Consider the following 57671-nt stretch of genomic DNA (forward strand, 5'->3'; position numbering starts at 1 on the left):
GCCAGGACCACGGCATCGAGTTCACCGGAGGTGACCTTGCCCATGCGGGTGTCGATGTTGCCCCGCAGCGGCAGGATCTCCAGGTCGGGGCGCAGGGCCTTGAGCTGGGAGATTCGACGCGGTGCGGAGGTACCCACCTTCGCACCCTTGGGCAGTTCCTCCAGGGTCAGGCCGTCGCGGGCGATGAGCGCGTCGCGGGCATCAGCACGGGTGGGCACCACCAGGTGGAAGCGTGGGTCCGGGGCGGTGGGCAGGTCCTTGAAGGAGTGCACCGCCACATCGATCTCATCGGCGACCAGCGCGTCGCGCAGGGCCTGGGTGAACACGCCCACGCCGATGCGTTCGACCGGGGACATGTTGACATCGCCGGGGGTGGTGACGATGGTCAGTTCGGCATCACGGCCGAAGTGCTTGAGCCGATCACGCATGTGGCCGGCCTGGGTGGTGGCCAGCTTCGATCCGCGGGTGCCGATTCTGAGTGTCATTGCGCTCCTTGACTACAGGACTAAAGGTGGATGTTAGGACCCATCCACAGACACGGGCTGGCCTGTGGTGGACGGTGAATTCACGATCGCGACAATACCCGCATCGGGCAGTTCGGAGGCGTTGACGGAGGTGATCGCCGGGGGCGCGGTGGTCTGCACGGCCTCCAGGCCGAAGAGCTCCTGGAGGGCGGACTCATAGGACACCGAACCGGAACGGGCGGCCAGCTTCTTCACCCGGACGGTCGGCTCGTGCAGGAATTTATCCATGACACGGCGTACGGTGCGGGTGACTTCCTTCCAGTCCTCCTGTGACATCTCGGGGGTGCGCGCCTGGAGGCGGTCCAGCTCGTCGAGAAGCAGCTCGTTGGCGTGTTTACGCAGCGCGGACACGGCCGGAACCACGTCGCGGATGCGCTGCTCGGAGGTGAAGGCCTCCAGTTCCTCGCGGACGATGGCCAGGGCATCGGCGCCCTCGGTGGCGTCCCCGGTAGGGTCCTCGCGCTTGGCGCGGTGCAGGCGCTCGATGTTGACCAGGTCCACACCGGGCACCTCGGCGCAGGCGTCATCGATGTCACGTGGCATGGACAGATCCACGAGCATGAGCTGGGCACCGGCGGGGATGTCGGCGGGTTTGACGGTGAAATCATCGGCACCGGTGGCCGAAACCACCATGTCGACGCGGTCGAGGACCTGGGCGCGGTCGGCGAAGTCGATGACCTCGGCGGGCACCCCGGCCTCATCCGAGTGGGAGGCCAGGCGCTCAGCGCGCTCGCGGGTGCGGTTGGCCATGATGAGCTTGTCGACGCCCTCCCGACCCAGGTGCGTGGCGGCCAGGGAACTCATGGCACCGGCGCCGAGCACCAGCGCGGTCCTGCCTGCCAGGGGTTTCTCCGAGGTGGGATCAATACCCATCTGGGTCAGGGCCCGGTCGATGGCGAAGGACACCATGGAGGCACCGGCCTCATCGATATCGGTCTCCGAGTGGACGCGCTTGCCGGTGTGCAGGGCGGTCTGCGCCAGCGCGTGCAGTCCCGGTCCGACGGTGCCGGCCTCGGTGGCCTGCTGGTAGGCGGTGCGCACCTGACCGATGATCTGCTGCTCACCGACCACCATGGAATCCAGGCCGGAGGCGACCACCAGCATGTGCTCCGCGGCAGCGTCCGCATAACGGACATAGAGGTATCCGCGCAGGGTCTCAATATCGACCCCGCTGATCTCATGCAGGACCTCCACCACGTCATTGACGCCGGTGTGGAAACTGCTGGTGACTGTGTACACCTCGAGGCGGTTACACGTGGAGACGATCAGCGCCTCCGACAGTGACGGCCGCTCCACGAGTGCGGAGGTGGTTTGACCACGGACGGAGTCGTCCATGCTGAGGCGCTCTAACAGCGCAACAGGTGCTGACCTGTGGGACATCCCCACAACGAGCACGCTCACTATCTCACCCGACTTTCAAAGGAGGGACTGATCAATCAAAAGAATGAATCAAAGTTTGTTGATTAACGGTAGCGCCCAATCGACGGAGTCACAACAAAGCGTGGGCTAACTCATCATTATCCACTTCCCAGCTGGCGAATTCCTCATCATCGACGAGGATGACCGGAACCCGGTCACCGAACTCCACCTTGAGAGTGGGATCATCATCGACGTTGCTCACCACCAGCTGCACCCCCGCCGCCGCGAGAACCGGCATGATCTGTTCCCGCACACGGACGCAGGATCCGCAGTTGTCACGAACGATCAGTTCCACCCTGTGGTCTGAACTGTGGTGTAAGGCCACGTTCCCGCCACCCTCCCCTGATTCTTGGGTACCCATGCCCGGCGTTGCAACGCACAAGGCTTTACCATGGATACGATACCCATTCCGGGCCCCAATAACATGTCCGACCAGTTTTTTCTGTCCCGCAACCCGCACAACCCACACTCCCCGGATGCCCCTCGGCGCAAGGAAGGTTCCCGTCACCACATGAGTCCAGCCAACGGAAATGACAACTGGGGTTTCGACATGATGGGCTCCCCGGAGGATTTCCTGTCCAACTGGAGCGCCAGCCGGGGCAATCTCCGCCGGTTCATCGAGGATTACGCCGTCCCACCCATCGATGATGAAACCCAGCGTGAGGCGGGCCAGGCTGCGGCCGCCGAGGCGGTCGCCTCGATCTACGGCCTGGGCCTGGATGATTTCCATTCGGGTGTGGATTCAGTCACAGGTGCCATTGAGGCGGCCGGCGCGGTCCATGTGAACCTGCCCGACCCCGATGTCCCCCAGGATGTGGGGGCCGCGGCCTTCTTCGATGTGGACAACACCCTCATCCAGGGTTCCTCCCTCATCGTCTTCGCCCAGGGGCTGTTCCGGAAAAAGTTCTTCACCGTCCATGAGATCCTCCCGGTGATCTGGAAACAGCTGAAGTTCAAGATCTCCGGCTCCGAGAACGCTCATGATGTGGCCCAGGGGCGCGAACAGGCACTGGAGTTCATCCGGGGTCGTTCCGTGGAGGAACTGGTGGAACTGTGCGAGGAGATCGTGGACCGGACCATGTTCGACAAGACGTGGCCCGGCACCCGGCAGCTGGCGGATATGCACCTCGCCGCGGGGCACCAGGTGTGGTTGGTCAGTGCCACCCCCGTCCAGCTGGCGCAGATCCTGGCGCAGCGCTTCGGGTTCACCGGTGCCATCGGTACCGTCCCGGAGGTCCGGGACGGTGTCTTCACCGGACGGCTGGTCGGTGACATCCTCCACGGCCCGGGCAAGCGCCATGCAGTGGCGGCGTTGGCCTCCATTGAGAAACTCGACCTCTCGCGCTGCACCGCCTACTCCGATTCCATCAATGATCTGCCGATGCTGTCGATGGTAGGCACTGCGGTGGCGGTGAACCCGGACCGGAAGCTGCGCAAGGAGGCGCTCGAGCGCGGGTGGGATGTGCGTGATTTCCGTTCCCTACGCAAGGCGGCACGCACCTTCGGTGTCCCGGCGCTGGCCACTGCGGCCTTCAGCGTGACCGGGTGGCGCCTGCGCAACCGGTGGCGCACCCGGTTCGTGAAATAGGTTCGTGAAATGAAAACACCACCCACGGATGAGATCCGTGGGTGGTGTTTGACCTCGAAGGCCTACTTGCCGAGTTTCCTACGCTGAACGCGGGTACGACGCAGCATCTTGCGGTGCTTCTTCTTGGACATGCGCTTGCGGCGCTTCTTGATGACAGAACCCATTGACGGTTTCCCTCGCTTTTATCGATGTTGTACGTACAAAACCTGCCAGCACCTATTACCGAAGTGCACATTCGGACCCCGCGGACCGCGACGGTGCGTGCTACCGCACCATCCGATCAGTCGCGGTGGTTAAAGTCCATAGGTGTGCGCTGACACGAATGGGAATCATCTTACCCCCAGTGGGGAACGCTTCAAAACGCCACCCCTCTACACGCTCCGCGTCCGGGTGCATACACACCTGATGTCCTGGGGGTGCTGAGCACACCGGGCCGGCCACAGGCGGGGTCCCGGTGGGGTCGAAAAAACCGCCCCGCTACCCAATGGTGGGAGTCACATGGTGACATCCCGTTGGAGCAACGACGCGGTCCCCCCGGTGTCAGGTGATGGCCAGGGCGGTCAGGCCAGATCCACGATGGTGAGCATCATGCTGGCTGTGACCATGGGTGATCGCCGCAGCGGCGATCGCCCGGACCTGGTTAACCAGCCTCGTAGAACGAGGAATCCAGGTAATCGTTGACCGCCTTCTCGTGGACACGGAAAGACCGTCCCACGCGGACCGCCGGGAGTTCACCGGAGTGAACGAGCCGGTAGACAGTCATCTTGGATACGCGCATGATCTCCGCGACCTCGGCAACCGTAAGAAAGATTCCTTTATCTTCTTTAGCCATATTCATCAATACCCTTCAGCCTTACGCGCGCTGCGGGCTTCCCCTCCCACAGTACGATCACGCATACGCCTGGTTCAGCTTAGCGTGGTTTTTGTTATTAGTGCGACAATTGTTGCCTAGTTTTGCGATCTATCGACCTGCTACAAAATAGCAGGCCGACAAAGATGCTGCTCAGCACACCGGAGAAGAGAAAACGTTTTCACGGTTTCCCCCACTAGGCAACAACCTGATTACATCACGGTAACGCTAGCTGCGTCCCATCTCGGCTGAACGGTCGGCGCATGCCTGGGCCGCCCGGAAGAATGCGCCACGGATGCCGCTCTCCTCCAGTTCGCGCAGGGCCGCCACCGTGGTTCCGGCGGGCGAGGACACACCGGCGCGCAGCTCGGAGGGCTCCCGGCCGGTTTCCTTCAACATGGTGCCGGCACCGTCGAACGCGGACACGGCCAGTTGTTTCGCGGCCGCACGGGTCAGGCCGAGGCTGACACCGGCGTCGATAAGCGCCTCGGTGACCAGGAAGAGGTAGGCGGGCGAGGAACCGGACAGGGCGGTCACGGCGTCGAGGTCGGATTCCTCCACAACCATGACATCACCGACGGAGGTGAGCAGCTCCTGGACCAGCTCCAGCTGCTCGGCATCGACAAACCGGCCACCGGTGACGGTGCACATGCCCTTGCGCACCAGCATCGGGGTGTTCGGCATGACACGCACGATCGGCATGCCCGCGGAGACCTTCTCCTCCATGGAGGTGAGGTTGATGCCGGCAGCCATGCTCACCACGACGGTGGACACGGAGTTGTTGTCCACCGTGGTGACGATCTCTGCGAGCACGTCGAGGATCATCTTCGGCTTCACACACAGGAAGACCACGTCGGCCCCGTCCACGGCCTGGGCGTTGTCGGTCATGGTGACCACGCCGTAACGCTCCTCGAGTTCCGCACCGCGTTCCTCTCGACGGTTGGTCACACGGATGTTCTGGGGGTTCACATCGGCTGCAACCAGACCCGAGACGAGCGCCTCGCCGATCTGACCGCCACCGATCACAGCAATAATTGTCATGCCCTCCACCCTGCCATCTCACCGGCCCTCCGTGCAGCACGACAGACAAAAACCGCCCCCTCCGGTGTGAACGTGGAGCAGTTCAAACCCGGAGGGGGCGGTTGTCGCAGGTGTCGCGCGGGTCGGAAGACTGGTTAGAACACGACGAGCAGCGGCCCGAAGGTCATGACCAGACCGACGATACCGGCCAGCACCATGCTGAATCTGTCACGCGAGGTGCGCAGCGCATGGACCAGACCAACCATGCCGAGGGTGACCGCGACAGCGAGGATGGCCACCAGCCAGTTGCTCAGGCGCTCCCACAACATCTCGAAGGCGAGGAACACGGCGGCGCCGAGCACCACACCCACGATGGCCATGAGCAGCACGGAGAACACCGAGATCTTGCCGGGCTCCTCGTCGGCATCCTCGTGGTCCTCGTCCCGGTCGGTGGCGTCGATCTGGTCGAAGTCACCGGTGATCGCATCCATCTGGGTGGTGTCCGCGGGTGAGGCACCGGCCGCGGCGAACTCTGCGTCGGCTGCCTCCTCGCCGGTGGCTCCGGCAGCTGGTGTTGCCGGTGCTGGCTTCACCGCTGAGGGTGGGACCACCGGGAAGGCACCGGTGGTGAGACGGATCGGGTCCTTCTCATCAACGATGCTCAACACGATGGTCTCGTCGGTGCTCGGGGCGGGACGCGCGGGCGCGTCCTTCTCCGCCGTGTCTGTTGCACTGTCCTTGACCACCGAGAGCTTCGGCTCGGCCTTGGGTGCCGGCTTGTCGACGACCTTCTCCGTCGCCAGTTCAGCGGCCTTGGGCGCGGGCGTGCTTGTCGACGCCTTCTGCCCCGGCTTCTTATCCACCGCGGGCTTGGCAGCGGGCTTCGCAGCTGGCGTTGCCGGTGTCTTCGCGGGCTGCTCAGACTTCGGCTCTGCCTTAGGCTCGGGCTTCGGCTCTGCCTTCTGTTCCGGCTTCTGTTCCGGCTCGGCTGGATCGTCGATCTTGACGGCCGAATGCTTGGACTCGACCGGCTTCTCCTTCACCGCTGGAATGGAGCCGGTCAGCTCGGCGACGGAGATGCCACCATCTTCGATGCTGCGACGTCGGCGACGCCGGGGGGCATCCGTGGAATGTCCCTCCTTCGCGGCCCTGGCCATCAGCTCTGCGACTGTAAGCTTCTCTTCACTCATTGTTGGCCAACTCCTTTCCGTAACTCACTCAAGTCCCTTGTCGATTCGCGTGAAGATGACACCCTCACGCAACGCCCAGGGGCAGATCTCAACCTTCTCGATTTCCAACGCACGCATGGCCGCCTCGGCCACGAGCGCTCCCGCCACGATCTGATGCGAACGGTCGGCACTGATGCCCTCCAGCTCGGCGCGGTCAGCTGCGGTCATGCGTGAGATGAAGGCGATGAGCTGACGCAGACCCGGGGCGGTGAGGGTGCGTGTGACGTGGGGGCCCGCCGAGGAGGGCGCCGCACCGGTCAGGCGTGCCAGGGTGCGGAAGGTCTTGGAGGTTCCCACCGCCAGGCGTGCCGGGCCGAGGGTGCGGATCTGGCGTGACGGTTCGATCAGTTCAGCGTCGATGTAGTCGCGCAGCAGGTTGATCTTCTTGCGGCCGGGCGGGTCGGTGTCGAACCACTGGTGGGTCAGACGACCGGCACCGAGATCGAGCGAGAAGGCCATGTCCGGGTCCTCATCGGAACCGGAGGAGATCTCTAGGGAACCACCACCGATATCGAGGTTGGTGATCCGTCCGGCGGACCAGCCGTACCAGCGACGCACCGCCAGGAAGGTCTGGCGGGCCTCATCCTCACCGCTGAGAATGCTCAGGCGGATACCGGTTTCCTGCTCCACATGATCAAGAACCGCTTCACTGTTGGTGGCTGAACGCACGGCGGAGGTAGCGAACGGCATGAGTTCTGCGCAGCCGAGTTTCTCCGCCAGTTCGGCGGCCTCGCCGACCGCGGAGGTAAGCTTGTTCACTCCTTTGTCGCTGATCGCCCCGGTGTCGTCGAGAAGCTCAACGAGACGCAACGGGGTACGCCAATTGCTCATAGGGGTGGGATGCCCACCGGTACGAGCGTCTACCGCAATAAGATGGACAGTGTTACTGCCCACGTCCAATACACCTAATCTCACACCTAAAGGTTAGTCGGTCTAGGGTGACAAAGTGTGAATTGGTCTTCTTCGTCCTCGGTTTTCCTCGGTTTCCCGGAAACCTCCCCCGCTGCCGCCTCCATCCGCAGGGGTGAGGAGCTTCCTCCTGATTTCCCTCGTGAATGGTATGAATTCACCAATCCAACGGATGTTGATCATCAGTTCAGCATCGATCTCACGTGGCTGGAATCCCACTGGAACTGCACGTTCGGCACCCCCGATTGTCTGGGAGTGGACAGCACTAACACTGATGTGGGGTGCTGTACCCACGGTGCCTTCCTCGCCGATGAGACCGACCGCGATCAGTTGTATGACGCCGTCGCGGAGATGCCCGCGAAGTACTGGCAGCTGCGTCCCGCGGGGGTGAAGGAGTTCTACGCGACCGATGACGGCACGGAAATCGAGCCCTGGTTGGAGTGGGATGAGCTCGATGACGAGGACGGCAATCCGGAGCCCGCACTGAAAACCCGCACGGTGGATGGCGCCTGCATCTTCGCCAACCGACGCGGGTGGGCGACCGGCCCGGGATGCGCGCTACATCAGTGGGGCGCTGCGGAAGGACGCGACCTGACCGTCGTCAAGCCCGAGGTCTGCTGGCAGGTCCCGCTGCGCCGACTGGAGGCCTACGAGGAGCGTGCCGACGGCCACGAGATCCTGCGCACCACCATCACCGAGTACAACCGCCGCGGCTGGGGCAACGGCGGGGAGGATTTCGACTGGTTCTGCACCACCTCCCCCAGGTGCCACACCGGCGGCGAACCGGTGTGGATCACCCAGGAAAACGAGCTGCGCGCCCTGATGGGCGATGAATCCTACGAGGTGCTGGCCACCCATCTGCGCCACCGTGCCACCGCCGCCGAGGCCGTGGAGGAGACCCTGTCACCGTCGGCACGGGACAGCCTCTTCAGCACGCACCCCACCACCGCGCTCGTCAGATCAGGACAGTGGGACCGGGCTGAGGCCGACCGGAAGGCCGGCCTCAGTGAGTAGGGATCAGTCCGCCGGGACAGTGCTGTGTAACGATCCTGTCCACCCCGGCGGTTAAGATGGGGGAACTTATATGTTCTGATGTCCCCCACGGCTAACGGGTGCCGGCTGCCGGTACTGGTGCCGGTGGCGGGGAACGATCTGGATGAACCACACGAAACTCACCGACGAGGAGGTCTGATATCTCTCACCGAGGTGTAGCCGGGGAACAGGACGCACACAGCCGCCCGGGCACAGTGTCCACCTTCCTGCACTCCCCCCTCCGCAAAACCACCTGGCGCAGCGTGGTGGCCAACAAGGTGCGCATGGCGTTGACCATCCTCTCCGTGGTCCTGGGCACCGCGTTCCTCTGTGGATCGCTGTTGCTCACCGACTCCCTGGAGCGGTCATTCCTGTCCATCATCGACGCCGGCGTGGAGGGCGTGGATGTCGGTGTCATCGGCACCCAGAACAACCGTGCGGGTGTCCCCTTCGAGGTGGTCGAGGAGATCAAGGCCTACCCGCAGGTCCGGGCCGTCAACATCGTCGGTGACGGTCCCGGCATGCCGTCGGGTACCTCGGCGGTGGGGCAGTCCGCCCTCATCCTCACCGATTCCTCCGGTGAACCGCTGCAGGCCGGGTCGTCCGGCACCCACCCCTTCGCCGTCTACCAACCCGGTAATTGGGTCGGACCGGAACCCGAGGTGACCGAGGGCAGGGCGCCGGTGGACGATGATGAGATCATCGTCAATGTCTCCGCCGCCGACCGTGGGGACCTGCAGGTGGGTGATGAGGTCACCGTGATCACCCCGACCGAACGCATCGAGGCGAACATCTCCGGGGTGTTTGAATCGAAATCGGATGTGGCCGGCTGGGTCGGCATCGGGTTCGCCGAGGATCGTTATCTGGAGTTGTTCACCGACGGATCCAACGCCTCCCAGATCGTCATCGCGGTCCACGACGGGGTGGATCCGATGGAGGTGCGCAACCAGATCGGGCGGACCTACCGGTTCCTCACCCCGCTGCTGCCCGAGCAGATCATCGAGCGCACCACCGGGGATACCGCCAGCCAGCTGGAGTTCATCACCTACATCCTCATCGCCTTCGCGGTGATCGCACTGATCGTGGGTGCCTTCATCATCGCCAACACCTTCGCCATGATCGTCGGCCAGCGCACCAGTGAGTTCGCACTGCTCCGCAGCATCGGGGTGTCCTCCTTCCAGATCGGTTTCTCCGTGGTCATGGAGGCCGTTGTCATCGGCCTGATCGGTGGTGTCCTGGGCCTGGTGGTGGGTGTGGCGGTGATCCACGCGCTGGTGATCATCCTCAACCAGACCGGCAGTGAACTGTCCTCCATCGAGATCTCCTACGCCACCGGTGCCTTCCTCATCCCGTTGTTCTTCGCGCTGGCCGCGACCATCATCTCCGCCATCGCACCGGCACGGCGCGCAGGTAATCTGCCACCCGTCCAGGCCTTCGAATCAGCCGACAACCGGCGGTTCACCCGGTCGATGACGGCCACTCTGCTGGCCACCGCCCTGATCACCCTGGCCATCAGCATCATCGTCGCCGGTGGGTTGGTCTCCGCGGTCAATGATGAGGAACTGGGCACCGAGCCCCGGCTGGGTCTCATCGCCGTCGGTGCGCTGCTGCTGTTCAGCGGTATCGCCCTGATCGGTCCGGGTTTGGTGCGGGCGATCAGCCGGACCCTGGGTGTGGTGGTGTGTGCGCCCTTCGGCGCCATCGGTCGTCTCGCCCAGCGCAACACCCTGCGCAACCCGCGTCGTTCGGCCACCACCGCCCTCGCGGTGACCCTGAGCGTGGGGCTGGTCTCGTGTGTGGGTGTCATCGGCGCCACCACCCGGGCCAGCGTGTTCAATACGGTGGAATCCTCCATCACGGCCTCCTTCGTCCTCGATTCCATCGGTGGTACCGCCGTCCCCGGCCAACCCGCCGGTGGTTCCCGATCACTGTCGCTGTCGGCTGCGGTGGCACCCCATGTGGCCACCACCGAGGGCGTGGAGGATCTCGGCGTGCTGATGACCGCCCCCCTGCAGGCCAACGGCTGGGACAATGAGGCCACCACCGTGTTCCGGGGTGATATCGACACCTTCATGGACATCTCCGTGCGCTCCGGTGAGGCCTTTACCGATGAGGAACCGGGGGCGATGATCTCCACGACATACGCCAGCCAGTCCGATCTCGGGGTGGGTGACACCATCACCCTCAACCCCTATGGCGCCGATGGTGGCATCCGGATCCCCATCACCGGTGTGTACGCGGAAACCGGTCTGCTCGGCCACATGGCCATCAACTTCCCGGCCGCCGAACGTGTCCTGACCTCACCGTCGGCCTATCACCGCTCCCAGGTGTTCATCACCCCGGATGGGTCTGTCACCGACCAGCAGCTGCGGGAGAACCTCACCCAGGCGGTCAGCCAGTTCCTGGTGGTGCAGGTCAAGAACAAGGATGAGTTCCGCGGCGGCCTGGGCACCCAGATCAACCAGCTGCTCGGCATCGTCTACGGTCTGCTCGCCCTGGCGGTGGTCATCGCGGTGCTCGGCATCGTCAACACCCTGTTCCTCTCCCTGAGTGAACGCACCCGGGAACTGGGGATCCTGCGGGCCAACGGCGTGCAGCGCACACAGATCAGAACCATGGTCACCCTGGAATCGGTGATCCTGTCCCTCCACGGTGCGATCTTCGGCATCGCGGTGGGTACCTTCCTGGGCTGGGGTGTGGTCAGTGCCCTGCGCAGCCGTGGCATGGCCCCGGTGGAGTTCCCGTGGACCCAGATCGGCTGGATGCTCCTGGCCGCGGTGGTCATCGGTGCGATCGCAGCGCTCATCCCGGCGCACATGGCCTCCCGCACCGCCCCGCTGGAAGCCATCAGTTCCTGACATGCCGGAAGGCGGGTGCCACCTCCCCAGACCCGGGAGATGGCACCCGCCTTGTGCATGTGATCAGACGGTTCTACAGCTCGTACTTGTAGCCCAGCCCGCGCACGGTCACGAGGTGACGGGGGCGTGAGGGCTCCTCCTCGATCTTGGAGCGCAGCCGCTTGACGTGGACATCCAGGGTCTTGGTGTCGCCGACATAATCGGCACCCCAGATGCGGTCGATGAGCTGACCGCGGGTGAGCACACGGCCGGCGTTGCGCAGGAGGTATTCCAGCAGGTCGAATTCCTTCAGCGGCATGTTGACCGCCTTTCCGTCGACGGTGACGGTGTGGCTGTCCACATCCATGCGCACGCGTCCACCCTCGAGGACCTGGTCGTCGAGGTCATCCTCGGCGGCCTCGGCCTCGGTGTCCCCGCGGCGGCGCAGCACCGCGCGGATGCGGGCGATGAGCTCGCGGGAGGAGTACGGCTTGGTCACATAGTCATCGGCGCCGAGTTCCAGACCGACAACCTTGTCGATCTCGGAGTCACGCGCCGTCACCATGATCACCGGCACGTTGGACACCAGGCGCAGTTCCTTGCACACATCGGTTCCGGACATGCCCGGCAGCATGAGATCGAGCAGGACAATGTCAATGTCGTTTCTGCTGAATTCCACGAGTGCGGTGGGACCATCGCCTGCGATGATGGTGTCAAAGCCTTCTTTTCTGAGGAGGAAGGCCAAAGGATCCGCCAACGATTCCTCATCTTCAACGATCAGGATGGTCGTCATGTTTTTTCCTTTCGGCGTCCGGTTACCTTGGACGCGGTCGAGCGAAGCGTGGAATCCCGACCCACACGCTGGGGGGTTTCAGCGGGGGCTTCTGATTCTGGGTGGTACACGGGTAGTTCAAGGGTGAAGGTGGAGCCTGTTCCCGGCCGTGACCAGAGACTGATATTACCGCCGTGATTAGCCATCACATGTTTGACAATAGCCAATCCGAGACCGGTTCCGCCGGTTTGCCGGGATCTGGCCTTGTCCACCCGGAAGAAACGCTCGAAGACACGGCCCTGATCCTCCGGTGCGATTCCGATGCCTCGGTCGGTCACCCGGATCATCACCACATCATTGCGGACGTTCTGGGACACCGAGACCGGCATGGACTGCGGGGAGTAGTTGATGGCGTTGCTGATCAGGTTGGCCAGGGCTGTGACCAGCAGGGATCGCTCGGCGCTGACCCACACGCCGGTGCGGTCACCGCGGACCAGTTCGATCTGGGCGTTGTCGGCAGCGAGCTGGGTCCGCTCGATCGCCTCGTCGATGATGTCATCGACCTTGACCGGCTCCATGTCGGGCAGACGTTCCGCACCCTGCAGTTTGGACAGGGAGATCAGCTCGTTGATCATATCGGCCATGCGGTGGGCCTCCCGGTGCAGGCGGGTACCGAAGTATTCCACCTGTTCCGGGTCATCGACGGCTTCCATGAGGGCCTCCGCCAGCAGCGCCATGCCACCGACGGGGGTCTTGAGCTCGTGGGAGACGTTGGCCACGAAATCACGGCGGGCGGATTCCATGCGCACATTCTCGGATTCGTCGGTGGCGTAGATGATGACGAAGCGGTCGTCGATAAGCGTCAGGGGTTTGACGACCGCCTGCACCGCCGTGACCCGGTTACCCGGGCGACGGGGGTTGACCGAGGGGTTGACGTCCAGGGTGTGGGTGTCCTTGTCATCGAAGGCTTCCTGCGCCACCCGCCAGACATCACTGTTGACGGTGCGTTGGTGCACGATACCCAGCGCGTGGGCCCGGCTGTTGGAGAGGATGACCTCCCCGGTGCGGTCCACCACGGTGATACCGGTGGGCGAGCCCTGAATGGCCAGGTGGAGAACCTGGCCGACCGTGGTCACCTGGTTCTCCACGAGGGTGGTGGCGGACTTATGTCGGCGGAGCCGTTCCTTCACCCAGCCGTAGGCAGGTAAGGCGAGGCCAGCAATGGCCGCGCCCAGGAGGAATGCGAAAAAAGTGTTCACCTAAAACCGACAGTACTGTCCTTAAATTGCAACCAGGTCCTACTTGCCGCCCTGGTTGGCCACGGCGGCTGCACCTGCGGCGGCAGCCTCGGGGTCGAGGTAGGTACCACCGGGGTTGACCACGGTGCCCTCTGGGGTGATCTCGTAGACCAGTGGGATGCCGGTGGGGATGTTCAGCTCGGCGATGTCATCGTCGGAGATGTTGTCCAGGTACTTGACCAGGGCGCGCAGGGAGTTGCCGTGCGCGGCGACCAGGACGTTCTCACCCTTCTTGGCGCGGGGGAGGATCTCCTCCTCGAAGTACGGGATGAAACGCTCCACGACGTCCTTGAGGCACTCGGTGCGCGGGACGGACTCGAGGTCCTTGTACCGCACGTCGCCAGCCTGGGAGTACTCGGCGTCATCGGCGAGCTCCGGTGGCGGGGTGCCGTAGGAACGACGCCATGCCATGTACTGCTCGTCGCCGTACTTGTCCTTGGTTTCGGCCTTGTTCAGGCCCTGCAGCGCACCGTAGTGGCGCTCGTTGAGACGCCAATCGCGCACCACGGGGATCCAGTGGCGGTCGGCGGCATCCAGTGCCAGGTTGGCGGTGCGGATCGCACGACGCAGCAGGGAGGTGTAGACCACGTCGGGCAGAACATTGTTCTCCACGAGTAGTTCGCCGCCGCGCTTGGCCTCGGCCTCGCCGATGGTGGTCAGGTTGACATCCACCCATCCGGTGAACTGGTTGGAGGCGTTCCACGCACTCTGTCCGTGACGAAGAAGAATCAGTTTTCCGTTAGTCATAACCAACAGTTTGCCACTTCGCCCGGGGTATTGCTTGCTGAATCACCCAACAATGGGGACATCACCCCCACCTTAATCCCAGCGCGCACCATCCGCCCGGCGCGGGATCCCCCCGTCGCATTCGGCGGTGGTGGCCTCGCTGTAGAGGGAGGACAGCTGTGTCGCGGTGGCCGCCCAGGAGAAGTTGCGGGCGTGTTCCACGGCGTCCTGGCCCATGCGGATGCGGGTCTCGTCGTCGTCAAGCAGCGTGGCCAGGGTGTCGGCCCACAGGGCCGGGTCGTGCCCGTCCACGAGCAGCCCGGTCTCCCCCTCCGCAACCGCGACTGGCAGGCCACCCACGCGCGCGGCCACCACGGGGGTTCCGGTCGCCTGGGCCTCCATGGCCACCAGGCCGAAGGATTCGTTGTAACTGGGCACCGCGATGATGTCGGCGGCGCGGTAGACGGCGACGAGCTCCTCGGGCGGGCGTGGGTCGAGGAAACGGATGCGCTTGTCGACGCCCAACTCGATTGCCAGGTTGCGGTAGGTCTCGGGGGTTGCGCTCGGTCCGGAGGGACCACCACAGATCAGCACCCGCAGGTTGCGCTGCGGATCACGCTCCAGCAGTTCCGCGACCGCATGGATGAGCACCTGGGGGCCCTTGAAGGGCTGGAGGCGACCGACGAAGGCCACCACCTTCGCATGCAGCGGAACACCCAGCTCACGGCGGGACCGCTCGGTGGCGCGGTCATTGCCGGGGGTGTACAGCGCGATATCGGCACCGGGTGAGACCACACTGATCCGGCTGGGATCGGCATCATAGTGGTGCACCAGATCCGACAGTTCCTCCTGGGTGTTCACCGCCAGCACATCGGCGTTGTCCACCAGCTGCTGCTCACAGATGCGGCGGGCCTCGGATTCGGGGGTGTCCTCATCGGCGCGGTAGGAGTTCTTCACCGCGGCGAGCGTATGAGCGGTGTGCACCAGCGGGATGCGCCACAGATCCCGCATGAGCCACCCCACCTGGCCGGACAGCCAGTAGTGGGAGTGGATGAGGTCATATTCGATGCCACCCCGGCGGGTGAATTCCAGGACACCACCGGCAAACGCCGCCAGCTGGGTGGACAACTCCTCCTTGGCCAGGCCTTCATAGGGGCCGGCAACGATGTTGATCACCCGCAGGTTGGGGGCCACCTGGACCACCTCCCCCTGGGAGGGGCGGGTGGCGCGGGTGAAGATGTCCACCTCCACACCCTGTCTGGCCAGTTCCGTGCCCGTGGACAGGATATAGACATTCATTCCGCCGGAGTCACCGGTGCCCGGCTGCTGCAGGGGCGAGGTGTGCATCGAGATCATGGCTACGCGCATGGATTCATTCTAGGGATGCTGTGCGGGACCCGGCTTTAGGTGCCCTCTATATACTCGGAAAAAGATAGTGACGGTGAAGAACATTCTTGGAGGAACACCCATGTCGGCATTTGAAACCAGAGCCTGGTTGGAGCACTACCCGGAGTGGACCCCCCACTCACTGGATTACGGCGACAACACGCTGCTGGACGTCTATGACAATAACCTGGCCATCAATGCGGAGAGATCCGCCACCTACTTCTTCGGCCGCACCCAGACCTACGGGGAGCTGGACAAGGAGGTCCGTCGTGTCGCCGCCGGCCTGCGCGCCCTCGGCGTGCGCCCCGGTGACCGCGTGGCCATCGTCCTGCCCAACTGTCCACAGCACATCGCCGCGTTCTACGCCGTGCTCAAACTCGGTGCCGTGGTCATCGAGCACAACCCGCTCTACACCGCCAATGAGCTGCGGGAACCCTTCAAGGACCACGGTGCGCGTGTGGCCATCGCCTGGGACAAGGCGGCCTCCACCCTGGAGCGCCTGCGTGCCGACACCGCCCTGGAGACGATCGTGTCCGTGAACATGATCAACGCCATGCCACCCCTCCAGCGCTTCGCCCTCAAACTGCCCATCCCCGCGCTGCGCAAGAGCCGCGAGGCCCTGTCCGGTGCCGCCCCCAACACCGTCCCCTATGAGGTGCTGACCAGCTCCGCGATGGGTGGCCTCGGTGAGGACATCGTCTCCGAGGAGTCCGTAACCAAGGACACCACCGCACTGATCCTCTACACCTCCGGCACCACCGGCCGCCCCAAGGGTGCGCAGCTGAGCCACGGCAACCTGTTCGCCAACATCCTGCAGGGTAAGTCCTGGGTGCCGGGGCTGGGCGACAAGCAGGAGCGCATGCTCGGTGCCCTGCCGATGTTCCACGCCTACGGCCTGACCATGGTGGGCACCCTGTCCGTCTTCATCGGCGGCGAGATGGTGCTGCTGCCCACCCCACGCATCGACCTGATCATGGACATCATGAAAAAACACACCCCCACCTGGCTGCCGGGCGTGCCCACCCTGTACGAAAAAATTGTCGAGGCCTCCGAGGAACAGGGCATCCCGATCAAGGGTGTGCGCAACTCCTTCTGTGGTGCCTCCACCCTGCCGGTACGCACCGTGGATCGCTGGGAATCCCACACCGGTGGCCGCCTCGTGGAGGGCTACGGACTGACCGAGACCTCACCGGTGATCGTGGGCAACCCCATGGACGGCAACCGCCGCCCCGGCTATGTGGGTATCCCCTTCCCCGACACCCTGGTGCGCATTGCCAACCCCGATAACCCAGAGGAAACCATGCCCGACGGCACCGAGGGCGAGGTCCTGGTCAAGGGCCCCCAGGTGTTCAAGGGTTACCTCAACCAGGAAGAAGCCACCGAGAAGAGCTTCCACGACGGCTGGTACCGCACCGGTGATGTCGGTGTCATGGAGGAGGACGGCTTCATCCGCCTGGTCGCTCGCATCAAGGAGGTCATCATCACCGGTGGCTTCAACGTCTACCCCGCCGAGGTCGAAGAAGTCCTGGCCGAGCACCCCGACATCGAGGACATCGCCGTCGTCGGCATGCCCCGTGAAGACGGCGCCGAGAACGTCGTTGCCGCCATCACCCTCGTCGAAGGCGCCGCCCTGGACCCAGAGGGCCTGAAGACCTACGCCCGCGAGAACCTCACCCGCTACAAGGTCCCCCGCACCTTCTACCACTTCGAGGAGATGCCCCGCGACCAGATGGGCAAGATCCGCCGCCGTGAAGTGCAGGAGGAACTGCTGAAGAAGCACCAGCACTAGGCAGAGATTTACACGGAGGGGCGCCACCGCGGGGAGCAATTCGCCGGGTGGCGCCCCTTTGCGATTGGTTTGGGTGGCATCCGGCCCCTCAATGTACGCAAAGCTCGCGCTGCGGAGTCTTCTAGTGCAAGAAGGAGTTGAAGAACAGCGACTGTGGAGTAGTTAACGAAGGTCTCGGCCCCAGATTGGAATATAGCTTGGATTGTATCCCTTAGATGATACAATTAAAGCCATAACAGCTGAAAATGTTTCGTCTATTTGATACTTTTCCAGGAGGAACTGTGCGGGCGGCCAGCGTTTTAGAGGAATTAGAGATTTTCGGTTCCTCCCAATGGGGTTTGGTGACCACTGCCCAAGCCCGAGCTCTAGGGATCGACCGCTTATGGTTATCTCGCATGAGCGCCCGGGGGACGCTTCAGCGAATTCGTCATGGCGTCTACGCCCTTCCTTCCGCCCGGCACGGGCCTTTCCAGGACTTGCAGGCCACGTGGCTGTCTACGGAACCAGACCTGGCAGCCGAAAGCCGACTCCACGCGGATGATCCTGTGACCGTTTCCCATATCTCGGCAGCAGGGGTACACCATCTGGGGGATCTCGTACCGGCGCGTCATGAATTCTCTTCTCCAGCCCGACGTCAGACTACCCAGCCGGATATCCAATTTCACCGCCAGGAGGTTCCACCCCACGACCGAGTCTGGATTGACGGTCTCCCTGTGACCTCCGTGCCCCGTACGGTCGCAGATCTGGCGGAGGCAGCGGTGGATTTCGATCATCTGGCCCGTGTGGTGCGCGATGCTGTGGCAGAACACAATGTGGTGGTCACCGATCTCGCCGAGCGGCTATTCCCCCATGTATATTCCTACGGCGCTGACAGCGGCAGCGAGTTGGTCGAGTCACTCTTGAATCATACTGGTTTTTTCCCACCTGATTCTCGCCTGGCCCCTAATTCCTGGCAGGCCACGATGTCAGAATTGATTACTCCGGAGCTGGAACAGCTCCTTCGAAAAGAGATCCGTGCTTCCTTATCCACGTTCTTAGACGATGGCGCCTTCGCGCATGGACAGAAACAGGTGATGGCTCAATTCACCGAGACATTGCAGCAGGTCTTGCGACAGGCCCCCGGGTTATCGGATGCTGGGGCCGGGATGAGTCGACTTCCCGGAACTATTCCCTCCCCTCCCCCACCTGCCGAGGAGCACGATCCTCGTGGTGGTCAACCCCTTAATACGGTAGAGGAAGAGAACGATGATTGACTCTGTGGGGAATCCACGGGATCAACAGAATCTCCAACGATTGCGGCGCGTGTTGGAAAATCAGCTCAACAAGGAGGCCCGAGCACGAGGAGTAGATTCTCAACTCATCCGCAAGCAGTACGTTTTCGCCCTCTTTTTCAAGCGCCTCTTCCGTGCAGATGAGCCTGGGTGGATGTTGCTGGGTGGAAATGCACTGTTGATCCTTACCGGTGGAGGGCGTTTTACGAGGGATATAGACCTCGCCCGCGACACCCCGTGGGAAGACCCTGCCAGCGTCCTGGATGAACTGCAGGTCTTAACCAATAATGGCAACGATCTGGATCCTTTCCGTTTCAGGCTCGACAGAATCGATCCGCATGCAGAGCCAGACGCTTTTGGTTACGGTACTGCTACTACGAAAATCCCGGTAACTGTATGGTTGGGCAACCGGATGTTCGACACTTTCGTCATCGACATCACCCATCGACGACATGTGCATGGCCCAGTAGACCTGCTCCCCTTATCCCCGGTGATTGAGCACGAAACCCTGCAGAGCCTGCCCCGGGTGCCGGTGGTGGCAGTGGAAAACCATCTGGCGGACAAAATCTGCGCCATGTACGAGCCTCATGGCAGAAACAGAGACAGACCTTCTACCAGATATCGCGATTTGGCGGACATTGTCCGTATTATCCAGGCTGTAGATATTGATGCTGGACGCCTTACCGGGAATCTTCACCATGAACAGCAACGACGCCAGATCGTTTTACCCCGGCAGCTGCTTGCTCCGTCACCGCAGTGGGAGAAGGGCTTCGCAACAGCCGCGAAAAACTTCGCCGAGTACCCCACCGAGTACCATCAGCTGCCGGCCTCGCTGCGTTACGCCGGAGACTGTCTCAATCCCCTGCTCAGCGGGGAAATTACCGCGGGCCGGTGGAACGCAAGGGCCCAGGTCTGGGAAACCTAGTTTCAGACCCTCACTTTTGCCCCGCCCAGGCCACCCGGATCATGTCCTCGAGTGCATCAAGGCGCACATCCTCAGGCTTATTGATGTACACACATCCGACACCGCGGGTGTATTTACCCAGTTGAGCCAGCAGTTCCTCATCTCCCTCCAAACCGTAAAGGGAGATTTTGGCTTTCCGGGGACTGAAACCCACTGCAAACCAGTCAACCTCACGGCCGGTGTGGGAGACATAGTGAACCTGGCCGTACCCGATCATTGACGGTCCCCACATCCGTGGCTCCACCCCCGTGACACGGTTGAAAATTTCCAGGAGCAGGTGCGCGGGGTCTCCAGGCCATTGATGAAATCCACCGGGTCCACTGAGGTGATGCGGGTTTTGATGTCCGGTGCACTGACCCCGGTATGTCCCGGTGTGATGGTGGCGCCCCGAGCCGGAAGAACCGGGATAGTCCCACCCAGCGACATGCCCCTTTCCGCCAGTTGTTCCTGGATCCGTTCCAGTGTGCGCGGCCCCACCCCAGGCAGAGAGATCAGCTCGGCGTAGTCGATGCCGTTGAGTGATTCCAGATCCGGGTAACCCGCATCGACCAGCTTCTTAATCAATTTTCACGCCCACCCACACCGGCTCCGGCACCAAAGTCACCCCGAAAACGGCGTACACCCCATCCCGGATCTCCCTGGCCAGTGCCACGAGGTCCTCGCTGGTGGCGTCGCCGCGGTTGGTGAGGGCGAGGGTGTGTTTCGTCGATAAGCCGGCGCGGGCACCAACCCCCGGGTGGCCCTTGGCGAACCCGGCGCGCTCGATCAGCCAGGCGGCGGAGAGCTTCTCCTTGCCCTCCCCTGCCGGGTAGCGGGGCATGCGGGCGGCCTCCTCCTCGCCGCGTTCCGCGGCTACGCGCGCCTGCACCTGATCCGCGAGCGCGGGGTCCACGATGGGGTTGGTGAAGAAGGAGCCGGCGGACCAGGTGTCGTGGTCGGTGGTTTCCACGACCATGCCCTTGGCGCGGCGCAGTTCCAGCACGGCCTCGCGGACCAGGGCGACGGGGCGGCGCACCGTACCGGCGGCGTTTTCCTCTGCGGAGACGGCCAGGCGGCGGGCCAGTTCGCCGAAGCGCAGGGGGGCGGAGAGCCCGTCGTCGCGAAGCTGTAATTCGATGGCGAGCACCACGGCGCGGTTGGTGAATTTCAGGTTGGAGTACCTGTAGGCCAGCTCCAGGGATGCAGCGTCCACCCACGCGACCTCGCCCGTGCCGCGGTCAAGCAGCTGGACGCGGGTGAGCACATCGGAGATCTCCACGCCGTAGGCGCCGACGTTCTGCACCGGGGTGGCGCCGGCGGATCCGGGGATGCCGGACAGACACTCAATGCCACCCAGGCCTGCATCCACGGACAGGGAGACCACGTCGTCCCATTCCGCGCCGGCCTCGGCCACAACCACGCTGTTAGCCAGGTTGAGGGTGATGTCCGCGGCCTCGATGATCACGGCCACCACATCCAGCTCACCGTCGGCGACCACGAGGTTGGAGCCCCCGCCGACGACGAGTAGTGGGACGGAGGAGCGGTCCAGCAACCGGACCACCTCGGCCACGGCCCCCGTGGTGGCGCAGCGGACGGAAAGCCTGGGCTTTCCGCCGATACGCAGGGTGGTCAGATCCGCGAACGTCACGTCCGGATCGAGTTCCGCGCCGTCGACTGCGGCGATTTCCTGGGTCAGCGATGAATCCAACACCCCATTAACGGTAGTCTTATCCTCATGGCAACGCGTACCGAAAACACCGTAACGATCAATCAGCCCCTCGAGAAGGTCCATCAGGCCTTCACCAACCAGGAATACTGGGCCTACATCGCCCAGAACCTCTCCCCCGAGCCGGGCGAGGTCAACTCCTTCACTGCAACCGACGGCGGCGCAGATGTCGTCCTCTTCGAGGTTCTCCCCCTCGATGTCCTCCCCGAGGCCGTCCGCGCGATGATCAGCCAGGCGCTGAAGGTCAAGCGCACCATCACCGTCGGCGCACTGTCCGACGGCACCGCGCACCTCGACTACAACGCCGACGTCAAGGGCACCCCGGTCGACTTCAAGGGCACCATCGGTGTCGCTGGCGATGACGCCACCACCACCCTGGCCTACAACAACGAGGTCTCCGTCAACATCCCGTTCATGGGCCCCGCCATCGAGCCGAAGGTTGCTGACGCACTCGGTGAGCTCTTCGCCAACGAAGGCGCCCTCACCGAGAAGTGGATCTCCGAGAACCTCTAACAGCACTATTTCATGGCCGATCACGCACACAACCTGCGCGCCGACTTTGCCAAGGTCAAAGCGGCTAAACCGATCGGCGTGATCACCCGGGGCACCACCGGTGTGAACCGTCTCAGGCGGTTCGACCGGTGGTGCTTTCATCATTCCCGCATCCGCGGCCTGCTGGCCCAGGCCGAGAACCCGCTGGTCCTGGACGTCGGTTACGGCGCCAGCCACACGACCACTGTGGAGTGGGGGCGCTGGATCCACCGCATGCGTGATAGCGCCACCGTCATCGGCCTCGAGATCAACCCCGAGCGCGTCCTACCCCCGCAGGGTGGCGTCAGCTTCGAGCTCGGCGGTTTCGAACTCGCCGGCTATCAACCGCAGGTGGTCCGCGCCTTCAATGTCCTGCGTCAATATGATGTGGAGCAGGTCGAGGCGGCCTGGACCACGGTGACCTCGCGCCTGGCTCCCGGCGGGGTGTTCATCGAGGGCACCTGCGACGAGATCGGTCGGCGGTGCAGCTGGATCCTGCTGGACGCGAGCGGCCCACAGACCCTCACTCTGGCCTGGCACCCGTGGGGTGTGTCGCGCCCCTCGGATGTGGCCGAGCGCCTGCCCAAGGTGCTCATCCACCGCAATGTGCCCGGCGAGAAGATCCACTCTTTGCTCACCGCGGCTGACACCGCCTGGGATTACGCCGCTGGCTGGGAACCCTATGGCCCCCGGGTGCGTTGGGAGAAGGCCCGCGCCATGCTCATCGATCAGGGTTGGCCCATCGAGGTCTCCCGCCGTCGCGTCGGCGACGCCCTGCTCACCGTGCCGTGGGACGTGGTCGCGCCGAACTGAGCTTGTCGACGCCTGATTGCCGAGGCCTCCGGTGCGGCATTGCCAGCAACCTTTCAGCCACTTTTGCGGGGTGCATCCGGCACGCGTCGGAGGGATAGGGAACACTGGGTGCGTGGCTAAAACAAAGAGTTCGGTTGTTCCCAAGGTCCTGATCACCATCGTGGTGGTTGTTGTCATTCTGCTTCTCGTCGCCGAGTTCGGGCTGCGCTGGTTCATCGGTAACCAGTTGAAGTCGGAATTCAACCAGCAGGCGGCGGAGCAGGGACTGACCGTGGAGGAGGACCCCTCCGTCTCCTTCGGCACCTATCCCCTGCTGCTGGGTCTGGCGCAGGGCAGCATCAAGCATGTAGCCGTGGATGTCCCCGAGACCCTGGAGATCACCTACCCCGGTGGGGCCGGCAGCGTCCCGGAGATCTCCGGCACCCCGGAGGCAACCATCGTGCTCGGTGAGTTGAGCACCGCCGACATGGACAATCCCGTGGCCGGCACCTTCGATCTGACCACCTTCGCCCCGGATGAGTTCATCCTGGCCACCGTCCAGGCTGAGATGGCCAAGGCCACCAGTGGTGAGGATGCCGGTCTGGCTGAGCGTCTGGTGCAGGAACTGGTGAAGATCACCAACGTGCGCTCCAATGTGGATGCCCAGGCCGTGGAGGTCGAATTCACCGATGGCGCCGCACGCCTGAACATGCGCCCCATCGTGCTCAACGGCCAGCTGGCCTTCGAGGTTCTGGATTCCCAGCTGTTCGGCATCGCCCTGCCGGAGGATATCTCCCGCGCACTGACCGAGGGCCTGCAGGCCAGCGTGGATCAGGTCGCCGGTGGCCTGGAGATCAACAGCATCGACGTGGTCGAAGGTGGCCTCAACATCAACCTGGTCGGCGAGAACATCAACGTGCGCACCCTGGAGAGCGTCGGTTAACGCGTCGTTTCTCGGAGACTGATCAAACCCACCGCGTGGCACAGGCCACGGCCGGTGGGTTTTGTCATTCCCACCCTTGCCCTATACCCCCAGGGGGTATACCCTGAAGGGTAGTGAAACATACTGCGAAAGGGAGGATTGATCAGCGATGGACACCATGCCACGGGCGGTGAATCTGATTGAGCTTGATCTCGGCGTGACGGGTATGACCTGTACGTCCTGTTCCGCGCGCGTGGAACGCAAACTCAACAAGGTCGATGGTGTGGAGGCGTCCGTCAACTACGCCACCGAATCGGCGTCGGTGAAATACGATCCGGCGAAGGTCAACGAGGATCTGCTCATCGACACCATCAAGGGTGCCGGTTACGGTGCCTTCGCGCTGTCGACCACCACCCCGGAGACCGCCTCCCCCGAGGCGCCTGCCGATGCCACCGGCCAGGAGCGTATCGACGCCGCCCGCGACGCCGAGGCCGACGACCTCAAACACCGCCTGATCATCTCCGCGATCCTGGCGGTGCCGATCATGCTGCTCAGCATGATCCCCGCACTGCAGTTCACCAACTGGCAGTGGGCGGTGCTGACCATGACCACTCCGGTGTTCTTCTGGGGTGGCGCACCGTTCCATAAGGCCACCTGGGCGAATCTTCGCCACGGGTCTTTCACCATGGACACGCTCGTCTCGCTCGGCACCACGGCCGCCTATCTGTGGTCGCTGTGGGCATTGTTCATCGGTAATGCCGGCATGCCCGGGATGACCATGGAGATGCACCTGTTCCCCACCGATTCCTCCATGGATGAGATCTACCTGGAGACCGTCGCGGTGGTCATCACCTTCCTGCTGCTGGGCCGCTGGTTCGAGACGAAGGCCAAGGGCCGGTCCTCGGAGGCACTCCGGAAGCTGTTGGACATGGGCGCCAAGGACGCCGCGGTCATCCGCGATGGCCATGAGGTGCGCATCCCGATCAGCCAGCTCGCAATCGGCGATGTGTTCATCGTGCGCCCGGGTGAGAAGATCGCCACCGACGGCCGCGTCACCGACGGTTCCTCCGCGGTGGATGAGTCCATGCTCACCGGTGAATCCATTCCCGTCGAGGTGACCACGGGCTCCAAGGTCACCGGCGCCACGCTCAACACCTCCGGCCGCCTGCTCGTGGAGGCCACCCGCATCGGGTCGGATACCACCCTGGCGCAGATGGCCAAGCTGGTCACCGAGGCGCAGTCCAAGAAGGCGCCCGTCCAGCGTCTGGTGGACCGGATCTCCCAGGTGTTCGTACCGGTGGTCATCGTCATCTCGATCCTCACGCTGGCCGGTCATCTGCTCTTCACCGACAACGGTCTGGCCGCCGCCTTCACCGCGGCCGTCGCGGTGCTCATCATCGCCTGCCCGTGTGCGCTCGGCCTGGCCACCCCCACCGCCCTGCTGGTGGGCACCGGTCGCGGCGCACAGCTGGGTCTGCTGATCAAGGGCCCGGAGATCCTGGAATCCACCAAGAAGGTCGACACCATCGTCATGGACAAGACCGGCACCGTCACCTCCGGCGTGATGTCGGTCCACGATGTCGCCGTCGCCCCCAGCTTCGACCGCGACGAGGTTCTCACGCTGGCCGCCGCCGTGGAATCCGCCTCCGAACACCCCATCGCCCAGGCGATCGCCGCCGCCCCCAAGACCGCGTTACCCGAGGTCACCGGCTTCCAGAACACCGCCGGGCGCGGCGTGACGGGCGTGGTCGGCGGCCGCACGGTCACCGTGGGTCGCCCCTCAAGCACGCTTGACGACGCCCTCTCCGCCTCATTCACCCAGGCCCAGGAGCAGGGAGCCACCCCCGTGGTGGTGATGATCGACGGTGTCAACGCCGGTGTGATCACCGTGCGCGACACCGTGAAGGAGACCTCCGCCGAGGCTGTTGCCGGTTTGAAGAAACTCGGCCTGACCCCCATGCTGCTCACCGGTGACAATCTGGGTGCCGCCCGGGTGGTGGCAGCGGAGGTGGGTATCGCGCCGGAGCATGTCATCGCTGAGGTGATGCCGGATGAGAAGGTATCGATCGTCGACAAGCTCCAGGCGCAGGGCCGCAACGTCGCGATGGTCGGCGACGGTGTCAACGATGCGGCGGCGCTCGCGCAGGCCGACCTCGGCCTGGCGATGGGCGCGGGTACCGACGTGGCCATCGAGGCCGCCGACATCACCCTGATGAACAACGATCTGCGCTCCGCGGTCGATGCGATCCGCCTGTCCAGGCGCACCCTGGGCACCATCAAGGGCAACCTGTTCTGGGCGTTCGCCTATAACGTCGTCCTCATCCCCGTGGCCGCCGCCGGGTTCCTCAACCCGATGCTCGCCGGTGTGGCCATGGCGTTCAGTTCCGTGTTCGTCGTGACCAACTCCCTGCGCCTGCGCGGATTCTCCACCACCCATGAAGGAAGGCCTGTCTCATGACCACCAGTGACCAGGTGTGCTGTGGAAGCAGCGATGAGCACCAGCACGGCTACATCGACGAGAAGAAGCGCTACCTCGCCCGGCTCAAGCGCATCGAGGGCCAGACGCGTGGTATCCACCGGATGATCGATGAGGAACAGTACTGCATTGACATCCTCACGCAGATCTCCGCGGTCAACTCCGCCCTGAAGAATGTGGCCTTCGGCCTGCTGGAGGACCACATGAGGCACTGCGTCCGCGACGCCGCCGAACTGGGTGGCGAGGAACTGGACGCGAAACTGAAGGAGGTCTCCGACGCCATCGCGAGGTTCTCGAAGGCGTGATGAGTTGATATCTTGACCCCGGCGCGCTGTAGGTGGCGTCGGGGTTTTGTTATGCAAATTTGTCCTGGGCCGGGGGCCGGCGGGCCTGTTTCCATGTCACGATTGACAGAAGAGTTGGACACGGGAGAAGGAGCAGGACATGACCGATATGAACAATCAGTATCCGGGTTACACACCGCCCCCGGAGGATGGATACGGGGACGGGCGGGATGAGGCCCGGGAGGAGGTCCGCGATCAGAACCGGACACTCACGACCATCGCCACCGTGTTGGGTGTGCTGCTGCTCATCGCGGCGATCGTCATCGGGTGGATGTGGGCCACCCGGGATTCCGATGATTCCACCTCTGCTGCGGATACCACCACAACCTCCACCACCCCGATGACCACCCCGATGACCACACCGGCGACCACACCGGTGGAGACCGTGACCGAGACTTCTGCGGCGCCTGAGCCGGAAGACCGCACAGTCACCAACACCGTTTCGGTGGAGGAAACCACCCAGACCATCACCCAGCAGACCACCGCGGCACCACCTCCTACTCCGGCTCCGGCGCCGGGCCCCTCCTGTGATCCGGCAGCCTTCCAGGCAGATGGCCATGACTTTGTCGACGGCCTACTGTTCTGCGAATCGGGCTGGGCCCGCGGTGGCCAGGACCAGAGCGACTATGTACGCATCTTCCAGTGGGTAAATGATTCCTGGCAGATGTACGCCCCCGACGGGGAGTCCACCACCACCGGTTATCCCTGCTATGACACTGCAGCGATGGCCACGCGGGGCGCTCCGCTTGAACTGATCAATCAGACCCTGGCCTGCTCGGAGGGGTGATCACGGTCCTCTGTGCACAGGGGACCAACGTCCTCAAAAATCAGGTCTCCCTCGAAGCTAAGCGGACATCTTCGTATACAGAGTACTGAGGACTTATTAGGAAAATTCTTAGGTTCTAATTCCTCATAGAACCCTATGATAGTAGATTAGCTATTCCACCTGAGGAACCATCTCCAAATAGAGATTAAAATTAGCTTGTGCACTAATAATTCGAAATGAACTCTGCTTAAACTTTGAACACTATAATTAATCCTAACCAATGTAGAATTATGGGCAGGCATTTCCCAGCACCCGCCCCTAATTTAATTAAAACTCAAGCCTTGAATTAGCTCACCCGTTCCCGAAACCTGAAGGGGGTTCAGATGCCTTTAAGACACCGTGCCATTTATCAATCGAGCAACTCACAAGCTTTACGTGAGGTAGCAGAGGAAGGGTGGAGAAGGTGGATTTCTTCTAGAAAACGGGAGAATCCGAACCTAGGAGCACTCGGACGCCAAGGCAACTTTGGTCAGATTAGCGACAATCGTCGTGCCCGTCACGAAGAATTCGCGGATCAAAACATATCGACTGTGCGCATTACCGACATTGTTAATTTCGGCCAAGGGGACTATTTAGTCGTTATTACCTGGGCAACAGACGGTATTGATTCTTGGGTTCAGATTGATGGCATCGCACCGGATGAAGAATCACCCTACCAACCTCCAAAAATCAGCGATGCTCTATTTGAGTCGGCATGGGATCACCAAATTGACCTATTTGATACATCTCCCTTCATCCGATATTCACCAGCCCCGCAAGTGGTCAATGAAGATTCCGTCGATGACCTTATCAATTATGTCCTGAAGAATCCGGAACGTTCGACGATTGCTTTTATTGCGGGAACAGCCCCCAATTCAAACCAAGAAATATGGCGCCAAACGCTAGAAGAAAAGATCTTCACCAAAATCCCTGGCATGGCGACTATCTGGCTACTGGACGCAGACGCTACCGAATCATTCAATAATCGCGTTCCAGAAGACTACAAAGTTTTCCCCTCTTCCGTTCGAGCATTTCAGCCTATGGTAAACACCAATAAGGTTGACGACCCACGGCGCCATAGGTGGTTTTCCAAAGCCGAAATTGCTACTGCCATTAGCGACCCCCAAGCCCAGCGACGGCTCCAAAACCGGTTATATTATATGGCACGCTCCGTGTCATTACGAGTAAAACTTCCGCAAACTCTTATTGAGGCAGATTCTCGTTTAGGCGATCTGGAAGTAACACGAGAAGTAGACCAGATCTTCAATATTCGGCCTGAGCAAAAATCCCTGCGGTCAGATGAACTTCGCCAGGCCATGAGTCGCGACCTTGGACCGCAGAGCAAGCCCATACCTAAACCTGCACCACCTGTTCCCGAAAGACAGAGCAAACCTACACCTAAACCTGCACCACCTGTTCCCGAACATGCCCCTTTCGAATTTACCTCCATAGAGGAAAAAGCCCTTCCACAGCATTCTTTGATTACTACGCTGCAGCAGATTTTGGAGATTAGCAATTTGGGAACAACCGGGATTGATCTCACAGAAGAAGGGTTGATCTCATTAGTCTCGCTCGCCGAAAAAGGAAGCGATGCAGATTCCCAGATCCAAGAACTCCGAAATAAATTTCTCCTTCAGGCAAACAAGGCGCAGAAATACGAAAAAGACCTGAAAATCCTCAACCGAGAATACGCGGAGATGGAAGATTCTCTATTTTCAGTCCAAGAACTCAACCGTAAATTCTACAAGGAGTTATCGAAGGCCAATCTGCCTGAAGAAGCATACTCCCCACCACCGGTGAGCCCAGACTCCCTCATAGAGCTCCTCGGCAGAATTGAACATGAATTACCGCATATAGTATTTACGGGCGACCATAAAACAACTGAGTCCCTTGATGATCGCCCAACAAGCGCAACAATCGCGAGGCGCTGCTGGAATGCGCTCCAGACTCTGGAGGATTATGCGGTAGATTATGAGAAATATGGCAGCGTGGAAAGGTATTTGAGAGATGATCAAATCGCACAAACTTTTGCGGTTGATCACGCCCCACGAGAGTCAAAAACAGTTGGCAACAATTCACGTTTTAGGGGAGCCCGTGAACTCCACGTCCCCCAAGAAGTCCATCCATCTGAGCAAATTTACATGGAGGCTCATTTCCGCCTCGCCCAAGATGGCGGACAGGCACCACGGATGCATTATTACGATGCAATGGCCATTAACGGCCATATATACATCGGCTACATTGGGCCCCACCTACCCAACACCATGACCTAGATATTCTGAGTGGGATCTCTTCCATGCATATCTAAAACCCGTTTAGCGATAGCGCCCAAAATATCTGCCTGACCGTCTACAAACTGAACTGACTGCAGTGGTGATTACTATTTCCCAGCATTCAGATCAACCCCCTCGTTGCCACGTGGAGGATTACAATATCCACGAACCAGAAGAGCACAAAGATAAAACCAAACAGAAGGATCTCGCCCCAAACGACGTACCGGTATCACCGGTTATCCCTGCTATGACACTGCAGCAATGGCCACGCAGGGTGCTCCGGTTGAACTGATCAATCAGACCCTGGCCTGCTCGGAGGGTTAGTGGCTAGACCCGGGGACGCCCAATCCACGCGGCGATGAGCCCGAGGAGCGCGGCACCGACGAAGACCACGGCCATGGGGCGGGCGTCCACACCGAGGATGCCCACCAGTGGTGGGGCCATGGCACCGAGCACCGATTGGGAGAATCCGATCACCGCGGAGGAGGCACCGCCGCGAAGGGGGCTGGAATCCATCGCCAGGGCGGTCGCACTACCGGAGATCAATGCCACCGGGGCAACGGCCACAGCCAGGGCTGCGATGTACCAGGCCACATGCAGCTCAAACAGCACCGTGGCAAGCACCAGCACCGCGCCGAAGAACAGCACCACCAGGCCGGCGCCCACGGCACGCGCCGCGGTGAAGGTGCCCAAGGGGGTCTCACGGCCGATGAACCGGGAACCCGCGATACCCACACCGGCCATGATCAGCGAGAGCACAGCACCGGTGGTGGCATACCCTGCCGGCGTGAACCCGTGAAGCTGCTGGAACACAAACGGCGCGGAGGAGACATAGGAATACATCGCCATGAAGGAGAAACTGACCACGGCGGTGTACATGACAAAGCGCAGCATGTTCGGGGTGGCCGCCGGGCGTTTGCCGGGACCGCCCGGTCCACTCTGCGCGCGCACGCCGTGGGTTTCGGGGATGCGGATGAAACTCCACACACCGACCACCGCGCCCAGGCCTGCGAGCACGAGGAAGATGGTGCGCCAGGTGCCGAAGGCGAGGATCAGCGAACCCAGCAGCGGTGCCAGGGCCGGGACGATGAGGCCGGCGGCGGTGATCACGTTGAGGGCACGTGCGGCGCGATCACCCTGGACCATGTCATGGACGATCGCACGTCCCAGCACCATGCCGGAGCTGGCCGCAATACCCTGGAACAGGCGCAGGACCAGCATGATCTCCAGGGTGGGGGCAAAGGAGATGGAGATGCTGAACAGCACGAAGGCAAGGATGCCGACCAGTAGCGGACGTCGCCTGCCGAACCTATCGGACAGCGGCCCGATGACGATCTGGCCGAGCGCCAGACCGATGATGTAGACGGTGAGGGTGAGCTGGGCGGCACCGGTGGTGATGCCGAGATCCTCAGCGGCCATGGGCAGGCCGGCGAGATACGCGGCGGTGCCCAGCGGGGGCATGGCGGAGACGAGGACCAGCAGTGCGACAAGCCCCGCGGTCAGGGTGACGGCGGCGGTATCTGATCTGCGGGTGGTGTCGGTAGGGGTGGACAAGGAGGGCCTCTTCTCTCAACAGTTATGCACACTGAAGCGGAGGTCCCCATCGAGACCCCACGGTAGAAACCATACCCCAGGGGGTATAGTTCCGCCACAGGGGACCGTCGACAAGCTTGTCGACGACCAAAACCCCCGCTCCGGGTTTGCCGGGCAGGGGCCAGGGGGTGTTAGCGCTCCGGCAGCGGCGGGCGCTGGACGTGGGCGTCGGAGGCGGGCTTGCGCTCCAGGTCCGGGGCTTCGAAGTCACCGAGAAGCCAGTTGCGGACCTCGGGCATGTCCTCGAGATGCTCGACGATGTACTCCTCGTGGCGCTCGAGCTGCTTCTGGGCCCAGTTGTAGAGCTCCAGGCCACCGGCCGGCACGTTGCGGGCGTTGTTGAGGATGTCCATGACCAGGTGGTAGCGGGAGACACCGTTGCGCACGACCATGTCGAACGGGGTGGTCGTGGTGCCCTCCTCCCGGAAACCGCGGGCGCGGAAACGGTCGGCGTCGGGGCGGCCGTGGACCAGCTGGTGGACTGCTCCCGGGTAGCCGTGGAAGGCAAAGACGACATCGACATCATCGGTGAACATCTCGGTGAAGTCGGATTCGCTCATGCCGTGCGGGTGATCCTTCGGGCGGTACAGCGTCATCAGATTGATGACGTTGACGAAGCGGATCTTCAGCTCCGGCAGGGCCTTCTTGACGATCTCCGCGGCGGCGACCGCCTCCATGGTGACGACATCACCTGCGGTAGCGACGACGATGTCCGGCTTCTCATCGCCCAGGCCGTCGGTGCCGGCCCAGTCCCAGCGGCCATAACCGCGGCCGACGTGGTCCTTGGCCTCATCCAGGGACATGTACTGCAGCTGTGGCTGCTTGTCCTGGATGACCAGGTTGACCTTGTTCTTGTCAGCGAAGATCTTCTCGGAGACAACGGCCAGGGAGTTGGCGTCGACAGGCAGGTAAATGCGGCCGACCGCCTTGTTCATGTTGAGCACGACGTTGAGCAGTTCCGGGGCCTGGTGGGAGAAACCGTTGTGGTCATTGCGCCAGCAGGTGGAGGACAACAGGATGTTCAGCGAGGGGGTCTTGGCGCGCCAGTCGAGGTGGTTGGCCTCCTGGAACCACTTGCCCGCCTGCATCGTCATGGATGCGGACACCATGCCGAAGGCCTCATAGGAGGCGTACAGGCCGTGGCGGCCGGTGAGGTTGTACCCGTCGAGCCAGCCGTGGCAGTTATGCTCGGACAGCACCTCCATGACGCGGCCCTTGCGGGAGAGTTTCTCGTCGATGAGGTCGGTGCGCTCCATGAACGTACGGTCCGAGACCTCGAAGACGGCGCCCAGGCGGTTGGAGTTCGTCTCATCCGGGCAGAACAGGCGGAAGTTGTCCGGGTTGTCCTCGTAGGCATCCCGCATGATCTCACCCAGGGTGCGGGTGGATTCGGCCTTGACGCGGCCGCGGGTCTCGCCGGTGACCTCGCGCTCGTAGTTCTTCAGGTCACGGAGTTTGAGATCCTGGGTCAACAGGCCACCGTTGGCGTGTGGATTGGCTGACATCCGCAGCTCACCCTCCGGGTTGTTGGCCTTGACCAGGTCGGTCAGGGTGCCGTCGGAGTTGAACAACTCCTCCGGGCGGTAGGAGCGCAGCCACTCCTCCAGCAGGCGCAGCTGCTTGTCGTCTTCCCTCATGCCGTCCAGCGGGACCTGGTGGGAGCGCCAGGTGCCCTCGTAGATCTTGTGGTCGACGGTGTGGGGGCCGGTCCAGCCCTTCGGGGTGCGCAGGATGATCATCGGCCACACCGGGCGTTCGCCGTCCCAGTTCTCGGAGCGGGCCTCGGTCTGGATGGCCTTGATACGGTCGTAGGCGTAGGTCAGGGCGTTGGCGAAGCGCTCGTGCATCCACGGCAGATCCTCACCCTCGACCCAGATGACCTCGTAGCCATGGCCTTCCAGCAGGGCCTGGACCTCATCGGGATCCTTGCGGGACAGGACGGTGGGCGAGGCGATCTTGCCGCCGTTGAGGTGCAGGATCGGCAGGACAGTGCCGTCATGCTCCGGGTTGAGGAAGGAGACGGACTTCCAGGACCCCTCGAGGGCACCGGTCTCCGCCTCGCCGTCACCGACGACGGCGGCGACGATCAGATCCGGGTTATCGAAGGCTGCACCGAAGGCGTGGGACAGGGCGTAACCCAGCTCGCCGCCCTCGTGGATGGAGCCTGGCGTGGTCACCGAGGCATGGGAGGGGATGCCGCCCGGCGAGGAGAACTGGCGGAAGAGCTTGGCCAGGCCGTCGGCGTCACCGGTGATGCGCGGGAAGCACTCGGTGTAGGAACCCTCCAGGTAGGAGGCGGACACCACCGCGGGGCCACCGTGGCCGGGGCCGGTGATGTAAATGAAGTCCTGGTCGGTGTGCTTGATTAGGCGGTTGAGGTGGGCGTAGATGAAGGACAGGCCCGGGGAGGTGCCCCAGTGGCCGAGGAGACGGGGCTTGATATCGTCGGCGACGAGCGGACGCTCCAGCAGGGGGTTGGACTTGAGGTAGATCTGGCCGACGGTGAGGTAGTTGTTGGCGCGCCACCAGGCGTCAATCTGGCGGGCCTCTTCACGGGTAAGGGCGGGAACTGTGGTCATGCCACTAATTTTAAAGGTATTACCAAAGGCAGTCAATGCGAAGTGTTGCTTATCACTCCCATAGGGGCACAATGTGTGGCATGTCATAGGCGCACCCGCAAACTCCTGCAGTTATGCCGGCGCACCCTCCAGGATCGCGCGTGCATTGGAGGTGCCGATGCGCGTGGCGCCGGCCTCCACCATGGCCACGGCCTGATCCCAGGTGCGGATACCACCGGAGGCTTTCACACCGATCTGCCCCTGGGCGGCACCGGCCAGCACGCGCACGGCCTCCACGGTGGCACCGCCGGCGGGGTGGAAACCGGTGGAGGTCTTGATGAAATCAGCTCCCGCGGCACGCGCAGCGTGGGTGGCCACCTCCAGGGCGACATCATCCACCACCGCGGATTCCACGATGAATTTCAGGGTCACCGGGGAGGCCAGCGCCTCGCGGATGGCGACCATCTCCGCCAGCAGGGCGTTATCATCAGCGGCCTTCACCGCGGCGATATCCAGCACCACATCCACCTCGGAGGCACCGTACTGCACCGCCAGGCGCGCCTCGGCGGCCTTGACCAGCGGGTTGGATTTACCGTGCGGGAAACCGGCGACGGTGGCGATCCGCAGGCCCGAATCCTGGGCGCGTTTGGTGGCGTTCATCATGGACGGCGGGATGCAGATGGTGGGGACGCCGAGGGAGAGGGCATCGTCGATAAGCGCCTGGAGGTCCGCGGTGGTGACCTCGGGGCCGAGCAACGTGTAGTCAAGAATCGAGGCCATCGCGGCCCGGGTAATAGTCATACCCATCAGCCTAGTGACGGATGCCCACCCCGGATTAGTAAAGCCCTGGCCATGCAGTAGAATCCCTGCAATGACCCCGAGTTTCACTGAGATCCGTAACCGTCCCGGCACGGCGCCCGAAGAGCGCCAATATGTGCTCACCTTCGGCTGCCCCGACTCCACCGGAATCGTGGCGAAGCTGTCGTCGTTCCTCGCGGAACGCGGAGGATGGATTACCGAAGCCGGATACTTCACCGACCCGGACAGCAACTGGTTCTTCACTCGCCAGGCCGTGCGCGCCGAATCCATCGACATGGAGATCGAGGAACTGCGCGAGGAGTTCGCCACCTTCGCCGAGGAGGAATTCGGCCCCCGCGCCCGCTGGCAGTTCACCGACACCGCCCAGGTGAAGAAGGCCGTCATCCTCGTGTCCAAGGAGGGCCACTGCCTCCACGACCTGCTGGGACGCGTCGCGGAGAACGACTACCCCATGGAGGTCGCCGCGGTCATCGGAAACCATGACAATCTGGAGTACATCGCCAAGAACCACGGCGTGCCCTTCCACCACATCCCCTTCCCCAAGGACGCCGTGGGCAAGCGCCGTGCCTTCGATGCGGTGGCGGAGATCGTCAATGAGCTCAACCCCGATGCCATCGTTATGGCACGCTTCATGCAGATCCTGCCACCCGACCTGTGCGAAATGTGGGCCGGGCGCGTACTCAACATCCACCACAGCTTCCTGCCGTCCTTCATGGGCGCACGCCCCTACCACCAGGCGCACAGCCGTGGTGTGAAACTGATCGGCGCGACCTGCCACTACGCCACCCCGGATCTGGATGACGGCCCCATCATCGAACAGGACGTCATCCGCGTCACCCACAAGGACTCCCCCACCGAGCTGCAGCGCGTGGGCCGTGACGCCGAGAAGCAGGTGCTGGCCCGCGGCCTGCGCTTCCACCTCGAGGACCGCATCCTGGTCTACGGCAACCGCACGGTGATCTTCGACTAACTGCTTTTTCTACGCAGACAGCGCCGACAGCCCCGCCCCGTTCACCGTTCATGGTGCACAGGCGGGGCTGTCTGCTGTTCCCGGTGGAGGAATTTTTCGACACGGGCAGGGTCTCCGGCGGCTGGTGTGTCGAAATTTTCACGATTTTCCGGCGCTTCAGTTCGACTTTTCCGACACACCGCCGCTGTTCGAAGCGAGGTGTGTCGCAATTACGGCAGGCACCGTGCCTCCCCTTCGGAGTCCACGACCCCGGTAGGTTGGCAGGGCCCCTGAGCGGGCACTACTTGGTTTCGTTGGGATGGCTGGTGTGAACCTGTTCGAGGAATACCGTGCGCCCATCCACATAGAACTAGATACGTGCAGTTCCCTTGGCCGTAGGTTTATGCTGCCATCGGTCATAGCTGATCCCGTTGCGCTGGATGGTGCCGAGATCATCTTTTAATCTGTAATTGGTGGAGGTCGTGGTGAGCGGCGTCTGAGTTAAGAAATCCCACGTTTGGGTCAGAGGATTGGGTATCGTCGCCTTGAGATCATTCCACCCTTTGCGCGCCTGGGTGGAAGCGAAGCGAATTTCATACTCAGTCTTCTTTGGTGGCCGGGGAACTAACTCCCCCTTCTTGGCAGCAACCACGGTTACGGACGTTCCACGATGCCATCGTCACTGAGCCATTCCGGCTCGATTCTGCCCAACCCTGCGGCGCGGGCCGTGGCAGTCTCTTTCCACGAGGTCAACTCAGAGAACAAGAGATGCCCCTGTTCGGTGGAAAATGACGCACGTGCAGCGTCCACCAGCTCACGGGCGCAGGCATCGCGACCTTCCGCGGACAGTGCGAGCATCCAGGGAAAGGCTTTAGCCATGCGCTCTGTGAGGGTTCCGGTGTCATCAAGTGCGACGGTAAGCAACCGCGCGGCAAGCGCGAGGAGGCGGGCGCGACTTTCGGCTTCACGCTGGGACATCAGCACCAATGCTTCGCCGTCACGACGGGTGACTGTGACCGGGTGGTTCTCAGCCTCCGCGAACACCTCAGCCGGTCGCTTACTCAAATCTGAGGAGCGCCGTGTCCACTGGGGATTACTAGCCGCAAGAGTCATACCCCCACACTATTCGGAACGTATTCGGAAGTCCAGGGTCCTGCGATTGCGCAACAATCTCCGCCCCAGGTTCACATGAACAAACCAACTCAGCCTGCCACCCCATCCAGAAGCCTGCTCACAGGTGGGCCAACAAAAATTCGACACACACCGCACCCAACGGGCGGTCTGTGTCGAATTTTTCACGTTTTCGCAGCAGTTCAGTTCGACTTTCCCGACACACCCCCGCCATTCCAGCGGGGCTGTGTCGAAATCGTTAAGCAGACCTAGTCGATGGTCTCCTTGAGGTGCTCCTCCTTGATGAAGAACAGCAGCACGGCAGCCAGAACGGCGACGGGGACCAGCATGAAGAACACTGGGGTCAGTGCGTCGTTGTAGGCCAGCTGGATGGCATCGCGGATAACGGCCGGCAGGGTCTCCAGCATCTGCGGGGTGAGGTTCTGCATCGCGGAACCATCGGCCATGCGGGCGGCGAAGTCAGCGCCCTCCTCCCCCATCGAGGCGACAGCGGCGGGCACGTTCTCGTTGAAGCGGCTGATCAGGTTGCTGGTGAACAGGCCACCGATGAAGGCGGAGCCCACGGCGCCACCGATCTGGCGGAAGAAGTTGTTCGCGCCGGTGGCGGTGCCCACGATGGCGATCGGGAAGGAGTTCTGCACGATGAGCACGAGGATCTGCATCGCCATGCCCAGGCCGAAGCCGAAGATGAAGAAGTAGATGCCGATGGTCACCAGGGTGTCGGCCGGTGAGAGCGTGGACAGTAGGAACAGGGCGACGACCATGATGAGCATGCCGGTGAACGGGTACCACTTGTATTTACCGGTTTTGGATACCAGCGAGCCGACGATGGTGGAGGTGCCGATCAGACCGATCATCATGGGGATGAGCATGAGGCCGGCTTCGGTGGGGTTGAGTCCATGGACCATCTGGAGGTAGGTCGGCATGTAGGCCAGGGTGCCCATCATGAACAGGCCCACGCCCACACCGGCGACGGCGGTGAGCACGAAGTTGCGGTTGCGGAACAGGAACATCGGAACCAGCGGGTCGATGGCGCGTCGTTCGACAAACACGAAAATCACGGTCGCCACCACGGCGGTGATGATCATGCCGATGATCATCGGGGAGCCCCAGTCGTATTCATTGCCACCCCAGGTGACGGTGAGCACGGTGGCGGTGGTCGCGATCGCGAGGAAGACACCACCCAGCCAGTCGATGGTGATCTTGCCCCGGGCACGCACCGGCAGTTTGAGGAATGCCGCGATGGAGATCAGCGCGACGATGCCCAATGGCACGTTGAACCACAGTCCCCAGCGCCAGCCGGGTCCGTCGGTGAACCAGCCACCGAGCAGCGGGCCGAGTACGGAGCTGAGTCCGAAGACGGAGCCCATGATGCCCATGTACTTGGCGCGTTCACGGGCGGTGGTGACGTCGGCGAGGATGGCCTGGGAGAGGATCATCAGGCCACCGCCGGCGACACCCTGCATGGCGCGGGCGACGATGAGCACGGCCATGCTCTGGGCCATGGCGCCCACGGCGGAGCCCACCACGAACAGCGCGATGGAGAACATGAACAGGTATTTGCGGCCGAACTGATCGCCGAGCTTGCCGAAGATCGGCAGTGAGATGGTCTGGCCGAGCAGGAAGGCGGTGACCACCCAGGACATGTGGTTCACACCGCCGAGTTCACCGACGATGGTCGGGAGGGCCGCGCCGAAGATGGTCTGGCCCAGGGCGCTGAGCAGCATCGTCAGCATGAGAGCGGCGATGATCAGCGGGAGGTTCTTCTTCGCCGCGGTCTGTGCGGCTTCCGGCACAACGCTGCTTTGCGACGTCGCATTCACCGCATCCAGCGCACTAGCTGTAGCGATGTCCCGTTCCTTATCTATCTGCGTCATTTATTCGATCCATCTTTGAGAAGAAAAATATTATTAAGGGCTTTGTGGCAGCAGTCCACGAACTCCGCGGCTGCTGCATTATCCGACTCGTGCCAGGCGCGGCTTCCCTGGTGAACGGCGGTGAGGAGCACACCGACGATGGTGATGGCCTCCACCTCCGGGGCATCCGCCAACCGGCGGGCATCCGGCCAGCGGCGCAGATACTTAGCAACCAGCTCCTCGAGGGCTGCCCGGGTTTCATGGATCCGGGCGAAGTGTTGCATGGCCAGGGTGGGATGGTCGGCGCGGATGCACCTGCGTCGGCGCCTGATCTCATCGGTCAGTCCGGGGCCGGTGGCGTCATGGTCGCCGAAGAGGCAGACCATCTGGTCCAGGGCCGCGCGGAGCAGGTCCGGGTGTTCGGTAGCCAGGAAGTCCTGGCGTTCGTCCTCGGTGGGCACCCGCGGGCCGGGGCCGACGACGGCGACCTCCTTGGATTCCACATAGTTGAAGAAGGTTCGCTTGGAGATCCCCGCCCCGGCACAGATGTCATCGACAGTGACGTCATCGAACCCACGCTCCAGCACGAGGCTGGTGGCGTGGTCTTCGATCGCCTCCAGGGTCTGTTGGCGCTTCATTTCGCGTAGCGAGGGTTGTTCTGTACTGATCACATCAGTAAACCTAGTGAAAGTTTGCACCGAGTGCAATATTGCACTGGGTGAATTTAACCGTTCTGAAATGTCCAAGTGAAGTGCACCACTTCCAGCAAGATTCATCACGCGCTTAAACGGAGAATTAGCTTAAGGTGTGAAGTTGCTGGAGAGTTAACGTAAATCAAGTCCCAAAAAGCTGATAATATCCATTACGTAATTTTCAGTTCCAAGAGATGAAAGGGCACCTTATGTGGCGGCTCTTCGGGCTATTGACCTTGTTCGCATTCGCAGTGTCTCTGCTTGTTACCTATTGGCAACAAATTCTGGCCGTAGCCTTAGTAGGGTTTATCCTTTATAAAACTCCGACCATAATCAGATATTTTCTCAAGCGCCGCTATTTTGCCAGCCAGGAATTTCAGCAGTATAAAGTAGCTTTAGAAGGTATTACCGAGGAGCATAACCAGATCGTCGCCTATGCTGACGAACTCCTCCACGACGATTCATTCATTCTGGGAATATCCGACTCTGGTCGTTATGCCCACCTTGCCACGTCTACCAATACGAGCGAATACAACTATCGCCGCGATAGAAATGTGGCCACGCTCGGCGCACCGAATGTCCACAATTGCTCCCTTCAAACGGTACGCAATGCGGAAATAGAGCCGATCAAGTACGTGGTTAAATATTTTGATATTGAAGTAAGTGAAGACAGCCTTGCTCGTATTGAAAAGTTCGGCGAAAACTTGTCACGGCTCGAAAACGCTGTAGACAATGTTAATCAACGGGAACTTGCTGTCATTCAGTCCATAGATCCGCCGTCATATATCAAATCTCATTTCTTGGTGGAGTTTTACCAGAGACTTGGTTTTTATCTTGTGCCGATTGAAATACCCTTTCCCTCATATTCCTTCCAATATGTCAGTGCTGGAGGTAACAGTTCACAGCAAACCGACATTGAGTTCAAGTCTGAAACAATTGATGCCTTAACAGAATGGATGTCGGAAAGAATTAAATTCCGTCAGTCCGTTGCCGGTCAACGCGCTCTGATGACCAAAAAGCTGCGCGAATACATTAAGGAACGCGACGGGCACTCCTGCCAGAATTGCGGACTTTCCACGAGGCAGGAACCTAACCTGCTGCTTGAAATTGACCACATCCGCCCACTGTCCAAAGGCGGAATGACCACCGTCAATAACCTTCAAACCCTCTGCTGGCGCTGCAATCGCACCAAATCAGCAAAGTGGAATGGAGAAAACTAGAAAGACCGGGACGTATATACGTCCCGGTCTTTTAATAGCTACCAACCACCATTACCACTGAGGATGTTCTGGATCTGGGGGCGCACATCCCACCAGTACAGACCGACAATCACCATACCCACCCAGGTCAAGAACGGCAGGCCCAGCAACAGCGCGAAACCGGAAACACCGAGCAGTGCGACCCAGATCAATTTGCTCTGGCGTCCGGCCACCTCGAAGGCGTCCTCGCGGGTGGTGGCCACCATGAAGGCACCGATGAAGCCGAAGAGGGCGATGACCAGGTAGATGCCCTGGACGATCCAGTCGGTGGCGGTGATGAGCAGTGACAGGTCCATGGTGGAGTGGTGCTTTCCTCGTGCTAGGCGCTGGGGGTGTGCGGGTCGTCGGGGTTGGTGACGACTTCACCGTCGATGATATCGTCTCCCGCGTCATTTGTAGATTCGGCCGTTTCCTCAGCGTCACCCGCAGCGGCCTTCTTGGACCGCACCTTGTCCACGGTGTCATCGAGTTTGTCGCGGGAGCTCTCCACCACAGATGCCAGGCGGCTCTTCACAGCAGACGCCTCGTCGGTGTCCTTGGCTTCACCCACCGCGGCCTTCACGGAACCGGCGACCTCCTTGATGAACTCGCCTGCGTCCTTGGCAAAGTCCTTGCCAGCCCCAAGGTAGTCTCCGCCTTTGGCGGTTTCCACGGCCTCGCTGGCTTCCTTCTTCAGCTTGTCCAGCCTCCCGTCAGAGGCGACATCCTCGCGGACCTTCTTCACCACCTGGCCGGTGAGGTCGCCTAGGTTACCCAGCACGCTGTCCTTGTCGCTCATCATTTCTTCCTTCGCTCACGGAATATAAAAGAATCAAGCACCAAACATCAGATGGGACACAGTGTAAATGGCCAGACCGGCGAGTGCACCCACAACGGTGCCGTTGACGCGGATCCACTGCAGATCCTTGCCCACCATCAGCTCGATCTTGTCGGAGGCCTCGTCGGCGTCCCAGCGTTCGATGGTTTCGGAGATGATGCCGGTGACCTCGGGGGCGTAGTTGTCGGCGAGGAAGGTGGCGGCTCCCATGAGGCGCTTGTCAAGGTCGGTGCGGAGGGTTTCGTCGTTAAGCACCCGCTCACCCCAGCGCACGGAGAGCTCGGTGATCTTGCGGCGCAGCATGGAGTCGGGGTCGGAGGCGGCGTCGATGAGCGAGGTGGACGCGGACGCCCAGATGGTCGGCGCGGCCTGGGTGACGGCCGCGGAGCCCATGACGTCGTGTTTGATCTCCTCGACCTTAGTGATCATGCCGGCGTCGTACTGCAGGTCGGAGGCCAGTTTGGTGAGGAAGCGGCGGATGGATTGGCGCGCCTCGTGGTTGGGGTCGGTGGAGACGGCCTCGGTGAACTGGATGAGTTCACGGTAGACGCGCCCGCCGACCAGCTCGTTGACAAATTTCGGTGCCCAGATGGGGCGGCGTTCATTGAGCAGGCGGTCGATCAGCTCCTCCGAGCCGAGCGCCTTCTTGTGCAGCCACACCGTCAGCTGCTGCACCACGGGTTCGGCCTTGCCCTCGGCGATGAGCTGGTCGAGCAGCCTGCCGAGTGGCGGCCCCCACGCGGGTTCGGCGAGTTTGTCGATCAGCGCGGAGTTGATCACCGCCTCCGCGTCCTCCGGGTCGATCGCCTTGACCACATTCGCCGTCAGTTTGCCCACCTCCCGCGACACCACCTCACTGTTCTCCGGTTGCGCGAGCCACTGCCCCGCCCGCTCCGGGATCTGCGCCTGGCGGACCTTCTCCGTGATCAGCTGGGCGTTGAGGAAGTTCTCCCCCACGAAGCTGCTCAGCGCCACACCCAGTTCATCCTTCTTCTTCCGGATCAGCGCGGTGTGCGGGATCGGCAGGCCCATGGGGTGCCGAAACAGCGCGGTGACCGCGAACCAGTCCGCCAGCCCGCCGATCATTCCAGCTTCCGACGCCGCGCGCACGAACCCCACCCAGGCGGCCGTCTCCCCCGGGCGGGTTTCGATATACCGGCAGACAAGATAGACCGCGGCCGCGAAGATCAGCAGCCCGAGCGCGAATGCCTTGTGCTTGCGCAGTGCTTTTCGACGCTGCGCCTCCACCTCAGCCGACGGCCCCGGTACCGCGAGTGGATCTTTTTCCGGCTCGCGGACGGTGGCCACCGTGCCAGCGGGCCCGGCCGTTTCGGGCAGTTCGTGTTTTCCCATGTCACCATTATGGACGCTTAGCCCCACTCCCGGTATCCGGGGCTTCCCCCAGCTTCCCCGAACCTTTCCGTGATGCCTGCCACTATCCTGGGCGCCATGACCGCTCACCTCACCCTGGACCACCTGCGCGGCGTGCGCCTGATCGCGCAGCTGCTCGCCCCCTCCACAGCACGCCCCCACACCCCGACCACCGCGGTGGGCGTGACCAAACACATGCTGGCCACCCAGGCCCAGAACCGCCCCGCATCCCGCATGGCCATTGATCTGCGTTCCGGCACCCAGGGCGGTACCGCCGAGGCCATCGGGTCGTCGCTGCTCATCCGCACGTGGAGCCAGCGCGGCACCCACCACCTCCTCGCCGCGGAGGACGTGCGCTGGATGACGTTACTGTGTTCCCCACGCATCCTCGCCGCCTCCGCCAAGCGTCGGAGCAGCCTCGGGCTTGATAGCGCCGCCGTTGACCGTGCCCGCGACATCCTCGCGGAGCGCGCCAAGCAGCCCGTGCCCCGCACCGAGGCCTACGCACTGTTCGCCTCGGTGGGCGTGGATCCCAGTGAGAACCGCGGCCAGCACCTGCTGCGCCATTTCGGGGGTGAGGGCACCATCGTGCAGGGCCCACCGCAGGGCGCGGAGGACACCTTCGTGTTGCTGGACAGCGTGTGTGTGTTGTCGCTGGGATTGGAAGGCGATGCCGCCCTGGAGGAGATGACCGTGCGCTATGTCCGGGCCCGCGGTGCGGCCACCGCGAAGGATCTGCAGTGGTGGTCCGGGCTGACGGTAGCACAGGTGCGTCGGGGCCTTGAGCTGGCAGCTAGGTCCGGGGAGATCCACCCCGTGACCGGCCCCCACGGGGAGTCCATGTGGATGCCGTCCTGGGCCCGGGATGTGACCGACGCGGAGATCTGCCAGGCCTTGGAACCGGAGCTCCTGCTGCCGGCCTTTGATGAATACCTGTTGTCCTACTCCGACCGCAGCCATGTGATGGACATGGAACACTCCACCACCATTGGGCCGGGGAAGAACGGGGTGTTCCGGGCCTTCCGTGTGGTGGCGGGCGAGGCGCTGCCAGCTTAAGCAGGAACTGTGCTGGTGGGTGTGGGATCAGAAACCGATCCCGAGCCCGGCCCGATCACCGGGTCACGCACCTCCACCTCCCCGGAGAAGATACCCATGGTGAACCGGATCAGGCTGATGGCCACCAGGAGTGTGATCAGGCCGATCACCACCATCTGGATCATGCGGAAGTTATGGGACATGGCACCCAATTTAGGTGAGCACCCACAGAAATGCCCACACCCGCTGCCCCCCTCGCAGTGAGGGGGCAGCGGGTGTGGGTGGAGGTGCCTTAACGGCAGGTCTGGCCTAGAAAAGCTCTAGTGCTCGCGACCGGTTTCCTTGACGTACTTGCGGTACGGTGCGCGACCCTTCCAGATCAGCACGGAACCGATGACACCGGTGATCACGAAGAACACTGCACCGATGACGGTGTAGAGCAGCCAGTTCTCGGTCTGGGTTCCAACGGAGTTGGCGCCGAGGCCGAAGAGTACGGCTCCAAGGCCAGCGAGGGAGACCAGCAACAGGCCCATGCCGGTCCACGTGGTGCCACGCTCCAGGGAGGAGTGTGGGGCGGTGTAACTCACCGGGGTGTACCCGTCGATGTAGTTCAGACGCTCAGGAGCTGCCTTGATATAACTCGCGTGAGATTCGGACATGGCGTTCACTCGTCTTTCTTGTTGTTATGAAGCCGTTGAAGCGGACTGCGGTGTGGTCTTTAGCTGGACTCTAGCTTAGTTGTCTTTGCCTCGGAAAGCCGCACGTGCACGTTCCTTGTTGATGGCAGACACTGCAGTCAGCGGGATGCCGGCAGGGCAGACATCCGCGCACTCGCCGTAGAGGGAGCAGTGACCGAAGTTGGTCTCCATCTCATCGATCATCTTGCGTGCTCGCAGGCCGCGCTCTTCCTTACCCAGGGGCAGCAGGGAAAGGTGGACCAGCTTGGAACCGGTGTAGAGGTGTGCTGCACCGTTCGGGCAGGCGGCGACGCAGGCGCCACAGCCGATGCAGGCTGCGTGATCGAGAGCGAGCTCAGCGACCTCATGGTTGAGGTGCAGGGTGTCAGCATCCGGTGCGGTACCGGCGTTGACGGAGATGTAACCACCCTGCTGGACGACGCGGTCCAGTGCGGAACGGTCGACAACCATGTCCTTGATCACCGGGTATGCGGCAGACCGCATCGGCTCGATCTTCAGCACGTCGCCATCGTTGTAGCTGACCAGGCGCTGGGCACAGGCGGGCTTGTTCTGGTCGGCGCCGTGGGGGCGGCCGTTGACCAGCAGACCACAGGTGCCACAGATGCCTTCGCGGCAGTCGGAGGCGAATGCGAAAGGCTCGCGGCCTTCCTCGATGAAGCGGTTGTTCACGTGGTCGAGCAGCTCCAGGATGGACATCTGCTCAACTGCGTCGGGGACCTCGACGGTTTCGAACTTTCCTTCTGCCGTCGGACCTGCCTGACGCCAGATCTCAAGTGTCAGTTTCATTACTTGTAGTTCCTTGTCTGCAGCGGGATGGACTCGAAGAACAGAGGCTCTGCGTGGCGGATGAAGGTTCCATTCTCGCCTGGCTCCCATGCGGAGACGAAGCACCAGTTCTCATCGTCACGTTCTGCTTCGCCGTCCTCGGAGAGGTGGTCGTCGCGGAAGTGTGCACCACAGGACTCATCGCGGTCGAGGGCGTCGACGCACATGAGCTCACCGAGGTCGATGTAGTCGGCAACGCGTGCTGCGTTTTCGAGGACCTGGTTCATCTCCTCCGGGGTACCGGTGATCTGAACGTTGTTCCAAAAATCCTCGCGGAGGGCGCGGATCTTGGCGATGCCGTCCTGGAGGTCCTTGATGTTTCGGGACACACCACAGGAGTAGTACAGGATCTCGCCGAGCTGGCGGTGGTAGTACTCAGGTCCGTGTGGGTTGTCGCCCTTGATGTTCATCAGGCGGTCGATGCGTGCCTGGGCGCGCTCGAGTGCTGCCAGTGCCTCAGGTGCATCCTCTGCCAGGCGCTCCTGGCCCAGCAGTGGGCCGAGGTAGTTCGGGATGGTGAACGGCAGGGTGAACCAGCCGTCAACCGATGCCGAGAGCAGGGAGTTTGCACCCAGGCGGTTGGCACCGTGGTAGGTCCAGGATGCCTCACCGGCTGCGAACAGACCCGGGATGGACGTCATCTCATTGAAGTCGGTCCACAGGCCACCCATGGTGAAGTGGCAGGTCGGGGCAATACGCATCGGGGTGGTGTAGGGATCCTCACCGATGGCCTCTTCGTACATGACGAACAGGTTGGAGTAACGCTCGCGGATGGTGTCCACGCCGAGGCGCTCGATGGCGTCGGAGAAGTCCAGGTAGGCGGCGTTGTGCATCGGGCCGACACCGAGACCGGCGTTGATCTGCTGGGAGATCGCACGGGACGCCACGTCGCGGGGGACGAGGTTACCGAATGCCGGGTAGCGGCGCTCCAGGAAGTAATCGCGCTCCTCCTCCGGGATGGAGTTGGGGTCGCGCTCGTCCTTCGGGTTCTTCGGGGACCAGATGCGGCCGTCGTTACGCAGCGACTCCGACATCAGGGTGGTCTTGGACTGCCAGGTGGAGTTCACCGGCAGGCCAGTCGGGTGGAACTGGATGAAAGACGGGGACGCCAGGTAGGCGCCGGCCTCATAGGCACGCATCATGGCCGAGGCGTTGGAGTTCTTCGCCAGGGTGGACATGTGGTACACGTTGCCGTAGCCACCGGTGGCCAGGATCACGGCGTGTCCGGTGTGGACGGAGAGCTCGCCGGTGATCAGGTTGCGGATGATCAGGCCTTCGCAGCGCTTCTCACCGTGACGTTCGGTGATGATGACGTCAACCACATCGCTGTGAGTGAACATCTCGACGCCACCGAGGTGGATCTGGCGGGTCAGTGCGGATGCGGTGGCCAGCTGCAGCTGCTGACCGGTCTGTCCACGGGTGTAGTAGGTACGGGAGACCTGCACACCACCGAAGGAACGGGTTGCCAGGGTGCCGCCGTATTCGCGGGCGAATGGTGCACCGATGGCGTTCATGTGGTCGATGACGCGGGCGGACTCGATGGCCAGACGCCAGCAGTCGGACTCGCGGCAGCGGTAGTCGCCACCCTTGACGGTGTCTTTGACGTGGCGGTAGGCGGAGTCATTGTCCACCTTCTTGCCACGGGCGGAGTTCACGCCACCCTGGGCGGCAATGGAGTGGGCGCGTCGTGCGACGTCGTGGTAGGTGAACGCCTTCACGTCGTAGCCGAGTTCACCGAGTGCCGCGGCGGCGGCGCCACCGGACAGGCCGGTGCCGACAACCAGGACGCGGAACTTGCGACGGTTCAGTGGGGAGACCAGGTTCATGTGGTCCTTGTTGTAGTCCCACATGTCCTTCATCGGCACGCCGACCGGCTCATGTGCATCCAGGACGGTGCCTGGGGTGACCTCCGGAAGGATGGACGCCGGGTGGTTGAACTCCGGGCGTTCAGTCGTGTCAGTTTGAATGCTCATATATATTCCTAACCTTCTACCTAGCTAATCCAGCCGAGTGCGATCACGAGCGGAATAGAGACATTGCCGATCAGAACCAGTGCCGGGACGATGTATGCAACTGCCAGCAGGATCGCCCTCCAGCGACGGCCCGTGATACCGAGGTCGCTGACAGCAACCCAGATACCGTGGGACAGGTGCAGGAACAGCACCAGGTTGGCAATGATGTACCAGATAGCCACAGGCCAGCGACTGAAGCTGGCGACCAGGTTGGCGTAAACTGCGCCGTGCTCGAACACATCGGATGCTGCCGGCTGGACGCCGACGGTCAGGTCCAGGATGTGGAAGATGATGAACGCAAGCAGCACGATGCCGGTGACCAGCATGGTGCGGGTTGCGAAGGTGTTGTATCCACCCATCATTCCGGTGCGGCTGAACTTGCCACGGGAATGGCGGGAGCGGGAGTTCAGCGCGAATGCACAGTAGATGTGCAGCACGAGAGCAACCAGCAGGATAATGCGCAGAATCCAGAGGACGGACTCGTACGGAAGGAGCGGTTCGCCGACCTCCCGCAGGAACGAGCCGTACACATCGATCTGGCGTTCACCCGGATGCGTGGAGTTGGCTCCATAATCCGGCATGAAGAATTTCAGGTTTCCGATCATGTGGACGAGAACGAAGCCACCGAAGATCAGGCCGGTGATGGCCATGGTCAGCTTCATTGCCCATGTCGGGTATGCGGGGCGCTGACGCAGCGCCTCCGTCGTAATGTATCCGTGACGGATTGCCTCACGGTCGGGATTTCTAACAGTCATGGCACCTCCAGTGTCGAGATCACTCTACTTCGAGCGTTCTGCGTTTAACTAGTTATGATCAGGCAGCTGTGAGAATGCTGGGGCCGGTTCAAACCCCCCGATATGGCATTTTTAGGCAAGCCTCACCTCGTGGCACCCTAGACTCAATGCCGACCACCCCCGCCTACCTGCGGAAACGTGGGTCTCAGCTGACATTTGCCCAGGCGAGTGATACTCCTCACAGGCATGTGTTCGCGGAAGATATTAACCCCGTTTGGTATCAACCAAAAAGATTAGTCGCACCCCCTTCGCTCCAATCCGGGAACTTTTCCCACACCCACCCATCCCCGGACCGGCCACTCCCCCGCCGACACCCCGGAATCCCACCATGCAGGGAAAAGTTGCCGACCGCTCCCCCGGTGCGCGCGGGCATGCGCCACAGTGAAGCCGGCACCAACAGGCGCGCTACCCCGTCCATGTTCGGACAGCGAATACACAAGTTTGCAAAACCTCAGTGCCAAGAATGGTTAAGGTGACCCTAATCACGCTATAGTCATGCCATGGGTAAGACATATGTAGGGTCCAGGCTGCGCCAACTGCGCCGGGAACGCGACCTCAGCCAGGCGTCCCTCGCCGCCACGCTGGGGCTTTCTGCAAGTTATGTGAATCAGATCGAACACGATGTCAGACCACTGACCGTGCCTGTACTGCTGCGCATCACCGAAGCCTTCGGCGTGGATGCGACCTTCTTCTCCCGCGATGACGATTCCCGCCTGCTGGCCGAGGTGCAGGATGTCATGCTGGACCGGGAGATCAACCCCTCGAGCATCGAGCTGCAGGAACTGTCAGAGATGGTCTACAACCATCCGCAATTGGCGCGCGCCATGGTGGAGATGCACCGCCGGTACCGCAATGTGCGTGACAAGCTCTCCATCGCGGTGGACAACCGGCACAACTCCCCGGAGGAACGCCGCCCCATCGCCGAGGCCGTGAGCATGCCGCATGAGGAGGTCCGTGACTTCATCTACGCGCGCCAGAACTACTTTGACACCCTGGACCGGCGCGCGGAGGCGATCGCGGCCCAGCTCGGGTGGCAGCCCTATGATGCCCGCGCCATGGAGGATGCCATCACCCGGCGCCTCCAACTGGATCACAATGTGACCATCGAGACCTCCACGGAGGAATCCGGGGTGCTCCACCACTTCAACACCGAGACCCGGGTGCTCAGCGTCCACGCCCGCCTCAACCCCGGGCAGAAGGCCTTCCGTTTGGCCACGGAACTCGGTTACCTGGAGGCCAATGACCTCATCGAGGGCATCATTGATGATGGCCACTGGACCACCCCGGAGGCCCGCACCCTGGCCATCCGCGGTGTGGCCTCCTATTTCGCCGCCGCGGTGATGCTGCCCTACAAGCTCTTCCATTCCGAGGCCGAGCGTTCCGGCTATGACATTGAATACTTGGGCCAGGTCTTCGGCGTGGGGTATGAAACCACCGCGCACCGCCTGTCCACCCTGCAGCGACCCAACCTGCGCGGCATCCCGTTCACCTTCGTGCGTGTGGATAGGGCCGGCAACATGTCCAAACGCCAATCCGCCACCGGCTTCCACTTCACCCACTACGGCGGTACCTGCCCATTGTGGAATGTGTTTGAGACCTTCACCAACCCGGGTCAGGTGCTGCGCCAATTCGCGCAGATGCCCGATGGCAGAAACTACCTGTGGATCTCCCGCACCGTGCGCCACCATGAGGCCCGCTTCGGCGACACCGGCAAACTCTTTGCCATTGGTCTTGGTTGCGAGGCCCGCCACGCCGACCGCACCATCTACTCCCGCGGCTTCAACCTGCTAGACCTGTCCACCGCCACCCCCATTGGTTCCGGTTGCCGCGTATGCACCCGGGAGAACTGCGCCCAGCGCGCCTTCCCATCTGTGCACAAGCGCATCGACATCGACGCCCACGAGTCCACGGTGGCGCCATACTAGACGATGCTTGTCGACGCTCCCCTACCGCACGCCACCCGTTTGAGGCCGGGGTTAAAACCCCGGTGGGAGACGGACTATTCAACCAGAGGGAGGTGGATTGTATAGGCGATGTCGTTTTTCTCCAGCATGTCCAGCACCTCTTTACTGGCCCCGAGCTGATTAGTATGTCCGCTGGTGTAGAAATGCCAGTGGACACCATCCACCTCAGCCTCGTTCATCAGATATGCATCGGCATGGATCTGAGCCTGCACGGCAGAGGTCATCACCGTATAACCAGTCTTTGCTTCATGGGCAACCCCATCTGCAACCACATCAAGCATCCGGACTGACACCCCACAGTCAGAACATTCCCTGACCGGCAACACCTGTCGAATGTGAATCTCTTCCGTCGCATCCCGGAGGTGTTTTTCCATATGTTTCTCACCTGATCCCACGTCGTCCATCAATGGTGCTGTGGCGTCGAGGACATGCCCGGCACGTTCCAGCGTGGCAGCGATTTCATCCAGATTCATTCGCCCACTGACCTGCAAAAATTTCAGAGCATTCTGTGTCGCGCCATCTCGTATCAGCGAATCCCACTCCTTCCAGATGCTTTTGGATAACGTGAGCTTCATGTGTTCAGGAAGGTATTTATAATCCATGATGGTTCCGCCTACCTTCGCAACCAGCGTCGGGTTCTTGTCCACAAATTTAGTGACCTTTCTAATAAGACCAGCGGTATCTCCTCCATAGGGAACTATGCCCATCAAACTGAAAGTGGCACTCACCCAGTCCTTCTGTATAAAGGCGACAATTGCGTCCCTGAGATCACCAACTGCACCCAGGGACCACCCCAAACCAGGAATTAAACTAACACCCGTGGCAGAAATATTTCCCGCGAGCCACGCCACTGAATCAGCAGAGCTCATATCGCCAGCAAAGACACCTTTCGCGAAGTCAGCAGCGTAATCCCATCTGGAGACCTGCTCATCATGAAACAGTGGGTCCAGGGACCTTGCAGATCTATTCCTTTCCTCAAAACTGTCATTGAGGCCATCACCGTCTGTATCCTTCGCATTCGGATCAGTCCCGGTCAATCGCACCTCGTCGAAATCAGATAACCCATCCCCATCAGAGTCCTTGGAATAGGGGTTTGTCAGAGCATCCGCCTCCTCAAGGTCTGATATTTCATCCCCATCGGAATCTTTCATAAGTGGATTGGAGAAACCGGAGTACAGAATTTCTCTGACATCATTTTCCGAAGGCTCACCGGCCTCGATACCATCTGCCAATCCATCCCCGTCACTATCCGGGTTCATGGGATCCGTGGTGAAGGATTCATTACGTTTCGTCATCCATCCCAGGGCTTCTACCCCGTCATCGAGACCATCCCCATCAGAATCAGCCTCAGTCGGATTAGTGAAACCCGCGTAAACAGCATCCAGGCCCTTACCGGATATCAATTCCCCTGCTTCTTCGCTATCGCTTAGACCATCGGAATCAGTATCAGCCTCATTAGGGTCTGTGCGGTAGATCTCACCACCTGCTGTCTTCCACCCGGCGAGCTCCACAACATCAGGTATGCCATCGCCATCTGAATCCAAAGTCTCATCAGGCTCTTCTGAAGGCTTCAGAACAGGCGACTCACTTCTGCTGACATCGTCTGTGGGTTCTTCATCATTGGAAAAATTGAACGCGAAAGTCAGTCCAATGATGAGGGCGACTACAAGGAGGACCGCCAGAGCTGGGATCCACATCAGGCGCCTGTTCTGTAACCAGGTGATAAGGCGATGCGTGCCGGATTCCCCCGCACTGCCACCGGCATCAAGTGTTCTATTTTCCATTTGTTTTTAATATATCCACACTGCGGAGGAAACTCCCCATTTCTCCGCATGACATCACACAGTGATCCGTCATCCACGCTCACCGCCAAGGCGCTTATCGACGCATCACCTCATATCGACAGATCTTTCCCTTTAAGAATGATCTGCAATATCCGCGTACTGCCCACCGGTGGCACCCAGGACATCATCGGGTGTCATGATCAATGACCATCCCCGCCGCCCGGCGCTAACGTAGATCTTCTCCTGCAGGATGGCGGATTCATCCAGGAACACCCGGTGGGGATGCTTCTGACCAATAGGTGAAATACCACCCGGTACATAACCGGTGACCACCTGGGCACGGGAGCGGTCCATCATCTCTGCACGCTTCCCACCACCCGCCTTGGCTAGGGCCTTGAGATTGAGCGTGGTGGTGGCCGGCACGATAGTCACCACATGTTCCCCATCGATCTCTGCCATGAGGGTCTTGAACACACTGGCTGGATCCACACCCATTGCTCCTGCGGAATCCAGGGCGAAGCCTTTGTCAGATTTCGGATCAACATCATGGATATCCAACGCGTAGGGGATCTGCTCCGCGGTGAGCTTCACCAATGCGGGGGTAGCAGAGCTGTTGTCGATCTTCTTCGCCATAAGGGGAAATTTTAACCACAAGAATAAAGCTCCTTTCCGGCCATGGCTGGAAAGGAGCTTTATCGCTGTTGAAGAAAGGTTTAGAAGTTGATCATGTGGCCGCTGATACCGTGGGCAGCTTCCTTGACAGCTTCCGACAGGGTCGGGTGGATGTGGACGCTGCGTCCGATTTCATCGGTGGTGAGATCCCAGTTCTGCGCCAGGACAAGCTCGTTGAGCAGTTCGGAGGCGTTGGCACCAACGAGGTGGCCGCCCAGCAGCTCACCGAACTCGGCATCGGCGACGATCTTGGCGAAACCATCGGTTTCAGCTAGGCCGACAGCCTTGCCGTTTGCGGAGAACGGGAAGGACGCGACCTTGATCTCGCGATCCGGCCACTTCTCCTTGGCCTGCTCCTCGGTGTACCCGAAGGAGGCCACCTGTGGGTTACAGAAGGTGGCGCGTGGCATCATCATGTAGTCACCCAGCGGCTGGGTTTCGGCACCGGCGATGGTCTCGGCGGCAACAATGCCCTGAGCCTCAGCGACGTGAGCCAGCTGCAGCTTGGCGGTAACATCACCGATGGCGTAGATGCCGTCGACGTTGGTGCGCATGTAATCATCGATGTCGATGGCACCGCGCTCGGTGAGCTTGACACCGGTGTTCTCCAGGCCGAAGCCCTCCACACGGGGACGGAAGCCAACAGAGACCAGGACACGGTCGACGGTGAGGGTCTCGGTCTTGTCGGAACCCTTCTTCTGATAATCAACCTCGACGGAATCGCCGTTGTCACGCACCGCGGTGGTGGCGTGGCCTGGAAGGAGCTTCACACCCATCTTCTTGTAGGCCTTGGCGATGACCTTGGACACCTCTGGGTCTTCGTTCGGCAGAACGCGGTCCATGAACTCGATGACGGTCACGTCAACTCCGTAGTTGCCCAGCACGTAGGCAAACTCCATGCCGATGGCACCCGCACCGACGATGACCATCTTCTTAGGGGCAACGGGGTTGAGGATCTGCTCCTCGTAGGAGACCACGTTCTCAGAGAACTCGACACCACGGAGGGAGTTGACCACGGAACCTGTGGCGATGATGCAGTCATCGAAGGTGACGGTCTTGCCGGCGTCCTTACCATCGGTTACCTCGATGGTCTTAGCGTCCTTGAAGGTGCCAAAGCCGTCGATCTCCGTGATCTTGTTCTTCTTCATCAGGTAATGGACGCCACCGACGATCTTGTCGGATACACCGCGAGAACGCTTGTGCGCGTCCTCGTAGTTGAAGGTGACCTCGCCCTTGATACCGAAGGTCTTCTTCTCGTGTGTGAAGATGTGGGCGATCTCAGCGTTCTTGATCAGCGCCTTGGAGGGGATACAGCCCACATTCAGGCAGACACCTCCCCAATACTGCTTCTCAATAACCGCAACCTTCTTGCCAAGCTGGGCCGCACGGATGGCGGAGACATAGCCACCGGGGCCAGCTCCGAGTACTACTACGTCATAATGTTCAGTCACGGTTTCAACAATACGTGTTCAGAGTTGCATTGTCGTCCATCTGGGGGCAGTTCATCCTCTAAACCGTGACCTTAAAATCGAGAACACCCGCATGAGCATCCTAGAGAGAGCAAACACACGGGTGATGAAGCACGATCTGAGAACGGGCCCGACCCCCGGATAGTAGACACAGAGATTTTAATCAGGAAACAGAGTTCAAAATAGCAGGACGACGCTCCTCAAACACCACAGGAGCCAGATATTTACACCAGGAATGCCGGCGCACCGTGTTGTGAACTGCGTGCACCAGCTTCAAGACGTCCCGGCGACAGAGCAACTGGTTCGCAAACGTCTTGGACTCCTGGAGAACTTCCCGCTTCAGCGCGGCATTGAAAGACTCCGCCAAAGCGTTGTCCGCACTGGTGCCGATTGATCCCATTGACTGCCCTCGACCCCTAATTCCTTGCAGGTGTCCTGGAACGCATGAGAAGTGTAAACACTTCCGTGATCTTCGTTAAAAAATCGCGCCCTTGAGGTCTCCACGCTGGCCCTTGGCCATCAGCAGCGCGTCCTGAACCAAGTACGTCACCCATGTGATCCGCGATAGAAAAACCCACCAACCTTGCTAAGAATAACAGTCAATGACTCCTGAGCCAGGTACATATTCGACCCATCAGCAATCGGCAGGTAGGTGATGTCGCCGACGTAGAGCCAGTTTGGCTTGTCGGCGGTGAATTTCCGGCCGACAAGGTCAGGGAACACTGGTTTCTTCTGATCGGACACAGTGGTGGTGACCTTGCGTTTCTTCGGTCGTAGCCAAACAGCTTCAACGAGCGCATTACCCGGGCGACCCGCTTGTGATTTACGGGGTCATGATCTATCTGGTCTTTGAGTTCGGCGGTAATCCGCTTGGCACCGTAACAACCGCGTTCTTTCGTGAACACGGTTGCGACCCGGGCACCGAGGATGGCGTCAGAGATGAGTCGTTTCCTGTGTGCTGAGCTGCTGTTTTTCCATTTGTAAAAGGAGGACCTGTTGAGTTTGAGGACCTCACATAACCGCTTAACCGAATAGGTCTTGGAGGTGTCATCAACGAACCTTCAAACACGGTCAGAAGTCTCGTCTCTTGCCGGGAAATATTTAGCGGCCTTTCGCCACGATGTCACGTTCTTCTCGTAACCGGGCGTTTTCTCGTTCCAGCTGCCGGATCCGCTCAGCCTCGGTTATAGAGGCTGACGAGGGAGTTTCGGTGGGAGTGGCAGTGCCGTATTTTTTCACCCAGTTCGCCAACGTGGTGCGGTTGACCCCAAGGTCGGTGGCGATGATCTGGATCGAGGTGCCCGGGGAGTTCTCATACCAGGCGACTTCCGTCGCGCTTGAACTCCTCTGTGTAGGTCTTGCTTGGCATGGTGGCAGATTACCTTTCTGTCCCAGAATGCTGGGATATCAGGTGTCTACCAAACGGGGGGTCAGGTCCTGTTTATGAAAAAGATAATCTGTTCATGAATTGGCATTCTTTGTCCTTCGTTCTAGCTGACTCGAAAGGCAGCTCTTTTGCAGAGTCAAGTTGAGTTTCATCGCAACATGGAATTAAATCAACTTCTAAAAGATGTAACGCAGAATCTGGGATAAATGTTAACAGTTTCGAAATACTGAGAAAGATTGTCAGCTTACTGTTAAAATTTCGCCCGGCACCGGCTGTAAACAATTTTCTTTCTATTTTCATGCATCCTAGATGTACTGGCCGTTGAGAGTTGCTTAGATTCCATCTACACGAATGGTCTGATTGCAGGAGTAAAGGTCGTTACACAGAATTCTTCGCGACCTGACCTTCTCGGCAATGCCGGATGTCTTTACAGGTAACATAAAACTATTTTCTATCTTCTACTGCGTCGAAACATACGATTTCGCCTAGTAGTTTATTAAATGGAGGCAGAGGGTCCCTTGAAAATTGCAGTAGCTGGTCTGGGTTATGTAGGCATGTCTAATGCCGCCCTATTTTCCAAGAACCACCAGGTAATCGCACTTGACATCGATGAATCTCGAGTCACGGCGGTAAATAAATTTGAGTCCCCCATCAAAGACAAAGAACTTGAAGAATACCTGGCTTCTAAACCGTCAAATTTATCTGCAACAATTGACCCAGAAGTCGCCTATAGCGGAGCTGAGTTTGTAGTGGTTGCTACACCTACTAATTACGATCCCGCTACCAATTTCTTCGATACCAGCAGCGTGGAAAACGCAGTTTCTACGGTTCTTTCAGTCAATCCATCGGCACAGATTGTCATCAAGTCGACCATCCCGGTCGGTTATACTGAAGAACTCCGACAGGCCAACCCCCGTGCGAAAATAATGTTCTCACCTGAGTTCCTTCGCGAGGGGCGTGCCTTTTATGACAATCTGTATCCCTCTAGAATCGTCGTAGGCGATCGATCTAACTCGGGGCAAGTTTTTGCCAACCTCCTCAAAGAAGGTGCAGAGCTGGCCGAGGTTCCAGTACTTCTGACCGACCCTACGGAGGCAGAAGCAATAAAATTATTCGCCAACACATATCTCGCGCTTCGCGTAGCTTTTTTTAACGAACTGGATACTTATTCAGCCGTCCGCAACCTTGACACAAAGCAAATTATCGAGGGCGTGGGACTCGATCCTCGAATAGGTAATCACTACAATAATCCCTCATTTGGCTATGGTGGTTATTGTTTGCCAAAAGATTCAAAACAACTCTTAGCAAATTATAAAGATGTCCCTCAAAACCTCATTTCCGCAGTTGTCGCCGCAAATAGAACCAGGAAAGACTTCATTGCTGAAGACATCCTGCGCAAAAAACCTGACACTGTAGGCATTTACCGCCTCGTAATGAAATCGGGTTCAGACAACTTCCGGTCTTCCTCAGTTCAAGGGATCATGAAAAGACTTAAAGCTAAAGGTATTCCTATCATCGTGTATGAACCGAACTTTGATGGAGATTCTTTCTATAACTCTCCAGTCATTCAAGATCTCGATCAATTCAAAGCTCAGTGCGATTTAATAATCGCAAACCGTCTAACTGCCGAACTGCAAGACGTATCTGACCACGTGTACTCTCGCGACCTATTTGACAGAGATTAACATCCAGCGCACACAGCTCATACAGATAAAGTTCAAGATCGTTGGTAGCCTGGGATTGTAGCTGCGGGCAACCTATATGTGTCGAATGAGCTAGCAATAATGATGATCATATTCACCTGGGAAGAGACATCGCTTGATATGGGCTCATATGCCATATCTTTCAATCGGCGTGACAGAAGACGAGCTGGTTATCGTACCTTAGGTTTCGGTAAAATTGACATAGACACTTAAACAGTATGATACCTGCTCAGTTTGCGGGTGTGATGAAGCTATTTGAAATTATTGAATCTAGGGAGAAATTTTGCTGGACCCTTCACGAATCCGTGTCCTTCATGTCGTTGGAAGTATGGACAAGGGTGGTGTTCAATCTTTCTTAATGGGGATTCTTCGAAACATTGACCCAGACCGGTTTGAATTCTTATTTTTGTGCCACGGCGAGAAAACTTGGGATCACGCCCAAGAGGTGAATGCCCTCGGTGGAAAGATTATTAATATTCCTAGCATTAAAGAAGTGGGAGTGGTTCGATACGTCCAAAAAATCCGTCATATTATCCGAGAATACGATGTGCAAATCGTACATGCCCATCTCTATCTGGCATCAAGCTTTGCACTATTTGCTGGATGGCTCGAAAGAGCCCCTTTGAGGATCATGCATTCTCATAGCACTCGAGATGAGCTTGGCGCAAGCATTCCTCGGCAAGCATATGTTAGCTTGTCTCGATCTTTCATTATGGCCTTTTCTACCTTACGCATAGCATGTGGAATGGACGCCGGAAAAGCATTTTTCCGCAATAAAGATTTCCAGCTGGTTAAGAACGGGATCAACATATCTGAATTTG

General features: G+C 60.7%; 50 protein-coding genes and 3 pseudogenes (2 of these 53 running past the window's edge). 20 read left to right on the forward strand and 33 right to left on the reverse strand.

Annotation, left to right across the window (positions count from 1 at the left end):
* The 3 genes from hemC to H9627_RS04465 all read right to left on the reverse strand — a co-directional run.
* Window positions 1–485 carry the 5' portion of a hydroxymethylbilane synthase gene (hemC, locus tag H9627_RS04455; protein ID WP_191732800.1) on the reverse strand. 415 nt of this gene lie to the left of the window's left edge, so only the first 485 of its 900 coding nucleotides appear in the window; it begins with the start codon at window positions 483–485; its stop codon lies beyond the left edge, outside the window.
* 33 nt (window positions 486–518) lie between these two features.
* A complete protein-coding gene (locus tag H9627_RS04460; protein WP_191732801.1) occupies window positions 519–1925 on the reverse strand; it encodes a glutamyl-tRNA reductase in 1407 nt (468 codons plus the stop codon).
* Between the two features lie 88 nt (window positions 1926–2013).
* Window positions 2014–2304, reverse strand: a complete 291-nt coding sequence (locus tag H9627_RS04465) for a glutaredoxin family protein (RefSeq protein ID WP_191732802.1) — start codon at window positions 2302–2304, stop codon at window positions 2014–2016.
* Window positions 2305–2454: 150 nt separating this feature from the next.
* Between H9627_RS04465 and H9627_RS04470 the strand changes: the two genes are divergently transcribed.
* Window positions 2455–3531 carry an HAD-IB family hydrolase gene (locus H9627_RS04470; protein ID WP_191732803.1) on the forward strand — a complete coding sequence of 359 codons (1077 nt, stop codon included), beginning with the start codon at window positions 2455–2457 and terminating at the stop codon, window positions 3529–3531.
* 62 nt (window positions 3532–3593) lie between these two features.
* Here the strand turns inward: H9627_RS04470 and H9627_RS04475 are convergent, their stop codons facing one another.
* The 5 genes from H9627_RS04475 to H9627_RS04495 form a co-directional block, all read right to left on the reverse strand.
* Window positions 3594–3695, reverse strand: coding sequence for a 30S ribosomal protein bS22 (locus H9627_RS04475; RefSeq protein WP_003855542.1), 102 nt, complete (start codon window positions 3693–3695; stop codon window positions 3594–3596).
* A gap of 476 nt (window positions 3696–4171) precedes the next feature.
* Window positions 4172–4363 carry a helix-turn-helix domain-containing protein gene (locus tag H9627_RS04480; RefSeq protein ID WP_191732804.1) on the reverse strand — a complete coding sequence of 64 codons (192 nt, stop codon included), beginning with the start codon at window positions 4361–4363 and terminating at the stop codon, window positions 4172–4174.
* Between the two features lie 246 nt (window positions 4364–4609).
* Window positions 4610–5422 carry a pyrroline-5-carboxylate reductase gene (proC, locus tag H9627_RS04485; RefSeq protein ID WP_191732805.1) on the reverse strand — a complete coding sequence of 271 codons (813 nt, stop codon included), beginning with the start codon at window positions 5420–5422 and terminating at the stop codon, window positions 4610–4612.
* A gap of 134 nt (window positions 5423–5556) precedes the next feature.
* On the reverse strand, window positions 5557–6591 hold the full coding sequence (locus H9627_RS04490; RefSeq protein ID WP_225213453.1) for a hypothetical protein: 1035 nt from the start codon (window positions 6589–6591) through the stop codon (window positions 5557–5559).
* A gap of 24 nt (window positions 6592–6615) precedes the next feature.
* Window positions 6616–7545: a Ppx/GppA phosphatase family protein gene (locus H9627_RS04495; protein WP_191732806.1), complete on the reverse strand. Its 930-nt coding sequence runs from the start codon at window positions 7543–7545 to the stop codon at window positions 6616–6618.
* Between the two features lie 33 nt (window positions 7546–7578).
* Here H9627_RS04495 and H9627_RS04500 point away from each other — a divergent pair, with 33 nt between their 5' ends.
* Together H9627_RS04500 and H9627_RS04505 are read left to right on the forward strand one after the other, a co-directional pair.
* The gene (locus tag H9627_RS04500; RefSeq protein ID WP_191732807.1) at window positions 7579–8553 is read left to right on the forward strand and encodes a hypothetical protein; all 975 of its coding nucleotides are present in this window, start codon (window positions 7579–7581) and stop codon (window positions 8551–8553) included.
* 302 nt (window positions 8554–8855) lie between these two features.
* Window positions 8856–11429, forward strand: a complete 2574-nt coding sequence (locus tag H9627_RS04505; protein WP_191732873.1) for an ABC transporter permease — start codon at window positions 8856–8858, stop codon at window positions 11427–11429.
* A gap of 73 nt (window positions 11430–11502) precedes the next feature.
* Here the strand turns inward: H9627_RS04505 and H9627_RS04510 are convergent, their stop codons facing one another.
* The 4 genes from H9627_RS04510 to mshA form a co-directional block, all read right to left on the reverse strand.
* Window positions 11503–12201, reverse strand: a complete 699-nt coding sequence (locus H9627_RS04510; protein WP_191732808.1) for a response regulator transcription factor — start codon at window positions 12199–12201, stop codon at window positions 11503–11505.
* Complete coding sequence (locus tag H9627_RS04515) at window positions 12198–13439, reverse strand: sensor histidine kinase (RefSeq protein WP_191732809.1); 1242 nt, start codon at window positions 13437–13439, stop codon at window positions 12198–12200. Before H9627_RS04515 ends, H9627_RS04510 begins: the two co-directional genes overlap by 4 nt.
* Window positions 13440–13478: 39 nt before the next feature.
* Window positions 13479–14225 (reverse strand): phosphoglyceromutase, encoded by a 747-nt coding sequence (locus H9627_RS04520; protein WP_191732810.1) that lies wholly within the window; start codon window positions 14223–14225, stop codon window positions 13479–13481.
* A 72-nt stretch (window positions 14226–14297) separates the two neighbouring features.
* Entirely contained in the window at window positions 14298–15572 is a 1275-nt protein-coding gene (mshA, locus tag H9627_RS04525) for a D-inositol-3-phosphate glycosyltransferase (protein WP_191732811.1), read from the reverse strand.
* A 100-nt stretch (window positions 15573–15672) separates the two neighbouring features.
* On the opposite strand from mshA, the gene H9627_RS04530 reads away from it, so the two are divergent.
* The 4 genes and pseudogenes from H9627_RS04530 (at window position 15673) to H9627_RS04540 (ending at window position 19575) form a co-directional block, all read left to right on the forward strand.
* Complete coding sequence (locus tag H9627_RS04530) at window positions 15673–17379, forward strand: long-chain-fatty-acid--CoA ligase (protein WP_191732812.1); 1707 nt, start codon at window positions 15673–15675, stop codon at window positions 17377–17379.
* A gap of 245 nt (window positions 17380–17624) precedes the next feature.
* Window positions 17625–17816 (forward strand): annotated as a pseudogene (locus tag H9627_RS14365) (type IV toxin-antitoxin system AbiEi family antitoxin domain-containing protein); the annotation flags it as partial.
* A 321-nt stretch (window positions 17817–18137) separates the two neighbouring features.
* Window positions 18138–18632, forward strand: a complete 495-nt coding sequence (locus tag H9627_RS14310) for a hypothetical protein (protein WP_263599095.1) — start codon at window positions 18138–18140, stop codon at window positions 18630–18632.
* Window positions 18625–19575, forward strand: a complete 951-nt coding sequence (locus tag H9627_RS04540) for a nucleotidyl transferase AbiEii/AbiGii toxin family protein (protein WP_191732814.1) — start codon at window positions 18625–18627, stop codon at window positions 19573–19575. Before H9627_RS14310 ends, H9627_RS04540 begins: the two co-directional genes overlap by 8 nt.
* A 10-nt stretch (window positions 19576–19585) precedes the next feature.
* Here the strand turns inward: H9627_RS04540 and H9627_RS04545 are convergent.
* Together H9627_RS04545 and H9627_RS04550 are read right to left on the reverse strand one after the other, a co-directional pair.
* Window positions 19586–20178 (reverse strand): annotated as a pseudogene (locus tag H9627_RS04545) (DUF1801 domain-containing protein).
* A complete protein-coding gene (locus tag H9627_RS04550) occupies window positions 20171–21304 on the reverse strand; it encodes a UDP-N-acetylmuramate dehydrogenase (protein WP_191732815.1) in 1134 nt (377 codons plus the stop codon). The pseudogene H9627_RS04545 and the gene H9627_RS04550 overlap by 8 nt, the downstream one beginning before the upstream one ends.
* Window positions 21305–21328: 24 nt before the next feature.
* On the opposite strand from H9627_RS04550, the gene H9627_RS04555 reads away from it, so the two are divergent.
* The 7 genes from H9627_RS04555 to H9627_RS04585 all read left to right on the forward strand — a co-directional run bounded on the left by H9627_RS04555 (window position 21329) and on the right by H9627_RS04585 (window position 29462).
* Window positions 21329–21832, forward strand: a complete 504-nt coding sequence (locus tag H9627_RS04555) for a DUF2505 domain-containing protein (RefSeq protein ID WP_191732816.1) — start codon at window positions 21329–21331, stop codon at window positions 21830–21832.
* Window positions 21833–21844: 12 nt separating this feature from the next.
* Entirely contained in the window at window positions 21845–22663 is an 819-nt protein-coding gene (locus H9627_RS04560; RefSeq protein ID WP_191732817.1) for a methyltransferase domain-containing protein, read from the forward strand.
* A gap of 112 nt (window positions 22664–22775) precedes the next feature.
* Entirely contained in the window at window positions 22776–23585 is an 810-nt protein-coding gene (locus H9627_RS04565) for an LmeA family phospholipid-binding protein (RefSeq protein WP_191732818.1), read from the forward strand.
* 148 nt (window positions 23586–23733) lie between these two features.
* A complete protein-coding gene (locus tag H9627_RS04570) occupies window positions 23734–26022 on the forward strand; it encodes a heavy metal translocating P-type ATPase (protein WP_191732819.1) in 2289 nt (762 codons plus the stop codon).
* On the forward strand, window positions 26019–26345 hold the full coding sequence (locus H9627_RS04575) for a metal-sensitive transcriptional regulator (protein ID WP_191732820.1): 327 nt from the start codon (window positions 26019–26021) through the stop codon (window positions 26343–26345). Before H9627_RS04570 ends, H9627_RS04575 begins: the two co-directional genes overlap by 4 nt.
* A 139-nt stretch (window positions 26346–26484) precedes the next feature.
* Window positions 26485–27171 carry a hypothetical protein gene (locus tag H9627_RS04580; protein WP_191732821.1) on the forward strand — a complete coding sequence of 229 codons (687 nt, stop codon included), beginning with the start codon at window positions 26485–26487 and terminating at the stop codon, window positions 27169–27171.
* A gap of 362 nt (window positions 27172–27533) precedes the next feature.
* On the forward strand, window positions 27534–29462 hold the full coding sequence (locus H9627_RS04585; RefSeq protein WP_191732822.1) for a hypothetical protein: 1929 nt from the start codon (window positions 27534–27536) through the stop codon (window positions 29460–29462).
* 327 nt (window positions 29463–29789) lie between these two features.
* Here the strand turns inward: H9627_RS04585 and H9627_RS04590 are convergent, their stop codons facing one another.
* From H9627_RS04590 to deoC, 3 genes are all read right to left on the reverse strand, one after another.
* A complete protein-coding gene (locus H9627_RS04590; RefSeq protein ID WP_191732823.1) occupies window positions 29790–31016 on the reverse strand; it encodes a multidrug effflux MFS transporter in 1227 nt (408 codons plus the stop codon).
* Window positions 31017–31186: 170 nt separating this feature from the next.
* Window positions 31187–33634, reverse strand: coding sequence for a phosphoketolase family protein (locus tag H9627_RS04595; protein ID WP_191732824.1), 2448 nt, complete (start codon window positions 33632–33634; stop codon window positions 31187–31189).
* A 111-nt stretch (window positions 33635–33745) separates the two neighbouring features.
* Window positions 33746–34414: a deoxyribose-phosphate aldolase gene (deoC, locus tag H9627_RS04600; RefSeq protein WP_191732825.1), complete on the reverse strand. Its 669-nt coding sequence runs from the start codon at window positions 34412–34414 to the stop codon at window positions 33746–33748.
* Between the two features lie 70 nt (window positions 34415–34484).
* Between deoC and purU the strand changes: the two genes are divergently transcribed.
* Window positions 34485–35402: a formyltetrahydrofolate deformylase gene (gene purU / locus H9627_RS04605; RefSeq protein WP_191732826.1), complete on the forward strand. Its 918-nt coding sequence runs from the start codon at window positions 34485–34487 to the stop codon at window positions 35400–35402.
* Window positions 35403–35751: 349 nt separating this feature from the next.
* Here purU and H9627_RS04610 read toward each other — a convergent pair whose 3' ends face one another.
* The 4 genes from H9627_RS04610 to H9627_RS04625 all read right to left on the reverse strand — a co-directional run bounded on the left by H9627_RS04610 (window position 35752) and on the right by H9627_RS04625 (window position 39006).
* Entirely contained in the window at window positions 35752–36033 is a 282-nt protein-coding gene (locus tag H9627_RS04610) for a hypothetical protein (RefSeq protein ID WP_225213454.1), read from the reverse strand.
* A 2-nt stretch (window positions 36034–36035) separates the two neighbouring features.
* Window positions 36036–36494: a prevent-host-death protein gene (locus tag H9627_RS04615; RefSeq protein WP_191732827.1), complete on the reverse strand. Its 459-nt coding sequence runs from the start codon at window positions 36492–36494 to the stop codon at window positions 36036–36038.
* A 266-nt stretch (window positions 36495–36760) separates the two neighbouring features.
* Entirely contained in the window at window positions 36761–38389 is a 1629-nt protein-coding gene (locus tag H9627_RS04620) for an MDR family MFS transporter (protein WP_191732828.1), read from the reverse strand.
* On the reverse strand, window positions 38386–39006 hold the full coding sequence (locus H9627_RS04625; RefSeq protein WP_225213455.1) for a TetR family transcriptional regulator: 621 nt from the start codon (window positions 39004–39006) through the stop codon (window positions 38386–38388). The genes H9627_RS04620 and H9627_RS04625 overlap by 4 nt, the downstream gene beginning before the upstream one ends.
* A gap of 290 nt (window positions 39007–39296) precedes the next feature.
* On the opposite strand from H9627_RS04625, the gene H9627_RS04630 reads away from it, so the two are divergent.
* Window positions 39297–40280, forward strand: coding sequence for an HNH endonuclease (locus tag H9627_RS04630; RefSeq protein ID WP_225213456.1), 984 nt, complete (start codon window positions 39297–39299; stop codon window positions 40278–40280).
* Between the two features lie 38 nt (window positions 40281–40318).
* On the opposite strand, the gene H9627_RS04635 is transcribed toward H9627_RS04630, so the two are convergent.
* From H9627_RS04635 to H9627_RS04645, 3 genes are read right to left on the reverse strand one after another with little or no spacing between them, the layout of a single operon-like run.
* On the reverse strand, window positions 40319–40615 hold the full coding sequence (locus tag H9627_RS04635; RefSeq protein WP_191732830.1) for a DUF2516 family protein: 297 nt from the start codon (window positions 40613–40615) through the stop codon (window positions 40319–40321).
* A gap of 23 nt (window positions 40616–40638) precedes the next feature.
* Window positions 40639–41097: a CGLAU_01105 family protein gene (locus H9627_RS04640; protein WP_191732831.1), complete on the reverse strand. Its 459-nt coding sequence runs from the start codon at window positions 41095–41097 to the stop codon at window positions 40639–40641.
* Window positions 41098–41130: 33 nt separating this feature from the next.
* Window positions 41131–42489, reverse strand: coding sequence for a DUF445 domain-containing protein (locus tag H9627_RS04645; protein ID WP_225213457.1), 1359 nt, complete (start codon window positions 42487–42489; stop codon window positions 41131–41133).
* A gap of 96 nt (window positions 42490–42585) precedes the next feature.
* On the opposite strand from H9627_RS04645, the gene H9627_RS04650 reads away from it, so the two are divergent.
* Entirely contained in the window at window positions 42586–43563 is a 978-nt protein-coding gene (locus H9627_RS04650) for a winged helix DNA-binding domain-containing protein (RefSeq protein WP_191732832.1), read from the forward strand.
* Here the strand turns inward: H9627_RS04650 and H9627_RS04655 are convergent.
* The 5 genes from H9627_RS04655 to H9627_RS04675 all read right to left on the reverse strand — a co-directional run bounded on the left by H9627_RS04655 (window position 43560) and on the right by H9627_RS04675 (window position 47832).
* Window positions 43560–43745 carry a hypothetical protein gene (locus tag H9627_RS04655; RefSeq protein WP_191732833.1) on the reverse strand — a complete coding sequence of 62 codons (186 nt, stop codon included), beginning with the start codon at window positions 43743–43745 and terminating at the stop codon, window positions 43560–43562. The two genes, H9627_RS04650 and H9627_RS04655, sit on opposite strands and share 4 nt — an antisense overlap.
* A gap of 117 nt (window positions 43746–43862) precedes the next feature.
* Window positions 43863–44201, reverse strand: a complete 339-nt coding sequence (locus H9627_RS04660; protein WP_191732834.1) for a hypothetical protein — start codon at window positions 44199–44201, stop codon at window positions 43863–43865.
* Window positions 44202–44276: 75 nt separating this feature from the next.
* Window positions 44277–45026 (reverse strand): succinate dehydrogenase/fumarate reductase iron-sulfur subunit, encoded by a 750-nt coding sequence (locus tag H9627_RS04665; RefSeq protein ID WP_191732835.1) that lies wholly within the window; start codon window positions 45024–45026, stop codon window positions 44277–44279.
* On the reverse strand, window positions 45026–47038 hold the full coding sequence (locus tag H9627_RS04670) for a fumarate reductase/succinate dehydrogenase flavoprotein subunit (protein WP_191732836.1): 2013 nt from the start codon (window positions 47036–47038) through the stop codon (window positions 45026–45028). The genes H9627_RS04665 and H9627_RS04670 overlap by 1 nt, the downstream gene beginning before the upstream one ends.
* A gap of 20 nt (window positions 47039–47058) precedes the next feature.
* On the reverse strand, window positions 47059–47832 hold the full coding sequence (locus H9627_RS04675) for a succinate dehydrogenase cytochrome b subunit (protein ID WP_191732837.1): 774 nt from the start codon (window positions 47830–47832) through the stop codon (window positions 47059–47061).
* Window positions 47833–48371: 539 nt separating this feature from the next.
* On the opposite strand from H9627_RS04675, the gene ramB reads away from it, so the two are divergent.
* Entirely contained in the window at window positions 48372–49796 is a 1425-nt protein-coding gene (ramB, locus tag H9627_RS04680; protein ID WP_191732838.1) for an acetate metabolism transcriptional regulator RamB, read from the forward strand.
* A gap of 74 nt (window positions 49797–49870) precedes the next feature.
* On the opposite strand, the gene H9627_RS04685 is transcribed toward ramB, so the two are convergent.
* The 4 genes and pseudogenes from H9627_RS04685 to H9627_RS04700 form a co-directional block, all read right to left on the reverse strand.
* Complete coding sequence (locus H9627_RS04685; RefSeq protein WP_191732839.1) at window positions 49871–51619, reverse strand: hypothetical protein; 1749 nt, start codon at window positions 51617–51619, stop codon at window positions 49871–49873.
* Between the two features lie 132 nt (window positions 51620–51751).
* Complete coding sequence (ybaK, locus tag H9627_RS04690) at window positions 51752–52252, reverse strand: Cys-tRNA(Pro) deacylase (protein ID WP_191732840.1); 501 nt, start codon at window positions 52250–52252, stop codon at window positions 51752–51754.
* Window positions 52253–52332: 80 nt separating this feature from the next.
* Window positions 52333–53742, reverse strand: a complete 1410-nt coding sequence (gene lpdA / locus H9627_RS04695; protein WP_191732841.1) for a dihydrolipoyl dehydrogenase — start codon at window positions 53740–53742, stop codon at window positions 52333–52335.
* A 181-nt stretch (window positions 53743–53923) separates the two neighbouring features.
* Window positions 53924–55129, reverse strand: a pseudogene (locus H9627_RS04700) (IS3 family transposase).
* Between the two features lie 536 nt (window positions 55130–55665).
* Between H9627_RS04700 and H9627_RS04705 the strand changes: the two are divergent.
* Together H9627_RS04705 and H9627_RS04710 are read left to right on the forward strand one after the other, a co-directional pair.
* Complete coding sequence (locus tag H9627_RS04705) at window positions 55666–56832, forward strand: nucleotide sugar dehydrogenase (RefSeq protein ID WP_191732842.1); 1167 nt, start codon at window positions 55666–55668, stop codon at window positions 56830–56832.
* A 346-nt stretch (window positions 56833–57178) separates the two neighbouring features.
* Window positions 57179–57671, forward strand: the 5' end (the start) of a protein-coding gene (locus tag H9627_RS04710) for a glycosyltransferase (protein ID WP_191732843.1). It continues 575 nt past the right edge of the window; 493 of the gene's 1068 nt are visible here — the first part of the coding sequence; its start codon is at window positions 57179–57181; the stop codon falls past the right edge of the window.

The organism is Corynebacterium gallinarum (assembly GCF_014837045.1).
Classification (GTDB): domain Bacteria; phylum Actinomycetota; class Actinomycetes; order Mycobacteriales; family Mycobacteriaceae; genus Corynebacterium; species Corynebacterium gallinarum.

Bases quoted from the DNA above. Each gene is read 5' to 3' on its own strand.
- H9627_RS04510 (WP_191732808.1), bottom strand. From the start codon at position 12,201: ATGACGACCATCCTGATCGTTGAAGATGAGGAATCGTTGGCGGATCCT.
- H9627_RS04650 (WP_191732832.1), top strand. From the start codon at position 42,586: ATGACCGCTCACCTCACCCTGGACCACCTGCGCGGCGTGCGCCTGATC.
- H9627_RS04575 (WP_191732820.1), top strand. From the start codon at position 26,019: ATGACCACCAGTGACCAGGTGTGCTGTGGAAGCAGCGATGAGCACCAG.
- H9627_RS04570 (WP_191732819.1), top strand. From the start codon at position 23,734: ATGGACACCATGCCACGGGCGGTGAATCTGATTGAGCTTGATCTCGGC.
- H9627_RS04490 (WP_225213453.1), bottom strand. From the start codon at position 6,591: ATGAGTGAAGAGAAGCTTACAGTCGCAGAGCTGATGGCCAGGGCCGCG.
- H9627_RS04655 (WP_191732833.1), bottom strand. From the start codon at position 43,745: ATGTCCCATAACTTCCGCATGATCCAGATGGTGGTGATCGGCCTGATC.
- H9627_RS04685 (WP_191732839.1), bottom strand. From the start codon at position 51,619: ATGGAAAATAGAACACTTGATGCCGGTGGCAGTGCGGGGGAATCCGGC.
- H9627_RS04520 (WP_191732810.1), bottom strand. From the start codon at position 14,225: ATGACTAACGGAAAACTGATTCTTCTTCGTCACGGACAGAGTGCGTGG.
- proC (WP_191732805.1), bottom strand. From the start codon at position 5,422: ATGACAATTATTGCTGTGATCGGTGGCGGTCAGATCGGCGAGGCGCTC.
- H9627_RS04620 (WP_191732828.1), bottom strand. From the start codon at position 38,389: ATGACGCAGATAGATAAGGAACGGGACATCGCTACAGCTAGTGCGCTG.
- H9627_RS04625 (WP_225213455.1), bottom strand. From the start codon at position 39,006: ATGAAGCGCCAACAGACCCTGGAGGCGATCGAAGACCACGCCACCAGC.
- H9627_RS04555 (WP_191732816.1), top strand. From the start codon at position 21,329: ATGGCAACGCGTACCGAAAACACCGTAACGATCAATCAGCCCCTCGAG.
- H9627_RS04480 (WP_191732804.1), bottom strand. From the start codon at position 4,363: ATGGCTAAAGAAGATAAAGGAATCTTTCTTACGGTTGCCGAGGTCGCG.
- H9627_RS04585 (WP_191732822.1), top strand. From the start codon at position 27,534: ATGCCTTTAAGACACCGTGCCATTTATCAATCGAGCAACTCACAAGCT.
- H9627_RS04540 (WP_191732814.1), top strand. From the start codon at position 18,625: ATGATTGACTCTGTGGGGAATCCACGGGATCAACAGAATCTCCAACGA.
- H9627_RS04640 (WP_191732831.1), bottom strand. From the start codon at position 41,097: ATGAGCGACAAGGACAGCGTGCTGGGTAACCTAGGCGACCTCACCGGC.
- ybaK (WP_191732840.1), bottom strand. From the start codon at position 52,252: ATGGCGAAGAAGATCGACAACAGCTCTGCTACCCCCGCATTGGTGAAG.
- H9627_RS04670 (WP_191732836.1), bottom strand. From the start codon at position 47,038: ATGAGCATTCAAACTGACACGACTGAACGCCCGGAGTTCAACCACCCG.
- H9627_RS04470 (WP_191732803.1), top strand. From the start codon at position 2,455: ATGAGTCCAGCCAACGGAAATGACAACTGGGGTTTCGACATGATGGGC.
- H9627_RS04660 (WP_191732834.1), bottom strand. From the start codon at position 44,201: ATGTCCGAATCTCACGCGAGTTATATCAAGGCAGCTCCTGAGCGTCTG.
- H9627_RS04645 (WP_225213457.1), bottom strand. From the start codon at position 42,489: ATGGGAAAACACGAACTGCCCGAAACGGCCGGGCCCGCTGGCACGGTG.
- H9627_RS04615 (WP_191732827.1), bottom strand. From the start codon at position 36,494: ATGACTCTTGCGGCTAGTAATCCCCAGTGGACACGGCGCTCCTCAGAT.
- H9627_RS04530 (WP_191732812.1), top strand. From the start codon at position 15,673: ATGTCGGCATTTGAAACCAGAGCCTGGTTGGAGCACTACCCGGAGTGG.
- H9627_RS04635 (WP_191732830.1), bottom strand. From the start codon at position 40,615: ATGGACCTGTCACTGCTCATCACCGCCACCGACTGGATCGTCCAGGGC.
- ramB (WP_191732838.1), top strand. From the start codon at position 48,372: ATGGGTAAGACATATGTAGGGTCCAGGCTGCGCCAACTGCGCCGGGAA.
- H9627_RS04580 (WP_191732821.1), top strand. From the start codon at position 26,485: ATGACCGATATGAACAATCAGTATCCGGGTTACACACCGCCCCCGGAG.
- mshA (WP_191732811.1), bottom strand. From the start codon at position 15,572: ATGCGCGTAGCCATGATCTCGATGCACACCTCGCCCCTGCAGCAGCCG.
- deoC (WP_191732825.1), bottom strand. From the start codon at position 34,414: ATGACTATTACCCGGGCCGCGATGGCCTCGATTCTTGACTACACGTTG.
- purU (WP_191732826.1), top strand. From the start codon at position 34,485: ATGACCCCGAGTTTCACTGAGATCCGTAACCGTCCCGGCACGGCGCCC.
- H9627_RS04675 (WP_191732837.1), bottom strand. From the start codon at position 47,832: ATGACTGTTAGAAATCCCGACCGTGAGGCAATCCGTCACGGATACATT.
- H9627_RS04595 (WP_191732824.1), bottom strand. From the start codon at position 33,634: ATGACCACAGTTCCCGCCCTTACCCGTGAAGAGGCCCGCCAGATTGAC.
- H9627_RS04560 (WP_191732817.1), top strand. From the start codon at position 21,845: ATGGCCGATCACGCACACAACCTGCGCGCCGACTTTGCCAAGGTCAAA.
- H9627_RS04475 (WP_003855542.1), bottom strand. From the start codon at position 3,695: ATGGGTTCTGTCATCAAGAAGCGCCGCAAGCGCATGTCCAAGAAGAAG.
- H9627_RS04465 (WP_191732802.1), bottom strand. From the start codon at position 2,304: ATGGGTACCCAAGAATCAGGGGAGGGTGGCGGGAACGTGGCCTTACAC.
- H9627_RS04665 (WP_191732835.1), bottom strand. From the start codon at position 45,026: ATGAAACTGACACTTGAGATCTGGCGTCAGGCAGGTCCGACGGCAGAA.
- H9627_RS04505 (WP_191732873.1), top strand. From the start codon at position 8,856: ATGGCGTTGACCATCCTCTCCGTGGTCCTGGGCACCGCGTTCCTCTGT.